The 57671-nt window shown below is 52.6% G+C and carries 39 protein-coding genes (1 of these 39 running past the window's edge); 26 read left to right on the forward strand and 13 right to left on the reverse strand.

All coding sequences use genetic code 11. The annotated features are described in order from the left end of the window. Positions 1-469 (reverse strand): cation-transporting P-type ATPase (locus tag M0R70_09570; protein MCK9419613.1); only part of this gene is annotated, 469 nt, incomplete at its 3' end. A gap of 135 nt (positions 470-604) precedes the next feature. Then, positions 605-904 (reverse strand): zf-TFIIB domain-containing protein, encoded by a 300-nt coding sequence (locus M0R70_09575; protein MCK9419614.1) that lies wholly within the window; start codon positions 902-904, stop codon positions 605-607. A gap of 647 nt (positions 905-1551) precedes the next feature. Between M0R70_09575 and M0R70_09580 the strand changes: the two genes are divergently transcribed. From M0R70_09580 to M0R70_09590, 3 genes are all read left to right on the forward strand, one after another. Beyond that, positions 1552-2010: a DNA-binding protein gene (locus M0R70_09580; protein ID MCK9419615.1), complete on the forward strand. Its 459-nt coding sequence runs from the start codon at positions 1552-1554 to the stop codon at positions 2008-2010. Between the two features lie 358 nt (positions 2011-2368). Next, positions 2369-2515 (forward strand): hypothetical protein, encoded by a 147-nt coding sequence (locus tag M0R70_09585; protein ID MCK9419616.1) that lies wholly within the window; start codon positions 2369-2371, stop codon positions 2513-2515. Positions 2516-2841: 326 nt separating this feature from the next. Then, entirely contained in the window at positions 2842-3024 is a 183-nt protein-coding gene (locus M0R70_09590) for a hypothetical protein (GenBank protein MCK9419617.1), read from the forward strand. A gap of 420 nt (positions 3025-3444) precedes the next feature. On the opposite strand, the gene M0R70_09595 is transcribed toward M0R70_09590, so the two are convergent. Together M0R70_09595 and M0R70_09600 are read right to left on the reverse strand one after the other, a co-directional pair. Beyond that, a complete protein-coding gene (locus M0R70_09595) occupies positions 3445-4146 on the reverse strand; it encodes an acetate--CoA ligase family protein (GenBank protein ID MCK9419618.1) in 702 nt (233 codons plus the stop codon). A gap of 200 nt (positions 4147-4346) precedes the next feature. Beyond that, positions 4347-5717, reverse strand: coding sequence for a CoA-binding protein (locus tag M0R70_09600; GenBank protein MCK9419619.1), 1371 nt, complete (start codon positions 5715-5717; stop codon positions 4347-4349). Between the two features lie 224 nt (positions 5718-5941). Here M0R70_09600 and M0R70_09605 point away from each other — a divergent pair, with 224 nt between their 5' ends. From M0R70_09605 to M0R70_09625, 5 genes are all read left to right on the forward strand, one after another. Further along, complete coding sequence (locus M0R70_09605; protein ID MCK9419620.1) at positions 5942-6952, forward strand: 4Fe-4S binding protein; 1011 nt, start codon at positions 5942-5944, stop codon at positions 6950-6952. Between the two features lie 140 nt (positions 6953-7092). Continuing rightward, a complete protein-coding gene (locus tag M0R70_09610) occupies positions 7093-9927 on the forward strand; it encodes an N-6 DNA methylase (protein ID MCK9419621.1) in 2835 nt (944 codons plus the stop codon). Between the two features lie 79 nt (positions 9928-10006). Beyond that, positions 10007-10975, forward strand: a complete 969-nt coding sequence (locus tag M0R70_09615) for a hypothetical protein (GenBank protein MCK9419622.1) — start codon at positions 10007-10009, stop codon at positions 10973-10975. A gap of 236 nt (positions 10976-11211) precedes the next feature. Then, complete coding sequence (locus M0R70_09620) at positions 11212-11502, forward strand: nucleotidyltransferase family protein (GenBank protein MCK9419623.1); 291 nt, start codon at positions 11212-11214, stop codon at positions 11500-11502. Beyond that, a complete protein-coding gene (locus M0R70_09625; GenBank protein ID MCK9419624.1) occupies positions 11499-11834 on the forward strand; it encodes a DUF86 domain-containing protein in 336 nt (111 codons plus the stop codon). Before M0R70_09620 ends, M0R70_09625 begins: the two co-directional genes overlap by 4 nt. Positions 11835-11951: 117 nt before the next feature. On the opposite strand, the gene M0R70_09630 is transcribed toward M0R70_09625, so the two are convergent. From M0R70_09630 to M0R70_09640, 3 genes are all read right to left on the reverse strand, one after another. Then, a complete protein-coding gene (locus tag M0R70_09630; protein MCK9419625.1) occupies positions 11952-12734 on the reverse strand; it encodes a dihydropteroate synthase in 783 nt (260 codons plus the stop codon). 87 nt (positions 12735-12821) lie between these two features. Beyond that, complete coding sequence (locus tag M0R70_09635; protein ID MCK9419626.1) at positions 12822-15587, reverse strand: cation-transporting P-type ATPase; 2766 nt, start codon at positions 15585-15587, stop codon at positions 12822-12824. A 155-nt stretch (positions 15588-15742) separates the two neighbouring features. Next, entirely contained in the window at positions 15743-16576 is an 834-nt protein-coding gene (locus M0R70_09640; protein MCK9419627.1) for a universal stress protein, read from the reverse strand. 428 nt (positions 16577-17004) lie between these two features. Here M0R70_09640 and M0R70_09645 point away from each other — a divergent pair, with 428 nt between their 5' ends. Beyond that, positions 17005-17766, forward strand: a complete 762-nt coding sequence (locus M0R70_09645) for a response regulator (GenBank protein ID MCK9419628.1) — start codon at positions 17005-17007, stop codon at positions 17764-17766. On the opposite strand, the gene M0R70_09650 is transcribed toward M0R70_09645, so the two are convergent. Together M0R70_09650 and M0R70_09655 are read right to left on the reverse strand one after the other, a co-directional pair. Further along, a complete protein-coding gene (locus M0R70_09650) occupies positions 17763-19151 on the reverse strand; it encodes a sigma-54 dependent transcriptional regulator (protein ID MCK9419629.1) in 1389 nt (462 codons plus the stop codon). The genes M0R70_09645 and M0R70_09650 overlap by 4 nt on opposite strands. After that, positions 19148-20992, reverse strand: coding sequence for a PAS domain S-box protein (locus tag M0R70_09655; protein MCK9419630.1), 1845 nt, complete (start codon positions 20990-20992; stop codon positions 19148-19150). The genes M0R70_09650 and M0R70_09655 overlap by 4 nt, the downstream gene beginning before the upstream one ends. Positions 20993-21957: 965 nt before the next feature. Between M0R70_09655 and M0R70_09660 the strand changes: the two genes are divergently transcribed. The 8 genes from M0R70_09660 to M0R70_09695 all read left to right on the forward strand — a co-directional run bounded on the left by M0R70_09660 (position 21958) and on the right by M0R70_09695 (position 30845). Continuing rightward, the gene (locus tag M0R70_09660) at positions 21958-23313 is read left to right on the forward strand and encodes a cytochrome C (GenBank protein MCK9419631.1); all 1356 of its coding nucleotides are present in this window, start codon (positions 21958-21960) and stop codon (positions 23311-23313) included. A gap of 108 nt (positions 23314-23421) precedes the next feature. Further along, entirely contained in the window at positions 23422-23949 is a 528-nt protein-coding gene (locus tag M0R70_09665; protein ID MCK9419632.1) for a tetratricopeptide repeat protein, read from the forward strand. Then, positions 23946-25085, forward strand: coding sequence for a redoxin domain-containing protein (locus M0R70_09670; GenBank protein ID MCK9419633.1), 1140 nt, complete (start codon positions 23946-23948; stop codon positions 25083-25085). Before M0R70_09665 ends, M0R70_09670 begins: the two co-directional genes overlap by 4 nt. A gap of 54 nt (positions 25086-25139) precedes the next feature. Further along, entirely contained in the window at positions 25140-26147 is a 1008-nt protein-coding gene (locus tag M0R70_09675) for a hypothetical protein (GenBank protein MCK9419634.1), read from the forward strand. 431 nt (positions 26148-26578) lie between these two features. Next, entirely contained in the window at positions 26579-27286 is a 708-nt protein-coding gene (locus tag M0R70_09680) for a methyltransferase domain-containing protein (GenBank protein ID MCK9419635.1), read from the forward strand. A 246-nt stretch (positions 27287-27532) separates the two neighbouring features. Next, entirely contained in the window at positions 27533-28222 is a 690-nt protein-coding gene (locus M0R70_09685) for a glycosyltransferase family 2 protein (protein ID MCK9419636.1), read from the forward strand. 49 nt (positions 28223-28271) lie between these two features. Continuing rightward, on the forward strand, positions 28272-29021 hold the full coding sequence (locus tag M0R70_09690; GenBank protein ID MCK9419637.1) for a glycosyltransferase family 2 protein: 750 nt from the start codon (positions 28272-28274) through the stop codon (positions 29019-29021). A gap of 30 nt (positions 29022-29051) precedes the next feature. Continuing rightward, a complete protein-coding gene (locus tag M0R70_09695) occupies positions 29052-30845 on the forward strand; it encodes a tetratricopeptide repeat protein (protein MCK9419638.1) in 1794 nt (597 codons plus the stop codon). A gap of 176 nt (positions 30846-31021) precedes the next feature. Here the strand turns inward: M0R70_09695 and M0R70_09700 are convergent, their stop codons facing one another. The 4 genes from M0R70_09700 to M0R70_09715 all read right to left on the reverse strand — a co-directional run bounded on the left by M0R70_09700 (position 31022) and on the right by M0R70_09715 (position 41156). Beyond that, positions 31022-32776: a tetratricopeptide repeat protein gene (locus tag M0R70_09700; GenBank protein MCK9419639.1), complete on the reverse strand. Its 1755-nt coding sequence runs from the start codon at positions 32774-32776 to the stop codon at positions 31022-31024. Between the two features lie 244 nt (positions 32777-33020). Further along, positions 33021-34964 carry a hypothetical protein gene (locus M0R70_09705; protein ID MCK9419640.1) on the reverse strand — a complete coding sequence of 648 codons (1944 nt, stop codon included), beginning with the start codon at positions 34962-34964 and terminating at the stop codon, positions 33021-33023. 84 nt (positions 34965-35048) lie between these two features. Then, positions 35049-38066 carry a fused MFS/spermidine synthase gene (locus M0R70_09710; GenBank protein MCK9419641.1) on the reverse strand — a complete coding sequence of 1006 codons (3018 nt, stop codon included), beginning with the start codon at positions 38064-38066 and terminating at the stop codon, positions 35049-35051. A gap of 75 nt (positions 38067-38141) precedes the next feature. After that, positions 38142-41156, reverse strand: coding sequence for a fused MFS/spermidine synthase (locus M0R70_09715; GenBank protein MCK9419642.1), 3015 nt, complete (start codon positions 41154-41156; stop codon positions 38142-38144). A 307-nt stretch (positions 41157-41463) separates the two neighbouring features. Between M0R70_09715 and M0R70_09720 the strand changes: the two genes are divergently transcribed. The 9 genes from M0R70_09720 to M0R70_09760 form a co-directional block, all read left to right on the forward strand. Continuing rightward, the gene (locus M0R70_09720; GenBank protein ID MCK9419643.1) at positions 41464-43221 is read left to right on the forward strand and encodes a tetratricopeptide repeat protein; all 1758 of its coding nucleotides are present in this window, start codon (positions 41464-41466) and stop codon (positions 43219-43221) included. Positions 43222-43336: 115 nt separating this feature from the next. Next, positions 43337-45373 (forward strand): tetratricopeptide repeat protein, encoded by a 2037-nt coding sequence (locus M0R70_09725; protein ID MCK9419644.1) that lies wholly within the window; start codon positions 43337-43339, stop codon positions 45371-45373. 74 nt (positions 45374-45447) lie between these two features. Further along, the gene (locus M0R70_09730; GenBank protein MCK9419645.1) at positions 45448-47067 is read left to right on the forward strand and encodes a tetratricopeptide repeat protein; all 1620 of its coding nucleotides are present in this window, start codon (positions 45448-45450) and stop codon (positions 47065-47067) included. A 68-nt stretch (positions 47068-47135) separates the two neighbouring features. Continuing rightward, entirely contained in the window at positions 47136-48761 is a 1626-nt protein-coding gene (locus M0R70_09735; protein MCK9419646.1) for a hypothetical protein, read from the forward strand. 84 nt (positions 48762-48845) lie between these two features. After that, a complete protein-coding gene (locus M0R70_09740; GenBank protein MCK9419647.1) occupies positions 48846-50483 on the forward strand; it encodes a tetratricopeptide repeat protein in 1638 nt (545 codons plus the stop codon). Positions 50484-50713: 230 nt separating this feature from the next. After that, entirely contained in the window at positions 50714-52759 is a 2046-nt protein-coding gene (locus M0R70_09745; protein ID MCK9419648.1) for a tetratricopeptide repeat protein, read from the forward strand. Positions 52760-52955: 196 nt separating this feature from the next. Then, complete coding sequence (locus tag M0R70_09750; protein ID MCK9419649.1) at positions 52956-54542, forward strand: tetratricopeptide repeat protein; 1587 nt, start codon at positions 52956-52958, stop codon at positions 54540-54542. A 102-nt stretch (positions 54543-54644) separates the two neighbouring features. Further along, complete coding sequence (locus M0R70_09755; protein MCK9419650.1) at positions 54645-56564, forward strand: tetratricopeptide repeat protein; 1920 nt, start codon at positions 54645-54647, stop codon at positions 56562-56564. 37 nt (positions 56565-56601) lie between these two features. Beyond that, positions 56602-57671, forward strand: the 5' end (the start) of a protein-coding gene (locus M0R70_09760; GenBank protein ID MCK9419651.1) for a YfhO family protein. The gene runs 1309 nt beyond the window's last position; the window shows 1070 of its 2379 coding nt (coding positions 1-1070); the start codon lies at positions 56602-56604; the stop codon falls past the right edge of the window.

Below are 57671 nucleotides of genomic sequence, written 5' to 3' on the forward strand. Positions count from 1 at the left end.
TAAAAAGAGCGGCTTCGATCATTCGCATGTCAGCGGGGACGATTTTCCCCGCCTCGAGCAGAACGACATCGCCCGGCACAAGCCGGGAAGCGGAGATGGTTTCCGGCATGCCGTTTCTCATGACTGCTGCGGACGGCGCGGCCATTTTTTTCAGGGCAGCCATGGCCTTTTCCGCGCGGTATTCCTGGATAAACCCGACAACCGCGTTCAGGACAACAATGACAATGATGGCAATCGTGTCCGAGACTTCGCCGATGAAGCCTGAAATAAGCGCGGCGGCAATGAGGATGAGTATCATGAAGTCCTTGAACTGGTCGAGGAACATCATGAATGGAGACTTCTTCTTCTCCACCAGTTCGTTCGGGCCGTACTGATCGAGGCGCGCCCGCGCCTCATCGCTGCCGAGCCCCTGCGGCGTCGTCTTCTGTTCTGCCAGTACCTCTTCAACACTGAGTCGATGCGAATGCACAATACCTCCAGAAACAATACTCCGGACGGTCCGGGATCAAAGTGACAACGACGGCGGGACGGGCGGACCGCAATTGCATCTCATCCGGCTTGTCCCCTCTCAGCCCTGGCATCACAAAAAACGCGGGCCGCCATGCTACTTCTTAAAAACGCTGAAGAGTTTGTCGAGGCCCATCTTGTCCATCTTTGCCACCTGCTCCATCTCTCCGGCGTCGAGCCAGACCCCGTCGCACTCGGAACATTTGTCGATCTTAATTTCCTTGTAGTCTATCTCGATCAGTTCCATCCCGCACTTGGGGCACATCATAAAGTGAAGTTCTTTCCGTTTTTTCTTTTCTTCCCCGGCAAGCCGCCTGTGTTTTTCCTCCTCGAGCTTCTTCTTTTCCTCAAATGCCATTCTCGCAAAATATTCCGCTTCTTTTTCACTTGGCCGCATTTCAATTCCCCCTTTCTTTTATTTTTGGTAACTGCTCAGGTCAAACCTTAACAGGTTGTTGAAAAACACTTAGTTTACCCTTCGACCCTTCGGCAAGCTCAGGGCTCAGGGCGAACGGAGCGTGTATTGAATTTATTCGTATTTATCCGTTCGTGGTGAGCCTGTCGAACCACAAAAAGACTTTTTCAACAGCCTGTTAAAAACAAACCGTTCATGCTGCCTTGCTTTATTCGGGCCAAAAAAAAGACCTTTACCGCCGCAGAATATATTGCGCGATAAAGGTCTTGCTTGTTAGTGTTATCTAACTCGTGGTACCGGGCTCTTATCGAGCCGTGCTGTCGATAGCCACGATTCAGCTACTCCCCTTTATTGACATTGTAATGCTACCAGAGGTCGAGTCCCGATGTCAAGTCATCTTTGCCCCGGGGTAGTGGAGAAATGATTGCCTGGATTAAAGTTAAAATGAATGGATCAGGAGAATAACAGGAGGACGGATCGCCGCTACCATCCGTCCTCAGGCGGGGCACCGGGAAAAAAGGTAAAAAAAGATAAGACTCCATCCCTGCAGGTACAGAATAAATAGTGGTATAATTTGATTTTCCGGCCGTCATGGCCGGACATTCTTTTCTCTCAAGGAGGGGATAACAATGAAGACGTTGAGAATGATCGTATTGGTGCTCTTAGTCGCAGGGATGGTTTTACCTCCTGCCGCATTTGCGCAGCGTGGCATGAGGTGGAAGGGCAGCGGAGGCTGGGGCTCCGGAGCCCCGTACGGACGGATGTACGATTCAAAGACCGTGGAAACAGTATCCGGTGAAGTTATCAACCTTGCGCTCCTGACCCCGACAAAGGGAATGGGTCAGGGTATTCACCTACTTCTAAAGACGGACAAGGAGACGATCCCGGTCCATTTAGGGCCTGCCTGGTTCATCGAAAACCAGGACCTCAAGATCGAGAAGGGAGATCGCATCGATGTGAGAGGATCGCGCATCATGTTCCAGCAGAAGCCCGCGATCATTGCCGCGGAGGTCAAAAAAGGGAGTGAAACCCTCATGCTCAGAGACGATAACGGGTTCCCGGTCTGGAGCGGCTGGAGACGTCGTTAGTTTTAGCAAATCTCCATCGCAAGCGAATGGACACAGGGTGACTTTCAAACACAGTCCGGCCGGATGAATTTTTTTCAAGGACATCCATGAAGATATTTCTGCTTGCGTTCGTGGTCCTGAATCACATTGTGGGCTGTGTCGCGCATCATCCCGGTCCATTAACGGTGTCCGTTTTACCCTGAGGGTAAAATAGGGGGAGTTTTTTTATTCTTGCTATCTTTGTCAAGGTCAAACAGGTTGTTGAAAAAGTCTTTTTGTGGTTCGACAGGCTCACCACGAACGGATAAATGCTAAAAATATCAATACACGCTCCGTTCTCACTGAGCCCTGAGCTTGCCGAAGGGTCGAAGGGCATACGGTGCGTTTTTCAATGTTCCTGAGCGCTGAATGGTCGCTGATGAAGAACCGGGCGGGAGAGTGCGATCTCCAGACCAGCAAGGAGAACGCGACGGGGACGAGCACGACGAACAATATCGTCTCGCTGGCGGTAAAGTATAACTATTAAAAGAGTTAAGGGAAGCAAAACCGCTTTGCTTGCCGACGATCTCCCCAAAACTCAATCTTTTTCAGTGATGCTACGTTTTCTAAACTTTCCCGGCAAGCAAAGTTCTCCTTTGTTTCTCCTCAATAGGGGGGGAGGCAAAAAGGGGCATTGTATCAATCATCCCATTCAGTTATTCATAACCCGCTTATTCAAAGTGTTGTCTTGACTACCCTTGCGATATTGCTTATACTTGGCTTCGTTAAAGTGCGGGCTGGCAAGCTATTTCGGTATTGTCTTGATCCTTGTTGGATCAGGTTTGTTTACTAAAATATGAGGGGAGAAAATGAATGTTAAAAAAGAATGACATGCCTCTTTGTGAAGCGGCAAATTATTTCAAGGAAGAGATTCTTGAGATCATGCCGGATATCGCGGCGGCCCAACTCGCTGACATGGTGTCATTATATATTTACTATCAATATGGCATTACCAAAGAAGAAGCAAAAAAAGTTATTGAGAAAACCTGTTTATGAGAACTTGGATTAATTACACTTTATAGTATCCCCGCATGGTCTTTTTGAGTTACCGTTTCAAGATAGAAGCCGGCAACCACGGCATGAAACAGTGGAATTTCAAGGAATGAAAACCGCGTGAGTTTCAAACTCGCTGTCGTAGATCTGCCCGGGGCGGCGAGGGTTTCACTTCACTACTATATAGAAGCGATCTGTCGAGTTTCGCGATGACAGCATACTCCCCGCCGATCTTCTGCTGTTTGCACTTGGCTCCCCAAACAGATTCCGACCCGAACTCCCTCTTGAATATCTCGGTGATGTACCACTCCAGCCGGGAAATCAGTTCTTAACAAAATATTGAAAACAGCATGTCACCGATAAAGTCCTTCGAGGATGACAGCGCAGAAATATTTTCGGTTTGCGCCGAAGTCGACGCTCCACTTATGCAAGGATCACCCGCACATCGAGCGCTGCCGCGCCCCTGGCGTAAACGCGGACGGGGTTGAGATCGATCTCTTTGATCTCGGGATAGTCGGCCATAAGCTTCGACAGGGCGGTCATGATCGAAAGCGCGGCCTCCTGGTCGAGCGCCGGACTTCCCCGGAACCCTTTCAGGAACATGCCTGCCCGGGTCCGGGCGATCATGTCGAGCAGCTCCTCGCGCGTCATGGGCAGGATGCCGAAGACCGCGTCTTTCAGCGCTTCGACCCAGACGCCGCCGAGCCCGAAGGCAATGGAGGGGCCGAACTGTTCGTCGCGCAGACCGCCGATCAAAAGCTCAAGCCCGGCAGGCATCATCTTCTCGATCAGAAAATACCGGATCATGCTTCCCGGCGCCCGTGACGCGGTCATATTCTTCATCGTCGTTATCGAGGCCGAAAGCGCCGCGCTGGTGGCGATGTTCAGCATCACAGCCCCCGCGTCGGTTTTGTGCAGGATATCGGGGGAAACGGCCTTGAGCACGACGGGAAAGCCGAGCTTCTCGCCGGCGGCCACGATGGCCTTGTGGTCGGAGGGCTCGACCAGCACATGCCGCGGGACGAGAATACCCGCCGAGCTCGCAAGCTCCTTGCCCTCGTGTTCGAAGAGCGCCTTGCGGCCTTCTTGTAATGCGGATTGAATGATCTCTTGTGGAGTTTTCATAACGCGATCTTCAGTTACAACCAATCCCCCTCACCTCGGTCCTCTCCCTCGTGGGGGAGAGGATGCAAACCTCCCTCGCCCCTTGCGGGAGAGGGCTGGGGTGAGGGGTCGATTCAAGTTCAAACATCGCGCGAACAGGTCAAGGCTTCGACGTGAGTTCAGCCGAACGTACCGAGGAGAATAACGCGATCGTTTTTTGTCTAAGTCTTTCTGCACGTCGCTTTTCTGAGTGCCGCAAGCGCCCGCACCGCGCGCTCGGGCGACGGGTAGACGGGGATGCCGAGTTTCACCAGTGAGAACATGGCCTCTTGCGTATAGCCCAGGCCCTGCAGGATACAGCAGGTTACCGGTTTCTTCGCCTCGTGGCAGGCGCGGGCTATCATGCCGGTCGCTTCTTCGGTCACGGTGGTGGCGCCCATCAGCACGATGACCACCGCGGCATCGTAGTGCGGCAGCGCTTCTTTGAGTGCCGTGTAATAGTCCTCATTTTTTCCGCTGCCGGTGATATCAATGGGGTTCCGTGTTACAAAGAAAGAGGGGAAGGTCCGGCCGAGCCGCTCCTGTACCTCCTGCGGCATGACCGGCATCGTGAATCCTTCCTGTTGGGCCTGATCGGAAGCCGCGACTGCCATACCGCCGCCGTTCGTCACGATCAGGAGACGGTCCCCTATGCAGGGATAGTTCATGAGCGTAACCGCCTTTGCCGCGTCGATCATGTGATCGAAGCCGTAGGCTTCGACAGATCCGGCCTGCCGGAAGGCGGCCTGATACAGTCCGTACTTTCCCGCCAGCGTTGCCGTGTGAGACGCAACGGCAGCGGCCCCCAGTTCATATTTGCCCGCTTTCCAGACCACGAGCGGTTTGTCCGCCGCGAACGCCTTTGCCGCGCGCAGGAACTTTTTCCCATCGGCCACAGACTCCATGTACATGGCGACCGCACTGGTCTGCGGGTCCTCTCTAAAATAGTCGAGGCAGTCCGCATCATCCACATCAAGCCGGTTGCCGTAGTTCACGGCCTTGGCAATGCCCATGCCGTCCCGGGCGAACGCTTCCATCAGGATGACGGTGATGGCGCCGCTCTGCGAGATGATCGAGAGACGTCCCGCCACGGGCCTCGATACGCGCTCCCGGGAGACAAAGAAACTGTCGAGCCCATTGTCCGTGTTGTACACGCCGAGACAGTTCGGTCCGATGACCCGGATGCCATGCTGCTTTGTTTTTTCAGCGATACGCTTCTGCATGGCGATACCCTCGTCGCCTGCCTCGGCAAATCCGGAACTGATGATGATGACCCGGCGAATGCCTTTTTCATGCAGGGCGTCGATCTCCTTTTCCACGAGCGGAGAGGGCAGGGCGATGATGGCCAGATCGATCGGGTCCGGTATTGACCCGATGGCCGGGTAACAGCGGTGTCCGAGCAGATTCTCATGCTTCGGGTTCACGGGATAGACCGCGCCGTTAAAGTGGGCGAGGTTCTCCAGAATGGCTGTTCCGGGCTTGGTGGGCTTGTCCGTGGCGCCGATGAGCGCGACGGTCCTGGGGTAGAAGAATTCGTGGAGTTCGTGGGCCATGATTTAAAATATCATATTTTCGTGGCAAATGTAAGGGATATTCCCGCATTTATTCAAGCGCAGGAAGTCCGGGGCCGGACTTCGGTGTTGAGCTTCCACCTGCTTTCGCCATATGCATTGCCGGGGAATTCTCATACATAACCAGTATGCCGCAGGGGATATTCATCGCTTTTTTATGATTTCCGTCATATCGAAAAAACTGAAAATGCAGTATGATTACAACCATGGAAGGTCAAATAAAGTATATTCGTTTTCTGCGATACGCGGTGCAGTTCGGTTTTCTCGCGCTCACGGTATTCATCGGCTACCGGTTTTATCAGTTCGTCCTGCATTTCGAGGTCGCGGGCCAGCCGTTCGTCCAGAGACCGCCGTCGGTGGACGGCTTCCTGGCGATCGGCGGGCTCATGGCCTTCAAGTTATTTCTCCTGACCGGCATTGTCGAACCAGTGCATCCGTCCGGCTTCATCATGTTCGCGGCGATCCTCGGCGTCTCCCTCGCCATGAAAAAGGGCTTCTGTGGCTGGATCTGCCCCGTCGGCACGCTGTCGCAGTATGTCTGGATGGCGGGGGAGAAGGTGTTCGGGAGGAACTTCCGCATCGGTCCCTTCACGGACATCTCCCTCCGGTCGATCAAGTACCTTCTCCTTGGTCTCTTCCTGTTCCTGATCGGCATTGCCATGCCGACGAGCATGATGGCACTGTTCTTTATCGCCGACTACTACAAGATCGTGGACGTGCGGATGTTGAAGTTCTTCACCGAGATGACCACGCTCACCATGTGGGTCCTCATCGCGCTCGGCGTGCTCTCCCTGTTGTACAAGAACTTCTGGTGCCGCTATCTTTGCCCCTACGGCGCGCTTCTTGGTTTGCTCAGCAGATTCAGCCCATTCAAGGTGCGGCGGAACGAAGAGAAGTGCATCCACTGTCATGCCTGCACCGAGCACTGTCCGTCATTGATCGATGTGGAGAAAAAAGAGGTAGTGAAATCAGAGGAATGCTTCGGATGCCTGACCTGCGTAAGCCGTTGCCCCGCCGAAGGCGCGCTCGATCTCACTGCCGGTATTGGTAAAAAAGTCCGGATCGTACAGCCCTGGCTCTTTCCCGTTTTCCTGATCGCGCTGTTCTATCTGGTGATCGGCATTGGTATTGTGACGGACAACTGGCATTCGAAGATTCCCTACGAGGAGTATCAGCGGCTCATTCCGGAAGTGCAGAAGGACTTTATGAAGCGGTAAGCGCAACTCAATGCGCTCTCTCTCCGTCTCGTCAAGGACCTAACCGACTGATTAACCCCATCAGTATCAATCTCCTTGCTATTTCTCGCCAACTGTAATATCTTTTCCCCTGAAAGAGTTTGTTCGAGGCCCTTGATAATATGCCCTTATCACTGAACGAAATCAAAGACCGCGCCCTCGCGTTCTCCCGTGAGTGGGAAAGCGAGAAGTCGGAGAGCGCAGAGGCGCAGACGTTCTGGAACGAGTTCTTCAACGTCTTCGGCGTGACGCGCAGGCGGCTGGCGAGCTTTGAGGAGCCGGTCAAGCGTGCGCGGAAACGCTTCGAGGAAAAAGGCGGCAAGGGCGGCTTCATCGACCTTCTGTGGAAGGGGATGCTCGTCGCCGAGCACAAGTCGGCCGGCAAGGACCTTGATTCAGCGTATAAGCAGGTTTTGGAATACTTTGAAGGCCTCGCGGAGCGTGATCTACCCCGGTACATTATTGTCTCCGATTTCGCCCGCATCCGTCTGCATGACCTCGACACCGACACCCGTACTGAATTTCCCCTCAAAGACCTCTACAAACACATCAAGCTTTTAGGTTTCATCGCAGGCTATACCACGCAGCGTATTGAGGCGCAGGACCCGGTCAACATCAAGGCGGCCGAGCGCATGGGTAAGCTCCATGACCGCTTACGATCCGCTGGTTACGAGGGACACGTCCTTGAAGTGATGTTGGTGCGGCTGCTCTTCTGCCTCTTTGCCGAGGACACCACGCTCTTTGAACCGCGCGGTTCGTTCCGTGATTTTATCGAGAACAACACTGTCGAAGACGGCTCCGATCTCGGGCCGAAATTGTCGCTTCTGTTTCAGGTCCTGAATACAGCCGAAAGTAAACGCCAAAAAGGCCTCGATGAAGTATTCACCGCTTTCCCGTATGTAAACGGTCGGCTGTTCGAGGAGACCCTGCCGATATCCGCCTGTGATAGCGCAATGCGCGCTTTGCTTCTCGACTGCTGCGCGCTTGACTGGGGGAGGATATCACCCGCCGTCTTCGGAGCGCTTTTTCAGTGCGTCATGGACGAGGAGGGTTCGGCCCGGCGGCGCAATCTCGGAGCGCACTACACCAGCGAAGAGAACATCCTTAAACTTATTAAGGCCTTGTTCCTCGACGATCTCTGGGCGGAGTTCGAATCCGCGAAGAGGAACACGAACAAGCTGTTTGAACTGCATAAGAAGCTTTCTGGTCTTAAATTCTTCGATCCAGCATGCGGATGCGGCAATTTTCTGGTCATCGCATATAGAGAACTGCGGTTGCTTGAACTCGAAATTCTCCGGGCCGCGCATAAAACGAGTCAAATGAAGCTTGATACACTGTGGCGAGAGATTCAGGTCGATGTGAACCAATTCTACGGCATCGAGATCGAGGAGTTCCCGGCCCAGATCGCCCAGGTCGCGCTTTGGCTTACAGACCACCAGATGAATATGAAGGTATCCGAAGAGTTCGGCCAGTACTTCCGCCGCTTGCCGCTGATTCACTCGGCATCGATCCTTTGCGGCAATGCACTTCAGATGGACTGGAATAAGGTCATCTCCGCCGAGCATGTTGACTATATTCTCGGCAATCCGCCGTTTGTGGGGAAGCACTACCAGAACGCGGCGCAGAAGGCCGACATGGCGCTTGTGTTCAGAGGCGTTAAAGGAGCAAGTGATCTGGATTACGTTGCAGCGTGGTATATAAAGGCTGCGCACTATGTACGGGGCGATGATAGGATTGCCGGTTTCCTCGACAATTTACCAGATATGCCAAAACCTCCGCGAGAGCGCGTGAAGATTGCTTTTGTTTCGACTAATTCCATCACTCAAGGCGAACAAGTCAGTTTACTATGGGCAGAACTATTACAGCTTGGTGTCAGAATTCATTTTGCCCACCGCACATTTAGGTGGAGCAATGAGGCACGTGGGCAAGCAGCGGTCCATTGTGTCATTATCGGATTCGCGCTCTTCGATATCCCCAGAAAACGCCTCTTTGAATACGCTGATCTCGTAAGCGAGCCCCACGAAATCGCGGTTGACAATATTACCCCCTATCTTGCGCCCGGACCGGACATTATAATCAAGAAGCGTCAAACACCAATCTGCAATGTTTCTGTTATACGTTATGGCAACAAACCGAGTGATAACGGTAATTTTATTATTGACGAAGAGGAAAGAAAGGCACTTATTAAAAGTGAGCCTGATGCAGCGCGTTTTATTCGGTCTTATATGGGTTCGGAGGATTTCATCAATAGTAAGAAGCGATACTGTCTATGGCTGAAAGATGCCTCACCGCGCGATCTACGAGTTTTGCCCGAAGTAATGGCCCGTGTCGAACGGGTGCGGGACTTCCGCGCAAAAAGCAGTGCTGCGCCGACACGTGAAGCAGCAAAAAATCCTACGTTGTTTTTTTATACATCTCAACCAGATACAGATTACCTTGTTATTCCGGAAACCTCATCTGAGCGTCGTCAATTTATACCGATTGGTTATGCATCAAAGAACATAATTGCAAGTAACGCTCTTTGGATGATTCCGCAAGCTTCCTTGTATACATTTAGCATGCTTTGCTCCACAATGCACATGGCATGGGTTCGACAAATTGCAGGGAGACTGAAAAGCGACTATCGCTATACTGGTAGTTTAGTCTACAACAATTTCCCCTGGCCGAGCGATCTGACTGACAAACAGAAAACAACTATCGAAGATGTCGCGCAGGGCGTTCTTGATGCTCGTGCTGCGCATCCCGATGCGTCGTTAGCAGACCTGTACGATCCCGTTGCCATGCCGCCGGACTTACGCAAAGCGCATCAGGCGCTGGATAAGTCCGTCGATGCCGCATATGGGAAGAAGACTTTCGCGTCCGATGCCGAGCGGGTAGCATTTCTGTTCGAGCTGTATCATAAGTACACGAGTCTGCTGCCCGCGCCGGAGAAATCAAAACGCAGAAGGATAAAGTAGGTTGTTGGATTATGCTTCGCATAATCCAATGGGTGGGACTCATGATGTGGCTGGGTTTCTATTTATTTGAAGAGATACGATGCTTGATAACACAATCATAGTTGTAAATGATGAGCCATATTGCGTTTGGGAAGCACAACTACACGAAAGGAATACCCAATTCCTTTCTGGAATAGATGCGGAATACTACGAATATCTTTTCAAACTTTACATGGGTTCGGAAGATGAAGAACGTGCATCAATCGCACTAAGATCAGCATTTCACCATGCGCAGGAGACATTCTTTTCCTTAGTTGGCGCCTTGCTCCAAGCTCCTAACGCCGCATATGCTTGGATCGCTAAGTGCACTAATCACGATCTTCGAGAGATCGTCAAGAAAATCAGTAATGAAGACGAATCTCTCTATACAAGGTTCACGTTTAAGGACAACTACGTTTCATGGCTTGCCATCTCCAAAATCGTTTGTAATTGGTACTTGCCGGGAACTGAAAAACAGAAATCAACAATCGAGTTGTTCTCTCAACTTTGGCTACGGCTATCGCACGAATTCCTAGATGAGCATAATATCAATGAATATAAAAGCATTAAGCACGGATTTCGAATACAGCCAGGTGGTTTCACCATGTCATTCGCCCTTGAGCATGAATATGGTGTGGCTCCGCCTCCTTCAGAGATGCAGTTTTTAGGGGGCTCAAAGTACGGTGCATCGTTTTTTATTGTAAATCCTGTTGGAAATACCAAAGGAAACAGAAGTATTACCTCTCGTCGGTATTGTATAAACTGGAAAATAGAAAAAATGGGGGCTCTGTTACAGTTACTCGCTCTCTCCATTCAAAATGTTACAAATGCGCTGAAAATTCTCAATGAAACTCCCGCAGGTGAATGTAAATTTACGCGACCGAGCGAAGATCAGGATTTTACTGCACCATGGGAGCATGAGCCTGAAATTCCGTGGAGTAATGTTGATTTTGTGATAGACCAGCAAAGCATACCGCATCTAACCAGAACAGAATTGATGAAAAAATTGAAGCAGCAGAAAAAGTCTTGAGGTTGGCGCGTTGGATGATGGCAAAGGAACCTCTTATTCCGAAGCACGATTGCCGCTGAGACGTTCTGGATATTGAAAGAGAATAAGCCCCTTGATCATGTCCGGTTTGTCGCCAATCTGAACCGGCTGCCAAAACTTCCGGAATAGTATTTGTGCGATTGATTTTGTAAGGGCATTCGGGTAGAATTACGGTAGATACTATTTCTGTGAGATCGACGCATGCCAAGAGGCGGGTCATGAAAAACAAAGAAGAAATAATTAAATCCATAAAAGCCCTTCACCGTGAGCTTAAAACGTATAAGGTTCGAGAGATCGGCGTTTTCGGATCCGTTGTCCGCGGCGAGCAGAAACAGGCGAGTGATATTGACGTTCTTGTTGATTTTGAAGACAACGCCGACCTTTTCGACCTCGTAGGTCTCGGTTTGTTCCTTGAGGAAAAGCTCGGCCAAAAAGTCGATGTTGTTCCGAGGAGGGCTTTGAGGAAAGAGATCAGAGATTCCGTTCTCAAAGAGGTCGTCCCGGCATGAGAGAATACAAGCTCTACCTCTCCGATATACTTGCCGCGATGGAAAGCATTGAGCGCTTTATCGAGGGGATGACTTTTGAGCAGTTTCAGCAAGACGATAAAACTACCAGCGCAGTGGTACGGAAATTAGAGATCATCGGCGAAGCCTCCCGGAATATTCCCGACGAAATCAAACGACAACATGCGGAAGTACCCTGGAAAGAGATGGCGGGGATGAGAGACCGGTTGATCCATGCCTATTTTGGGGTGGACTATAGTCTGGTGTGGACTACCATTAAAAACCGTGTGCCGGCGGCAAAGCAAATGATCCGGAAAGTTATCGCCGGGATTTAAATATTTTATATAAGGTATTCATATCGCAGGCTGAAGCCTGCGGCTACCATAGTCCAAAAAAAACAGCGGAGGCAGACTGCCCCTGCTGTTTTTTTACCAGCCATCGATTATCTGTTCTTACCCCAAATCCCCCGCCGCGAAGGTGATCTCGTCGCGGAACGCCTTGATCAGATATACCACCTTCATAAGCTCCGCATCGTTCACATTCACCATCGCAGCGCTCAGCCCCGCTCCCGCAAGATAGGCGAGATACGCCGAGGCCACAATGGACTTAACATTCTTCGGCAGTCCCGTTGTCACGTTCGAGATCCAGACCGCCGTGTTGAGCGGCGGGTCGACCATCTCGTTCAACACCACGATGCTTTCATGGGTGTTGAGCAGATGCTCCTGCCCGTTGCCCCTGGCGATGTGGACCACCGACGGGTCCGCAAAGATCCGCTCGTTCGGGATGTCCGCCTCATTCGCCTGTTCGATCAGGTCCTCGAGGACCATGAGCTTCGCCTCGAGCGTGGCGGGTACCGTGCCCTTGAGCGCCCTGATGACGATGTTCGATCTGCTCTCCCGAACGAGGCTCAGGAGCTCATCGGGGTCCTTCTCATCCGCGGAAAGATAATTGATGATCGGCGGTTCCGTACAGAGCGGGACGGCGATTTTGAGCGCCTTCACATTCCGCGAGTCCAGGCAGAGGGGCAGGTCCGAGCCCTGCTGCACGGCCTCGACCGCCATCGGGAGGAATATCTCGTCGCCGACACCGTCCAGCGAGACCTGTACATTGATCATGTCCGCGCCTTTGGCGGCAAGTTCCTTTGCCATGGCTTCGATGGCCTTCTTGTCTTTTTTCTTCACCGCGTCCATATAGGTCTTGTTCCTTACACTGAGATTGTCCGCGATCACGAGCATAGGGCCCTCCTTGGTAAATTGAAAGAATATCCGACGGGATGGTGTTCCAATAAAGAGTATAGCATAAATTCATGGCGCTCTTGTTCACTACGCAGGACGCATCTTCTTTGCGATGAGCTTCCGCATTTCCTCGGCCAGAAGCAGCAGAAACGCGAAGGGAATGAGCACGAGCCAGGTGCGGAGCGAGATCGGGGCAGTGGAGAAGACCTTGTTTCCCAGGGGATGGTAGACGATGAAGAGCTGGAGCGCGAGTTCGACCGCGACGGCGGCGAAGATGAGCTTGTTCGCAAAGAACCCGGTCGTGAACACCGACTCCCGCGGCGAACGGCAGGCGAAGACATTCGCGACCTGGGCGACAACGATCGCGGTCAGGCAGGCCGTGGTCGCCTGCATATACAGAAGGTCCGAGGCCGGGAGCACGGTACCCCAGGTCCACCCTCCGTTGTTCAGCACCCAGAAGAACCCGAACATGCAGGCCACGGCTTCGAGCGGGCCGAGAAACAGATATGCCCGGGCCACGAGAGGGAAGTTCAGCAACCGCTCGTTCACTTTTCGCGGCGGCCGTTGCATAACGCCGGGCGTGGGCTTTTCAGCGCCCAGCGCGAGAGCGGGAAGCATGTCGGTGCCCAGGTCGACCAGCAGGATCTGGAGGATCGTGAGCGGGAGCGGGATGTTGAACAGGATATAGCCGAGGTACGGCACCGCCTCGGGGATATTCGACGCGAAGATATAGGTGAGAAACTTTTTAATGTTCTCGTAGACCGTTCGCCCCTCCTCCACGGCATTCACGATCGTGGCGAAGTTATCGTCAAGCAGGACCATGTTCGAGGCTTCCTTGGCCACGTCAGTGCCTGTAATTCCCATGGCTATGCCGATGTCCGCCTTCTTCAGCGCGGGCGCGTCGTTGACGCCGTCTCCGGTCACGGCAACCACTTCTCCTTTGTCCTTCAGGAGCGACACGACGCGCATCTTGTGTTTGGGCGTCATGCGGCTGAAGATCAGCTCTTTGCTCGCCAGTTTTTCCGTCAGCTCCTGGTCGGTCATCTGACCGAATGCGGAGCCTTCGATGATCACCGGAGTTCCCTGGACCAGTCCGATCTGTTTGGCAATGGCAAGGGCGGTCCGGCTCCCGTCGCCGGTGATCATGATGATGCGGATCCCCGCGCCATGACATTTTTTGACGGCCTCGGGCACTTCGGGCCGCGGCGGGTCCTGGAGCCCGATCAGGCCAAGGAACGTCATGTCCTTTTCAATGTCTTCGGGATGCGCAACCACCCCACCCGCTTCCCCGGGGGGGGAGGACGCAGGGTCGTGAACATCCTTTGACGCAAAGGCCAGCACCCTGAGGCCCATGTCCATGAGCACATGATCCGCGTGAATAACGTCCTCCCGGTTCACCTCCTCGAGCGGTTTGCGCTCTCCCTTGATCATAAAGTGGCTGCACAAAGGCAGCAGTTGCTCCATGGCGCCCTTGGAAAAAGCCGTTGTGCCGCCTTCCTGCACGCAGCCGATCGTCATCATCTTCCGTTCGGAATCAAAAGGGATCTCGAATAACCGCTTTGCCGATACGTCGCCGAGGGCCTCGCGCGCGGCCTTGAGCAGCGCTGTTTCGGTTGGATCGCCGCGGTACTGGTTGTCAGCGAAGCTCGCGTTATTGCAGAGGGCGGCCGTGGTGAGAAGAGTTCGGAGCGTGGAGACTTCGACGAACTCAGTCGAGTCGTTCGGAGTGTTGAGTAAAGGCGCTTGATCCCGAACTCCGAACGCAGCCTGCCCTCGAATAATTCTATCGGGGGAACGCTGAACTATTTCCCCATCCACCCAAATTGTATCCACCGCCATATTGTTCTGGGTGAGCGTGCCGGTCTTGTCCGTGCAGATCACCGTCACCGAACCAAGGGTCTCGACAGAAGAGAGCGTTTTTATCAGCGCTTTCCGCTTCGCCATGCGCTGGCTCCCCATGGCGAGCGCGAGCGTGACGGTCGGGAGCATGCCCTCGGGAATAAGCGCAACGGTGATGCCGATGGTAAAAATAAAATTCGCCCAAAAGGTCCTCCCGATGGCAAAACCGAGGATAAAGAAGAAGGCGCCGACCACGGCGGCAATGACCGCGACGATCCGTGTGGCCTTCACGATCTCTTTCTGGAGCGGGGAGAGACCCGGCGTCACCGTTTCCGTCAGAAGAGCGATCCTCCCGAACTCCGTGCGCATACCGGTTGCAAAGACGACCCCGACGCCGTTCCCGCTCACCACGTTCGTGCCGGCGAAGGCGATGTTCGGGCTGTTGATGGGATCGCCCGGGACGGGCTCACTGCGCCGGAGCGCCGGTTCCGACTCGCCGGTGAGGGAGGCATTATTGACCTTCAGCGCATTTGACTCGATCAGCCGGAGGTCGGCAGGCACCTTGTCTCCCTCGGCAAGCCGTATGAGGTCGCCGGGAACGACCTCCTCGGCGGGCACCTCGCTCTCTGTTCCGCTCCGGATGGCTTTCACCTTGAAGGGAAGCAGTTTCTTCAGCGCTTCCAGCGCCTTTTCCGCGCGGTACTCCTGGGTGAACGTGAAGACCGCATTGATGACGATGACCGCTACGATGGCGAGACCGAGGGTGAGCATGCCCTCGCCGGGATTGAGGTACTCGGAAAGAAACGAAAAAAAAGCCGCCAGCCAGAGCACGATGGCGAGGAAGTGGGTGAACTGGCCGAGCAGCCTGAGGACAAGGCTTTTCCCCTTTATTGCGGTGATCTCATTGCGGCCGAACTCGGCAAGCCGGCGCTGCACCTCCTCCGTGCTTAAGCCCTGGGCCGAAGCGACCAGCGTTTTGAAAACGTCTTCTTTTGTCAGTTCATTGATCTTCATGAGTCAGAATAAGTTTACCGTGGAGAAACAGAGGCGCGCAGTTTGAAATCCGAGGGAGAATGGACGATTACGTCTTTTTGCTTTTACGTCTCTCTTCCCTCGTCCTTCGTCCGTCATGCCCACTCATTTCCTCTGTGCCTCCGTGGTAAACGGTTTCACTTCCTCGGTCTCAGGATGATCAAATCGCAGGTCGTTTCGCGCAGGACGCGTTCCACGGGATTGCCCCTGATGAGGGAGTCCAGGAGGCTTCGTTCGCTTGCGCCCATGATGATAAGATCGTGCCGTTTTGCCGCGGCCTCGATGGTGATGGTCCTTGCGGCAATGCCGGGCAAGAGTTTTTTCTCATGGCTGATGTCGTTGCGGTCCAACTGTTCGACGAATAGAGCAATATCCGCCGGAAGTCTGGCCTCCCATTCCGCGGGCGTCAGGTGGATCTCGCCGTGGAAGAACCGCGTCATGGGTTTGGTGGTATGGAACAAATGGATGCGGGATTCGAAGGCGCCTGCCATGAGCGCGGTGAAGAAGGCCCGCTCCGCGATGTGGCCCATCCGCGCTTTGAGGGGTACAAGGATGGTCTTCGGATGCACCCTGCCCAGGTGCACGACCCGCACGAGCGCGACCGAGCAGGGAAGGTGGAGGGAGAGCCGCCGCGCCGTGGTGCGCGCATAAAAGCGCTTCCGGACATCTTCGTGGCGCGTTGCCGCGAAGACAAGGTCGATCTTTTCCGCTGCGACGACCTTTCTGATCTGTTCATACGGGTCACCGGTCTCGAGCACGCAGTCCGAATGCACGCCAAGCTCCTGCGCCGCGCGGGCCAGCCGCTTGACCGCATCTTCGGCTGCCTGAAATGTCTTGCCCGAAAGCCCGTTCGAAGCAATGGAGCAGAAGGTGATCCGGGCCTTCGCCTGTTTCGCAAGATGGAGTGCGTAGCGAGCGGAGACCTCGGAGTTCAGATGTTCATTGACCGCGGCAAGGACCTTTTTGTACATGGTTAAAAGATAGCACCGGAAATGCTGAAAAGCAAATGAGCGGAATAATCAGGGTATAAATAAAAGATGCTGCTCATGGCAATCCATTATAATAACAAGCAGTCCTCTGAGTCTCCGCGTCTGCGGTGAGAAAAGCTTCTTCAACTAAAAATACGAAAGAAGCAAGATTATGGATTCCTGGATATGGGAATAGGGAAAATAACCAGCTCAATATGGCAAATTCACCATATAGAAGGCGCTCAACTCACACTTCTGAGGGAGAAGAGGCGATGGCAGCAAGACCTAACCAGTATGAAATTAGCAAGTTAGCGCGTATGCCACAGGCGGCATACTAGGGGTATATTTTTTGCAAATTAATGTATAAGTTTACTTTGCTCGGTACTCTGCACCCATCCGATCATTGGATAAACCGGGAGGAGCCCTGGTTCATGAAAAGAATATTGATCGTGGATGATGAAAATTTGATCCGGTATTCCCTTTCCGCTTCGCTCCGGCAGGACGACACCTATGTCAAGGACGTTGCATGCGGCAAAGACGCGCTTGACGAGATAGTCCATATCTTTTACAATCTGTGTTTTCTCGACGTTAACCTCCCTGACATAAACGGCCTGGACATCATGAAGATCATCAAAAGATTTTCGCCGGACACAAAGATCATTATTATGACCGCAGGGGCGGTTAATGAGCCTGCAATGCTGCAGTCCGTTCAGGCGAATGCGGACCTGCTCATTCCCAAACCCTTTGATCTGGACCGGATAAAACTGTTCGTGGATCGAACCCTCGGCCGGGGAATGTCCCTGCGACGGTCGGAAGAACAGTCTTGCAGCGGGAGCGAACACGAACCATTCGAAAACTGGATGGGGGAAGACAAGAGGTGGTTCAGAAGAAAGGCCGTCGAGAAAGGTCCCACTTGCTCCGTGGTCGCCGCAGAGACCGAACAGGGAGAAAAAAAATTAATCGCCAACATGCTCGATATCAGCGAGAACGGAATGTGCATCCGGACCGCGTACCGGCTCAAACCCGGACATCTCCTCAAATTCTATGACAATGCTGTTCCGCGTATGGGGGTCGTGCGGTGGAGCAAGGATGGGGAAGCCGCGGACTCGTATCGTGCAGGGATCCAGTTCATTATGCCGGAGGACCCGTCCCACCGCACCCTTCAGCAGGCGCAGGCCGGTGGCGTTGGTTAATCGAGTCCAAATTTCTTTACCTGGTACCGAAGGGTATCATAGCTGATCTGCAGAAGCTTGGCCGCCTGCGCCTTATTATTCTTTGTCCGTTCCAGCGCCTGGAGGATCAGGTCCTTTTCAACGTCGTCGAGCGAGATGCCGCTTTCGGGGAGCGTGAACTTCCCCCCGGGTGCATGGCCGATGACGCTTGACGGTCCCGTCAACCAGTGCGGCAGATGCTTCGGGAGGATCTCTTCCGCACTTTCCAGCACCACAAGCCTTTCCACCAGATTCCGAAGCTCCCGGATGTTGCCCGGCCAGAGGTACGCTCTCATGAGTTCGTCTGTTTCAGGAGAGAGTTTTTTCACGGTTTTCTTTTTAAATCGCGTGGCGAATTGCGAAAGATAGTAGTTGGCAAGGAGCGTAATGTCCTCTTTCCGCTCCCTGAGCGGGGGCACATGCAGATAGAACGTGTTCAACCGGTAGAATAGATCCATCCTGAAATCGCCCTTCTCTACCGCTTCCGCGAGGTTTCTGTTCGTTGTGGCGATGACCGTCACATCGATGGGGATCTCCTCGCTCCCGCCGATCGGCCGTACCATTCGATTCTCCAGCACCCGCAGGATCTTTCCCTGGAGGCTTTGCTTCATCTCGCCGACCTCATCGAGGAGGATCGATCCACCCTCCGCCATCTCAAACAGACCCTTCTTGTCCGACCGGGCATCGGTAAATGAGCCCTTTTCGTATCCGAAGAGCTCGCTCTCCATGAGGGTTTCAGGGAGGGCGGCGCAGTTCAGCTTGATGAAAGGAGAGAACCCGGGGCTGCCTTCATCGCGGATCAAGCGGTGCGCATACCGCGCGAACAGTTCCTTCCCGGTCCCGCTCTCCCCGGTGATGAGGAGGGTTGAGATCGATGCTTCAGCCATCATCTCGATCTTCGATTTTATTTCCTGAATTGCCGCCGACCCGCCGATGATCTCTTTTTCGATGACCTCTGACTGCACCTTTCTGAGATAATCGACCTCTTTTTTCAATTTCCCTTTTTCAATGATGTTATTGAGAACGATCGTTACTTCATCGACGTTAAACGGCTTCGTGAGATAATCGGCGGCGCCAAGCTTCATCGCCTTTACCGCGGTCTCCGCCGTGTCATCCGCTGTCAGCATGACAACCTGTGTCGTGATCGCCTGGTCGACAATGTCCTTCAGGACATCGATGCCGCTCTTGTCGGCAATCCGGATATCGAGGAGAACAATGGCGGGGTTCCAGGATTTGATCTTGCTCACAATGCCGTCCGCGCTGTTCGCGGTACGCACGTCGTATCCGCTGTTCTTCAACACCCGCGAGAGCATGGAGATGATAAGCTCATCATCATCAACGAGATAGATCTTCTGCTTGCTTTTCATGCCGTGTGCATCCTTTCTGACGGGGCAGCCGGGAGCGTTATTATGAACGTGGCCCCTCCGGCGGCGTTCTGCTCGATACCGATCTTCCCCCCGTGGTCTTCAACCAGCCGTTTTGAGATCGCGAGCCCCAGGCCCGTTCCCTTGGACTTGGTCGTGAAAAAAGGCTGGAAGAGCTTTCCCATCACCGCGGCGTCTATTCCCCTGCCGGTATCGGACAGTTCCACCCGAACGGACTGGGTCATTGCGTCAAACCGGGTCTTTATTCCCAGGTTGCCGCCGTTCTTCATCGCGTCAACGGCATTCAGGAGCAGGTTCATGAATACCTGCCGTAACTGCATCGGGTCAGCGCTGATCTCCGGCAGATTGCCGTCCAGGTCCCTCACCAGATCGATCGCAGTCGCGGCTCCCGGTGTACGGGGCTGATTTTGCAGCACCAGGCTTGCAACGGAGTCAAGAACGGCGTTCACATCCGTCTTGACGAATTGGGGCAGCGGCGGTCTGGCGAAATTGAGGAGGCCTTTTATCAACGATTCTATTCTTTTGATCTCATCGATCACCTTCGCGAGAAGGTCCTTGTCTTCTTCCGGCAGGTTCTTTTCCAGCGAGTGGGAAAGGACCTCGATCGACACCTTGATGCCGGCAAGGGGATTCTTGATCTCGTGTGCGAGCCCCGTTGCCAGCTCTCCCGCGCATTTGATCTGCTCGGTGCGCTGCAGAGCCTGCTCCATCTGCTTCCGTTCCGTGATGTCGCGGTCAAGCGCGAGAATATATCGGTGATTCCCGAATTCGAGCAGGCCGGCGCTTATTTCAACGGGGAAAACAGTGCCGTCCTTCTTGATATGGTTGATCTCGGTCTTGATCCACTCTCCGTTGAACATACGCAGTAACCGTTCCGGCACCCGTGCCGCGTCTTCAGGCGCGTCAAGGTCCCGTATGTTCAAGGCAAGCAGCTCATCATGCGAATATCCATGCATCGCCACAGCCGCCTGATTTGCGGCCACGATGGCGCCCGCCGCGTCTCCCTCGGCATCAAGGATGAAAATCGCGTCTCCGGCGCTTTCGAACAGCAGGCGGTAACGGATTTCGCTCTCTTCTATTTTTTTTACCTGTTCTTTCAGCGAGCCGGCCATCACATTGAATCCGATCGCCAGTTCACCAAACTCATCATGAAGCCCTTTGATGCGGTACTCCAGATCACCCGCCTTCAATTTTCTCGTCGCCGCGAGGAGGACGCCGATCGGACCGGTAACTCCCCTGATAACCGTGAAGGCCAGTATCGCGATCAGCAGAGGGCCGGCTGCAACGAGCGTGAGCAGGAAGGTCCTCGTGTGGTGCACTTCCTGCAGGGCTTCCTCCGTCCGCTCGTGCAGCTTCTTCGTGGTCAGGACGATCATGGTGTTGAGCTTGCCGACGAGAGAATCCCCGATGATGTGCGCGTATTCCTGTTCCGCGCGAAACCGGACGGTATTCACCTTGAGGTCCAATAACGTGCTTAAGGCCTCGCCATATTGATCGACCTGATTGCGAAGATCGAGGAGCCGCTCGGTCACGATCTCCGAATGGTGACACTCGAAACACGCGTGCATCGTATTTTTCATACCATGAACATGACTCATGACCGCATCGGCACTCTCCTCGTGCGTCGTGCCTTGTGAATATACATCCGCCTGCACCTCTCGCATATTCAGCAAGAGGTGCTCCCTCAGGATCTCGATCTGATGAAACATGATTATGTTATCGAACCGTGATGCGTTGGCATCGATCGCCCTGATGAGATAGATCCCGCCGAGAAAAAAGAACAGGCAGACGATGCTCAGGACTATGATGATCTTTTTTTTCATCGTAAAGGGGGAACGTTACCGCGTGCCATAGCGGGGAGCGTACACTGCCGACATCGTACCGCTACTCTGGTGTTTCGAGCCGTTCGATTTTTGTGCGAATGCCTCACCCGCTAAAATAAGGTTTTAGATCGACGAACTGAATCGGAGGATCCTTTGTTGAATTTCAACCGGGATATTCTTTGATGCTGGATTGTATAACCGATTGATTATATTAACCCAGATGATATCTTCTGTCAATATATCAAAAAATCGACCGGTTTTGAACGTGTTGTCCGGAGATGTTTTCCAAGGGAACATTAGTTAGGTTTTCTGGTTATTTCACCGGCAAGCGCCGGGAATTTGCCCATGTTATCAGCGTAAGAATGGTCATGAATGAGTTTGCAGACAAATCGTTCATGGGCAGTAACGTTGCTTCTCTTGAACAATATCTCCAAAGTACAGAGAGAGTTAAATCTCAATCGCTTTTGATCAAAGGTAAGCAAATACATTGCAGAACAAAGCCGATGTTTTCCAATTATTGTCAGGTTGTTGAAAAAGGCCGTGGTGACCGATCAATTCGTTATGCTCGTGCAAACGGGCATCCAGTAACATGCTGAGACGCCGGGTGTCCGCTGGAGGTTACCCCGTTCTTGATACGGGGCGGGAACGACGGGTATCGGCCAAAAAAGTTATTCAGCAGCCTATTCAGCAACCTGTTGTTATTTGGCACGCCTATTGCTATAATAGCTGCGGATTAACATTGATGTTTTTTTATGCTTGGTTCTGAACGTGGTTTTCTCATTCCCACGTGGAAGAAAAACAGAGACCTATCGTGCTGGTTATGATGCTTTGCGCCCTGTTCGGTTTGTTGTCTTGAGTGTCGATGAATTCACGGCTTGTTTCAGGAACTCGCGCTCAGCGCCACTCTCCACGGCGTACTGGAATGCAGATTCGTTCGAATGTTTTATTGAGGAGGATATTGCTCTGTGGAGAAAAAACTTTTATTTTTTGCAGCCTTCGTGATTTTTCTATTTTTGCTTCTGACGCAGCGTCATGATGGCCGCGCCTTTGGCGCGGGAAATGACACCAAGGAGTCCTGTGTAACCGCAAAATGTCACGCCACCATGGGGAAGGATAAGTTCGTCCATGGACCCGTAGCAGGGGGTGAATGTGATTCCTGTCATAAGAAGACAGGCAAGCATGCGTTTGCACCGATAACCAATGTCGGCAAGCTCTGTTACGAGTGCCACGAACAAATGACAGGACAAAAGGTCGTCCATTCTCCAGTAAAGGAAGGGAAGTGCACCAAGTGCCATGATCCGCATCAATCCCCGAACAAATTCCAACTTCGCGCCGCTGGAGGCGACCTCTGCTTTCGTTGCCATGACAAAGCCATGGCAGGCGGCAAATTTGTCCACGGCCCGGTTGCCGCGGGAAGCTGCGGCACCTGCCACGCCCCCCACCAGAGTGATAATCCAAAGCTTCTTATGGCGAAAGGGAACGATGTCTGCTTCACCTGCCACACGGACAAAGCCGATGCCGCCAAGAGCGCAAAGTTTACTCACGCCCCGGTGCAGGAGGCTTGTATAAACTGCCATAGTCCCCACAGCGGGAACTTCCAGTACAACTTGAAGGCGGATGGAAATCGCGATCTCTGTTACACCTGTCACGCGGACAAGCAGCAGGACATCAAGGAGGCGACCACGCCTCATAAAGCGCTCGATCAGGAACGAAAGTGCCTCACCTGCCATGACCCGCACTTTTCAAACTACGTTAAGCAGCTGATAAAACAACCGGTGGATCTCTGCTTAAGCTGCCATGATCGGGAGTATAGCGGTCAGAACGGCACGATCGCGAACATAAAGGCGACTCTGGCGAACAATTCCGACCACCACGGACCCATTAAACAGGGCGATTGCTCGGGCTGTCATAACCCCCATGGATCCAGGAACTTCAGGATACTGCGCGAGAATTTCCCGGAACTCTTCTACGCGGGCTATAACCCGGATAATTATAAGCTTTGTTTCATGTGTCATGAAAAGTCCATTGCCAAAGATGAAACAACCAAAACACTGACGAATTTCAGAAACGGCGACAGGAACCTGCATTTTGTCCATGTCAATAAATTTGTGAAAGGACGTACGTGCCGGGCGTGCCACGACGCGCATGCTACGAACAACCCCAAACATATTCGCGACAAGGTGCCCTTTGCAAAATGGCAGCTCCCGATAGGATTTACGAAAACGAAAACCGGCGGAACCTGTCTGCCGGGTTGCCATCAGCGGTTCAGCTATGACAGGGACAAGGCGGTCGTGAATAAGCCGGCGGCGGTTGCGCGCTGATACAAATGAAAGGTTACTACTCAGGTTCAAAGTTCATGGTTCACGGTTGGAAAGCGATGAAGATTGATGCGTTCGTATTCGTTGATTTTAATGTGAACAGGAGAGCGGATGTCACTCATTGACCGGAAATCGTCATTCTCTTTCAGTATACTCGCATTGCTGGCCTCGCTGCTGCTTGTGTACTCTTCTGCGCGGGGAGATGACAGCGTGAAAGCGATGAAGGAAGCAGTGGCGACACAACCTGCCACGACCATTGAACATGCCGGCAACCTCGATGGGGAGATCGCGGCAGCCAGGATGAGAGTCAAGGAGGACCCGTCCAATGCGTCAGTCCACGTCGGGCTGGCCGTTCTCCTGGTCAAGAAAGGTGCACTCGACGAAGCCATGTTTTCGTTTGACGAGGCACTGAAGCTCAATCCACACGCGCATGAAGCAAAAACCGGACGAGGGATCGTCCTGGCGCGGCGAGGAAACCTTCAGGAAGCCGAAGCAGTGCTGAAGGATGCTCTGATTCTGAATCCGAACCCGGTAAGGACCCACTATGAACTCGGCCTGGTCTATGAGAAGCTCGGCGACCTGGAAAAGGCGGTAGCGGAGTTCAAAGAGGGGATCAGGAAGCACGAGCAGGGACGATGAGCAATCAGGGGAGATCGGTTGCCGCCATGGTTTCGCGGATGAATCGCATAGTGTTGTTCACCGTCCTCATGTTCTACGGGGTACTCTCGTTTGCCCCTGCCGCGGCCACGCTGCAGACTCTGCAAACAGGAATGGAGGCGCCTGATTTTTCCCTCAAAACCATCGCCGATGAAACAAAAACATTTGAAGCGGTCAAAGGCGAGAAACTCACCGTGCTCGTTTTCTGGTCAACGTGGAGCACAAAATCTGAAAAAATCCTGAAGCGGATGCAACAGCTCCATGAGAGATACAAGGGGCAGGGGCTTTCGATCATTGCGGTGAACGTCGACGATCAACAGCTTTCCACCGAGACGCTGGCGGAGATCCGGACCGTTTCGGAAAAGCTGAAAATCAGTTTCCCCATGCTGGTAGACCACGGCCTCGTCGCGTTCCATGATTACGGAGTGATCGCCCTCCCCTCAACAGTGATCATGGACAAGGACCGGATGATCAAAGACGAGCTTTCGGGATATCCCCTTGTCGGGTCCGAAGCCATGGTGGATTTTATCATCTCGACCATCGAAGGGAAGAAAATAGCGGTCGTCGAGGGGAAGGTGCGTTACCAGCCGAACAAGAATGCCCTTCGTTTCTACAATATGGGAAAGACCACCCTGAGATCGAAGCGCATGGCCGAGACTGCCGAGATGTGGTTCAAAAAGGCCATCGAGGCGGACACCGCGTTTGTGCTCCCCCATCTGAGTCTCGGCAAGATGTACCTCCAGCGGGGAGACACGGCACTGGCTCGGGCCGAGTACAAAGAGGCGCTTGCCAGGGCGCCGGAACATCCCATCGCTCTTTGTGAATTGGGCTTGATCCTGATCAATGAGGGCAAGGCGAAGGAAGGCGCGGCACTGTTCGATGCTGCCCGGAAGGTGGAAGAGTCCTACACCCCCTGTTACTACTATGCCGGATACGCCCACGGAAAAGAGGGCAGGATGGAAGATGCCCTGAAGCTGTTCAATGAAGCGAAAAAATTAAATCCGTTCGATTATAATATCTTTGTTTATCAGGGAAAGGTTTTTCAGGCGCAGAAGGACCGGGAAAAGGCCTTTGACGCCTATAAAAAAGCGTTGGAAATTATTTTACACCTCGACTAAGCGCTTTGCTCGGCCCTCTCAAACCCATCACCCCTGCCCACTGAAGAGAATGGCATGAAATACTTTTTACTCATATCGGCTGTTTGCGCCGCACTGTTTTCCTCCTCCCCCGGGTGGGCGGCTTCTCCCGGGAAGGCTGCCGTCGATGGTCTCGTTATTACGCAGCCGCCTGAGAGGTCAATTGTGCAGAGCGGGCTGCTCATCGTTGCCCTGAAAGGCCCGCCGGGTCTTGTTGACGAAATACAAATCTCGGTCAACAGCACGAAACAGGTCCTTGCCCCAAAAAAGTTTAAGCAGGAAATTGTCTGTTACGACGGGATCCGTCTCTCGTACGGGCTGAACACGGTGAAGATTTCGGGCTTTAAAAACAATAAAATAATCGAAGAAATAACGAGGCAGGTTTTTTATCAGGACGATCTTTCAACGGGCTCCATCAGCATCCCCGCCGGATTCAAGCCATATCGATTCCATATCGATGAGAATGAAAAGCAATGTTCCTCCTGTCATGGATTGGATTTCCGCAAGGCCGAGGACCCGCAGAACCCCCTTCAGTCTCCCTGCTACCGGTGCCATAAAAAAATGTTGAGCGAATACAGCTTCACCCACGGCCCGTCGGCCGTGTGGTCATGCCTCATGTGCCACGACGGAAAAGCAAAAAAACCGAAATTGACTGTCGCTGCGCCCGTTGCACCGATCTGCGGGGGCTGTCATGAAATCAGCTGGGACAAAATGAAGTACCAGCATGCTCCCACAGCAGCCGGCGCTTGTACGACGTGCCATAACCCTCACGCGGAAAACAGACAGTATTTTCTGAGAGAGGAAACCGGGGACCTGTGCGCATCGTGCCATGAGGAAATACTGCATAAACCTCATGTCATCGAAGGTTTTTCAGGAAATGCCGGGCATCCCCTAAAGCGAAGTCCCAATCCGTTCGACCGCACCAAAGATTTTAACTGCGCGTCCTGCCATAACCCGCATGCCAGCAAGTCCCCGGTATTTGTCGAAGCCTTTGACGAAACGAAGTCCATAAAAAAATTCTGCACGACCTGTCATAAATTTTAGCGGTCGTCTATCAGGGCGATAGGATATTTGTAACTACCCAGGTTGATAGGCTGATTGAAGGACGAAGGGTTTTAGAGGAATTCAAATAGATACGCTTCAGCCCTCAGCCTAAATACCTGAGGGGAACGGTGTCGGTTCAGCAAATTGACAAACAGGTGATTTTGGCATCGCCGATGGATATACGGCATTATCGTGTTTCGCTCGTGCAAGGACCCTTGGGAAATCATTCGCTTTCTGCTATTCGCTTATCTGCTATTGCAAGGGGTGTGCTTATTTGTTATAATTCGGTTCCCTTGTTGGCAATGCAGTAACCCGTTATTTTCCATAGGATGCTGCTGGTTCACCCTCCCCTTTGCTCCCCTCCCCTCATCAGGGAAGGGGGCAGATACGAGAACATTATTGGAGCCATGACTTTGTTGACCTCTTCTCAGATGACACCGCCCGCTTCACCAAATAGATTTGACGACTTCTTTCGAGATAAGGCATATCTCTCGCTTAAAACCAGTCTGTTTAATTACCGGTTCCGAAAGTGGAAGATAGTGAAGCATGTGCCTGCGTCAGGGAGTATTCTTGATATCGGATCAGGGACCGCTCCAGTCAGTCCGGATCTGCACAGGACGGTAGTGGCGGACGTCTCGGAGGAAGCAATGAGGAATGTTGAGTGCGCGTCGAAAGTAGTAACGTCAATTACCGCGATGTCATTCGAAACGGCCTCTTTTGATTGCATCGTTTGTTCCGAGGTTTTGGAACACATCCCGGATGATGCGAAGGCAGCATCAGAGTTGCGGAGGGTGTTAAAACCCGGCGGCGTGCTGGTGGCAACGGTGCCGTTTCAGAAGCATTTCTGGGCCGAGGACGATGAGTATGTTGGCCATATACGACGATATGATCCGGGAGAGCTTGAGCAAAAGCTCAAAGCCAATGGATTTCACAACATCAAAACCTATAAGCTCTCCGGGACCATAGAACGATGGTTAACGAGATGGAGTCTTCGGTCCTATCAAAAAGGAGGAGCCTTAGCCAAACTTCCCCTCGGGCTTCTCCGCATGGCGAATACCGCCCTGTTTCTGCTCCTGATCCTGACCGAAGCGTTCATAAGCTGGAAACGAACGACGCGCATACTCGTTGTAGCAAGTTAGCATGCAGGGCGGAAAAACAGCAAGCGGCGCTGAGCGGGCGTATTCGGCAAAATGGTGTGGATGAGGTGGTGCGGATCGATGGTGCAAGCGGAGAAGACGCCTCAGGCGTGGGCCATTACCGCCTTCTCACATGACCAGCCCTGCCAGGTTATCATTGCTTTCAAGACCAGTATATTGTAAAACAGTCCTTTGCACCCCAATACGGCAAACAAGGATCTGCGTGTGAACATGCCCATCAACAACGCAATGAAGATCAGCATCGTCATCCCCTGTTATAATGAAAAAAACACGATCGCGGAAATTATCCGTGCTGTCCGTTCATCTCCCGTTGAACATCAGGAGATCATCATCGTTGATGACTGTTCGACAGACGGCACAAAAGACCTGCTCGCATCCACCATTGCGCCCCTCGTTGATAAAGTGATCTATCATGAATACAATCAGGGCAAAGGCGCCGCACTGCGCACCGGCATTGCGGCGGCAACCGGGGACATCCTCATCATTCAGGATGCCGATCTTGAATATGATCCGCAGGAATACCCCCTGCTGCTGGAGCCGATCCTTGCGGGCAAGGCCGATGTGGTCTTTGGCTCGCGATTCATGGGAAGCAGGCCGCATCGCGTTGTGTATTACTGGCACTCCCTGGGCAACTGGGTACTTACGACGCTGTCGAACATGTTTACGAATATCAACCTGACGGACATGGAGACCTGCTACAAGGCCTTCAGGCGGGAGGTCATTCAAAACATTTCAATCGAGGAGGACCGCTTCGGATTCGAGCCTGAAATAACGGCAAAGGTCGCGAAGATGGGCTGCCGGATCTATGAAGTGGGCATCTCCTATTATGGAAGAAACTACGCGGAAGGTAAAAAGATCGGATGGAAAGACGGGGTGCGCGCCATTTACTGCATTCTGAAGTATAACCTCTTTCGGTAGCCATCCTGAAGTCCATGTTCCCATAAACAAATGAGCGCAAGGAGGAGCAATGCTCCATCAGAAAAAAATCATCGTGGTCATGCCCGCATATAACGCCGCAAAAACCCTTGAAGCGACCTACCGCGAGATCCCGCATGATATCGTGGACGAGGTGATCCTGGTCGATGACGCAAGCAGGGACGATACCGCGATAAAGGCAACGGAACTCGGCATCCATACGATCATCCATTCCGAGAATCGCGGATACGGCGGCAACCAGAAGACCTGTTATCGGGAGGCATTGTCAAAAGGGGCGGATGTGGTGGTTATGGTCCACCCCGATTACCAGTATTCTCCCCGTCTGATCACGGCAATGGCATCCATGGTCATTTCGGAGCATTATGATGTCGTGCTGGGCTCGCGGGTCCTCGGCGGCAGCGCGTTGAAAGGCGGGATGCCCTTGTACAAGTATATTGCGAACCGGTTTCTTACGCTTGCGGAGAATATGGCGCTCGGCGTGAAGTTGTCGGAATATCATACCGGGTTCCGGGCGTTCAGCCGCAAGGTGCTCGAAACGCTTCCTCTTGAGGAGAATTCTGATGATTTTGTGTTTGACAACGAAATGCTCGCCCAGGCCGTGTATTTTGGTTTTCGCATTGGTGAGATAAGCTGCCCGACGAGATATTTCGAGGACGCATCCTCGATCAATTTCAGGAGGAGCGTCAAATACGGATTTGGCGTACTCGGGACGTCATTGAAGTATTTGCTGCAGAAGTGGGGCATGATAAAATCCCCCATCTTCTCTACAAAGGGGAAATAGCTGTTCAATCCACGGTGCTTTGAGGACGTTGTGTCGAGCAAAAAAGTCCAGTACTATCTTGCCGGTTTCGTCGCCCTGCTGACGTTTCTTGTCTATCTTCCTGCTCTTCGAAATGAGTTCATCGAACTGGATGACGCTGTGTACGTTCTGGATAATCCGCACATCCGGTCGTTCAGTCGAGATCTGTTCCAGTGGGCATTCTTTCAGTTTTATGCAGCCAACTGGCACCCACTCGCCTGGATATCCCATGCTGCGGATTACGCCCTGTGGGGCCTGAACCCTCTGGGGCATCATCTTACCAGCATCATTCTCCATGCAATCAACACCGCACTCGTCGTATTGCTTGCCGCGAAGCTGCTTGAAACTGCCGGCGAAAGGTCCTCGCTGCATTCGCCCGCCTCGTTTCTGAATGGCCGGACAATCCTCATTACCGCTGGTGTGACGGGCCTCTTGTTCGGTCTCCATCCTGTGCACGTGGAGTCCGTGGCCTGGGTGGCGGAGCGGAAGGACCTGCTGTGCGCCCTGTTTTTTCTGCTGAGCATGATCATGTATGTGAAAGCAGTGCGGCGCATGGAGGCCGGGGCAGAGAGGAAAAGAGTCCCGACAGGAGCTCTGCTCTCTGCGCTTTGCTTTTTTATCCTTGCCCTCATGAGCAAACCCATGGCAGTGACCCTGCCTGTGGTCCTGCTGATCCTGGACTGGTATCCTTTGAATCGGATCCAATCGTTCAAAACCTTGTGGGAGGCAAGCGTAGAGAAGGCCCCGTTCCTTGTCTTGAGTCTCTTGTCATCGATCGTGACGATGCTGGCTCAGCAAACAGGAGGGGCGATGAAGATGATGGCGATCGCCCCGCTGTCAACACGAATCCTCGTTGCAGTGCAATCCCTCGTCGCGTACCTCGGGAAGCTGTTTTTGCCGCTGAACTTGATCCCCTTTTATCCTTATCCCAGGGACCCATCCCTGTACTCCTTCGAGTATGCATCAACGATCATCATGGCAATTGGGATCACGGTGGCGTGCATCGTCATGGTGAGGAAGCGGAAGATTTGGCTGTCAGCCTGGGGATACTATGTCATAACGCTCGTTCCTGTCCTGGGTCTTGTTCAGGTCGGAGAGCAATCCATGGCGGACCGTTATACCTATCTGCCCAGCCTGGGGCCATTTCTTATTGCCGGGATGGGAGCAGCATATCTTGCGCAAAAATTTCGGCACTCCAAACGAGGAGATACTCTCTCCTCGTTTCTGACTTTGGTCTTGACGCTTTCGATGGCGATTGTCCTCTCCTATGCAACTGTCCGTCAAGCGGGTCTCTGGAGGAATGGCATTACCCTCTGGAGTTCCGTCATTGAGCGGGAACCGACACAGGTGCCCTTTGCCTATCGTCTCCGCGGCCAGGCTTTTGGAAAAGCAGGTCAGTTCGACAGGGCGGCTGCGGATTACAGCAAGGCAATTGCCTTGAACCCCGGGTTCATTGAAACCTATAATGATCTGGGCATGCTCTATGGGAAGGCCGGTCTCTATGAGCAGGCGATAGCGGTCTTCAGCAGGTCGATCTCCCTTGGTCCCGGTCATGCCAAATCGTACAATAATCGGGGTCGTACTTATTTTCACCTTGGTCAATATGGCGAGGCCCTGGATGATCTGAACAGGGCGATCGCGTTAGATGATACATTCGATGTCGCTTATATTAATCGTGGAGAACTGTATTATCGAACCGGTAAAACAGCACAGGCAGATGCGGATTTTCAGAAAGCATGCGATCTCGGAAACGAAATCGGGTGCACGGCATTGCATCAACTCAGACAAGAATCAAATCCCGAATAGCGTGACGCCCTCCGCATAAGATCCATGCGGAAGATCCCTGCTCAGTTAAATCGGAACGTTGGCCGACTTGAGATGCGCTGGCTTGTGGGGGAAGTCCAAGCGAAGGACGTAAAAGAATACGGCTGCGTTCAGCATCTCGCCGATCAGGATACTCCGCCGATCAAACAGACCCTTCCTCACCTGGGAAATTCTGCGAGCGCCTTCTCCAGACTGATCCTGATCTCCGGATCAGAGGGATTCAGCCGCAATGCCTCGGAATAGTATTTGATGGCTTCTTGTGTTTTCCCTGCCGTTGTTAAAGCGAGCCCCAGATTGTAATGGGCGTCCCCGAGACCAGGGTCGAGCTGCACGGCTTGTGAGAAATGCTGTATGGCTTCTCCGGCAGATCCCCGTCTGATCAGCGTAATTCCGAGATTATTGTGAACGCGTGCATTCCCCGGGTCAAGCTGCAGTGATTTCCCATAATATGCGACAGCATCATCCAGCCTTCCAACAATATCAAAATCCGTCGCCATTTTATCGTATACAAAGGCCTCATCAGGTTTGATCCGTAAGGCCTCGCCATATTGGCGCATTGCTTCACCGTACCTGCCTTGTTTATCAAACGCATCGCCCAGGTTCGTATGAGCAACATAGTTGTTCTCAGTCACCGCGACGGTATGGGTGAACAGGGCAATGCTGTTTTCCCAGTACTTCAGCTGAATTCGTGCTGAGATCGCGAGCAACAGGACAAGCACACAACTGGCGGCCGTCATAAGCATGGTTCGATGGCGCACGCTCGAGGTCGTCTCCGCCGCGCCCCATACCAGCAGGATCGCGAGTCCGATCGATGGAATATAGGTATACCGGTCAGCCATTGCCTGCAGCCCGACCTGGATCAATCCGATCACCGGGACAAGAGATCCCACAAACCAAAACCAACCCGTCAGTAAAAATGGATAACGGCGGGCGAACCATATACATGCCACTGATATGCCCGCCAGAAAAACAAAAGCAAGAATGGCGTGAGTTACGAGAATATGGCCTGGCAGCGGGTAGAGCACCGCAAGATCCAGAGGCCGGAAGGTCTTCCCCAGGTAGTTCATATAGGCCAGGAACGCGTTGGAGATCCGCTGCATCACCGGATACGCCGGCAGAGACAGAAGCGCTTTTGCATCCTTCTGAGCATAGACCGCGATGCCGGAAAAGACTGCTGAAAGGAGAAGGAGCGGCACCTTTTCAGAAAAAAGCCTCACAATGGATGCCCTGGTTGCAAGGGCATATGCCGGCTTGCCGGAACCGTGTGGCAATGGTTTGTGCTGCCCTGCATCAAATCGGCAAAAAGGCCAGTAGTCAAGCAGGAGCAGAAGAAACGGAAGGGTCACGAGCATGGGCTTTGCCATCAAGCCAAGCGCAAAGGATACCATGATCACAAGATATCGCATGATGCTTTGTCGTTCAACATAGAATGCGTACGCGAGAAGTGTTGTCATGAAGAAAAAAGCGCTCAAAACATCCTTGCGTTCTGAAACCCAGGCGACCGATTCCACCCGAAGCGGATGAAGAGAAAAGATGAGCGCAACCAGGACACTGCGCCAAACGGCGCCTGTTGTCCTGTTCAGGAAAATAAAGAGGAGAAGAGTGGTCAGACCGTGAAGAATGACACTGGTGAGATGGTGCCCTCTCGGATTCAGTCCGTAGAGATGCATATCCGCCATGTGAGACAACCACGTCACCGGATTCCAGTTTCCCATGAGTGTTGTCGTGAAGGCCCATCGAAGGTTCTCGTATGTAAATCCGGTCCGGACGTGAGCATTGCCGGTGACATAGGCAGGATCGTCGTAGTTGATGAATTCATGATTGACGGCAGGCCAATACACGGCAACCGTCGTGGCGAACAGAAGCAGTGCGATAATTATAAATTTTGTTTTATCAGTCCGCATAGCGTTCATGGCAAAGCATGTCCAAAATAAGAGTAACTACTCAGGTTGGTTGCGGAGCGCAGTCGCAACAAGAGCGCGACTGCCCACCCTCTCGGTTACCCGATAAATCCCGGTGGCGCGTGCGAAGCGAAAGCGCCGGGAATGCCGTTAATGCCAGGGAAATCGACATCCCCTGCGCTCCTTGCGACGAAGCGAAGCAATCGACCTGAGTAGTTACAAATAAGAACTGAATCCCGGTTTGAGTTCGAAGTCTTCATAGAACAAAGTATGAACAATAGGCCGAAACAGCCCAGCACACGAGGCAGCCGTTGATTGCCGCCCGCAGCAGCTTGTTTCTTGAAAGAATCTCGAGGCCCGTTACGCATAATATCGCATAGCAAGGGATGAGACCGAGCGTGTACGTCGCTTTTGCGGTACTCCAAATCGGCACGGTAACGTACATATACAGCAGCGCGGCAACATAAATCCCCATGCACAATACTGAAAAAAGCTGCGCTCGATAAGCCCTGTCCGAAGGTTTGGCCAGGGTGGTCAGAATGCCTGCGAGTATACCCGCTGTCGGTACCAGAGAGATCAGAGACCCCGAGATCATAAAATTATAATTCCATGGGGGACGGTATATATATACACCGATACCGCTCAGACCTCCATCCAGCCAGAGGGTGGAATACAATGAGTCCCAGAATCCATGCACTGCTGAATAAATCGGAGCGGATAGCGATCGCCCAAAGACGAAGAAATCACCAACTGTCCGATAACCCGGGTCCTGCCACCAGGCCGAAGACTCCCATCCCCCCACAAAAGGTCTGCCGAGCTCTATCCAGTTCCGGATGTAATACCAGCCTGATAGAGCAAAAATAATTCCCGTGACCAGCAATACCCTCACTGTTATGTATCTTATGGACTGTTGTCTTTTGTGCAGTACGTAAATTACGAGCATGACGGCCGGAGGGACGAGCAGAACGGCGGTCACTTTCGTTAAGAGGGAGAGACCCAACGCCGTCCCCAGAAAGAGAAAGTACCTTTCAGGAATGATCTCCTGTTCGGAGGTAATCAGGAAAATTCCGACAACGACCGCGCATGCTGAAAGAAGCCCCGACAAGGGTTCATTTCCCACGACCTGCGAAATATACAGATTCATCGGGAGAAGCCCCCCGACAATAGTCCCCCATATCTGAAGGTCCCGTCGGTTCGGGAATACGTACCGTGTTGCCCGATAAGCCAGCTCGACCTGCAGTAAGCCGCAGAGCAAGGGAATGATCCTGAGCAACAGCATAGCGGTAGGGATTTCAAACCAATGTGATAGAGGGAACTGCCAGGCCAATGCCGAGAGAATGTAATAAAGAGGAGACTGAAACATTTGCCAGCCTTGCGTGGCAAGGGGAACCCTCCCGGTATTAGCGACGTATTCGATGTATTCATAATGCTCTTGCACGTCCATTCCGGTTTCTATGGGAAGTTTGAGAATATTATTGACTGCAAGGATTGCCCAAAGTGCCAGAAGAAGCCAACGTATGTGGGAAGAGGTTGGGCTGAACTTTTCTATCGTTTTTCTCGCTTCCCTCGGCGAAGAGGCAATGAGGGTCAGGAAAAAGACCCCAAGAAAGATGGGTACGTAAAGTAGTAAGAGAGAAATAAAAGCCCTCCCGGAACCATGAAAATGTTCAGCCAGCTCCGGGTTCTTGTTCATGTCAGCGGGCACAGCCCCGGTCCACAACAGCTCATCATAGCTTGCTTCCCACTCGGGCCCGGTAGCCAGCTTGAGCGTTGGGATGTACGCAAGCAAGACCGCCGGTCCGTTCTTGTTAAAAACTCTTATGAAAATTTCATGCATCCCCGGACCGAGGATGCCGGTAAGATCGAATATCCGGGCATTCTTCCATCGGCCAAGGTCGGACTCCACCGGCTGGATACGTTTGCCGTCCAGATATGCTTCCGGATCCCCTAAAGCGCGGATGGTGAGCCTTGTTGCTGAAGGCGCTTGATCGACGCTAAAACGCTTCCGGTATGATACGTGTTCTCCCTCCCGCTGTGCCTCCATGGCGAACGGCCTGTCGATATATATCCAGGCCGCGCCTTGCTCCGAAAAAAGAAGCGGGGAATCGCCGCCTTTCGTCATGAGAAAGAAACCCGCGATGATGACGAGGAGTGCCATAACCAGGCCGGGCAGCAGGATTTTTTTGTTCGGAAATTTCATGTTCGATTTCGTTTCAGGCAAAGGTACCATCACTGTGTTAGAATTATCGTTCAGCGGTGTTGTTCACGAATGTTCAGACTGCCTTCACCTCGCCTCCTGGTCAACTTTCATCTCGACCAGTCCCTTTATTTTGGGCAGCAGCGAGGTTGTCGACGGGTATTTTTTCCCGGAGGCAACAGCCTTGTTCTGCTCTTCGTAATAGAGCGCCTGAACGCTTTTCAAAACATCGTCAACAAAGTCAGTAATATATGCTTCTTTATTCGCGCCATGGACTTTTAATTTCCCGAAAACAGTCCGGGTGTTCTGGTCGACGAAAAAGACTCTCGCGCTTTCAGGACTGTTCTGTAATAAAACCGCTGAAAATCGTATTTTAACAATCTCCTTTTCATTGATAAGCGTCAATTCGATTTGTTTAAGGAGCTTCGGTGTTCCCCCGCTTTCTTCAGATGTTTCGTTTTTCAGGAACCGCCAGGGCGCATAAGCGGGGTATTGAGCATCCAGCTCGGCCGTCAGTTTTGCATACTCCGGAGCGTCAGTACGTCCGGCAAGCATCAGCACATGGGCACGATCATCCAGAATAGCGGCGCGTGAATTCTTTTCCCATCGTTCTATCTGCCTGGCCCGTCCAATCTCATCAACAGGGCTGAGCAGATAGGGGAGGATGCTTTCCCGGTATTTTATCAAGTCGTAGGTATTCGTCCACATAAGATAGCCCTTCCCGATGCTCTGGGGAGCGGAAAATTCGAGGTATAAATTGTCGTCCGTATTGATTACTCCTCCGGAACTGTATGCCCTGGCGCCTTCGGTCCCCATCAGGAAATAGCTCAGGAAAGCTTCGGCCGACCCCATCTTGACCCGTGCCAGATCCTGCAGGACCTGCGGTTCCCTGATCCGGCGCTCCAGATCCTTTTCGTCAATGATGATGGGGGCGTTGCTGCCGATAAGCTCCACGTCATCATGGGTCAGCCATACCATGATGTATGGAAAATTTTGTCTCAGGGTTGCGACAATTGACTTGAGGTTTTCATCGGAAAGCTCATAGAGGGGGAGCCATTGGCAGACAATGCCGCCCGGATTGAGATGTTCCGCTGCAAGTTTGAAATACTCGGTCGAGTAGAGATACCCGGTCCCGCTGAACCAGGGATGGATCGGATCCGCGGTAATGACATCAAATTTCTCTTTCGTGGTCATCAGGAAATTCCGGCCATCGTTAAAGACGATCCTCAGCTTGGGATTGTCCAGGACATAGTGGTTGTAAATACCGAACGTCCTTGCCACACCAAGCACCTTTGGTTCGATCTCGGCGAGCGTGATCTGTTCCACGCTCGGGTGCACCGACGTGGCGCCCAGGGTCATGCCGCTGCCCGTGCCGAGCACGAAGACCTTCTTCGGGTTCTTATTGAGCAGCATCGGCAGATGCCCCAGCGTGTACTGGCATTGCATTCCTTCGTTGCTGTTTGATGCCTCCACCCTGCCGTTGGTGATGAAAGACAGGAACTCCCCCGATTGAATGGAACTTACGATCGCCTGGGCGCCCTCACCATAGTAAATGATGTTGGCGGTGTTCATGATTTCCCGGGCCTTCTCCGGCGTGCTGTACATCTCGCGGTGGTTGGACTGATAAAGGGCGTAATATTTGATATCCCAGAGCCGCCACATGCCGGGATTCAGAAGCAGGAAAAGAATGACGGCAGCCACAGCGCCGGCTGTCGCCCAATTCAAGGACTTTTTCCCCTTGATGCTCACCATCACGAGCAGGCCATACCCAATGTTGATCAGGATGATCAACTGCAGGGACAGTTGCAGCCCGAGCAGATAGATGAGGACAAAACCGCTCACAGCAGACCCGAGAATGGCCCCGATCGTATTGTAGGACAGGATTTCGCCGACCACCGAACCGACCTGTTTTTTATGCCTGCTGTGGATGGCGCCGGCCAGCGGGAACGCGATACCCATGAAAAATGCAGGAACAAACAGGAAGGAAAACGCGAGGACAAAATTTACCAGCTGACTCGTTTTGAACGGATCAAGATTGGATTTAAGGTTATGAACAGCATCGTAAAGAAACGCTGAATAAGTCGGCAGGTCCCTGATATGGAGCGTTACGAGCAGCGCCGCAATGCCGATCATCACCTGGGTAAGTCCAAAACCGATGACCGAATTCAAGCCGTATCCCGTTGTTCCGTCCGGGCGCATTCCCGATCTTTTGATCATCAGACCGTAGGCCGCGCTCCCGAGACCGATTCCCGTAAGGAAGGCCATCAACAGAAGGGTAAAGCCATAGGTGCTTGCGCCGATTATGATGCTGAGGATCCTGGTCCACAGGACCTCGTATCCCAGAGCGCAGAACCCGCTGACGCCAATACCCCAGAGCACCAGCTTGAGCGAGAAAGCGGACACACACGGTTCCTTCGTGTCCCCCGACAGTGCAGCATCAGTCAGATTCTCATCCCCCCTGTCAGCTTCATCCAGGACCACCTGGGCCTTATTCTGCAGCGCAATACTGAGTATGCCGATCAGCACATTGAGCAGCAATGCTGCCGTGATGGTCGTGCTCACCGAATAATAGCGAAGCAGGAAAAAACCGGCTGACGCGGCGCCGACAACAGCTCCCAGCGTATTGAATCCATACAGGAAGGAAAGCCGCCGGCCCGGTCCCTTCATGTGGCCGGTCGTGAAGCTCGACAGGACCGGAAGCGTGCCTCCCATGAGCGTGGTGGGCACGATCATGGCGATTGCAGCCAGTGTAAAACGTATGAACGAGAGGTAAACAGGGGACGTGTCCGCTATCCGGGCAAGAGGGACATACAGCGATGGATAAAAACGGATCAGGGCAAGAAACACCAGGGCAGATGCGGCAATGCCTAACTCAAGAAATCCGTACAGCCGCAACAATCGGGTGTACCTGCCGGCATACTTGCCGATCGTGTAGCTCCCGAAGGCGAGACCGCCCATGAAAACAGACAAAACCGTTGTTACCGCCAGGTGGGAGCCGCCAAAGATCAGGCTCAGGTAGCGGACCCATACCACCTCGTACATGAGGGCGGCCGCGCCTGACAGGAAAAAAAGCAGGTAAATAAGACTTAAAATGATTATTTGCATAACATGCCTCTTCTCTCCGAGGAGCGATCAGTCAAACAGTCAAGGATATGCGATTGAGTGCTGTCCTGACTGCTGTTACTGGCCTGCATTCCGTTCGACAAGATTTCTAATTTTAGGAAAGAGAGCGGTTGCTGACGGTTTTGTCTTGCCGGAGGCGGCCGCGAACTTCAGCTCATCGTTATAGAGCGACTGAACACCGAGCACTATGCTGTCCACAACCCCTGCAATATAACGTTCCCTATTCGCTCCCCTGACCCTCAGCTTCCCGAAAATAACTCGTGAGTTGCCGTCAACAAAGAGCACCCGCGCTGCTTCGTCGGTATTCCTCATTATGACTGCCGCAAATTTGAGAGTAACTGCTTCCCCCCTGTCGTTGATCATTGCCAGCTCGATTTGCTTGAGGAGTGTCGGTGTCCCGCCCGCTTCATCAGGCATCTCGGTTCTCAGGTAACGCCAGCGGGCGTAGGAGGGATAGCGTGCGTCAAGTTCAGCCGACAATTTCTTAAACTCAGGGTCCTCAAATCGTCCGGCAAGCGCCAGGACGTGTGCCTGATCATTCAGGAGCGCTGCTTTGAAATTTCGCTCCCACCTGCTTTTCTGCGCGGCCCTCCCGGCCTGATCCTCGGGGCGGTGGAGATAGGGAAGAATGCTTTCCCGGTAGGTAAGCAGGGTGGATACATTCTCCTGCTGCAGCCGACTGATGCCGATGCTTTGGGGCGCTGAAAATTCAAGGTACAGGTTGTCGTCCGTATTGACTATTCCCCCGCTGCTGTACGTTCTGGCGCCCTCGGTCCCCATCAGGAAATAGCTCAGGAAATCCTCGGCCGACCCCATCTTGACCCGTGCCAGATCCTGCAGAATCTCCGGTTCCCTGATGCGCCGCTCCAGTTCCTTTTCGTCAATGACAATGGGGGAATTGCTGCCGATAAGCTCCGCGTCTGTTTGTGTCAGCCAAACCATCGTATAGGAAAAATTATTTCTCAAGGTTTGCACAATTGACTTGAGGTTTGCTTCAGAAAGCTCATAGAGGGGGAGCCACTGGCAGAGAATGCCGCCCGGGTTGAGATGTTCCGCCGCAAGTTTAAAATACTCGGTCGAATAGAGGTACCCGGCCCCGCTGAACCAGGGATGGATCGGATCAGCGGTAATGACATCAAATTTTTCTTTCGTGGTCATCAGGAAGTTCCGGCCATCGTTAAAGACGATCCTCAGTTTGGGATTGTCCAGGACATAGTGGTTGTAAATACCGAACGTCCTTGCCACACCAAGCACCTTCGGCTCGATCTCGGCGAGCGTGATCTGCTCCACGCTCGGGTGCACCGACGTGGCGCCCAGGGTCATGCCGCTGCCCGTGCCGAGCACGAAGACTTTCTTCGGGTTCTTATTGAGCAGCATCGGCAGGTGTCCCAGCGTGTACTGGCACTGCATATCATTGCCGGCATTCGATGCTTCAACCCTGCCGTTGGTTATGAACGTCTGGAACTCCCCCGACTGTATAGAGCTCACGATCGCCTGGGCGCCCTCTCCATAATACAGGATGTCCGCGTTCTCCATGGCGGTTCTGGCTTTTTCCGGCGTGCTGTACATCTCCGGGTGGTTGGATTGATAAATGGCGTAATATTTTATGTTCCAGAGCCGCCACATGCCGGGATTCAGAAGCAGGAAAAGAATGATGGCAGCCATGGAAGCGGCTGTCGCCCAATTCAAAAACTTTTTCTCTTTGACGCTCACCATGACAAGCAGGCCATACCCGATGTTGATCAGGATGATCAATTGCAGGGATTGCTGAATCCCGAGCAGATAGATGAGGACAAAACCGCTCACAGCCGACCCGAGAATGGCCCCGATCGTGTTGTAGGACAGGATCTCGCCCACCGCCGGGCCCACCAGCTTTTTGTAGTGGCCATGGATCGTGCCGGCAAGCGGGAATGCGATGCCCATGAAAAACGCCGGTGCGAACATGAAGGAAAATGCAAGGGCAAAATCGGCCATCTGCCGCGCTTTGAACGGATCAACATTGAACTTCAGATCATGAACAAAATCGTATACAAAAACCGTATACGTCGGCAAGTTCCTGATATGCAGCGTTACGAACAGCGCCGACAGGCCGATAATCACCTGTATGAGACCAAAACCGATGACCGCTTTCCCGGAATATTGCTCTGTTCCTCTACGCGGTTTTCCCAGTATCCTGAGAAACAGACCGTACGCGCCGCTCCCGAGGCCGATTCCCGCAAGGAAGGCCATCAACAGCAGGGTAAAGCCGTACGTACTCGCGCCGATGACGATGCTGAGGATCCTGGTCCAGAGCACCTCATATCCCAAGGCGCAGAATCCGCTCACCCCCCCGCCCCAGAGCACCAGCTTGAGGGGAAAGAGTGTCCCCGGGGGGGGGGCCGCGACCGTTCGCGGGATATCGCCCTTCTCCACAGCGTTCTCTCCCGTGACCGCTTTGCCGAGGGCCGCCTGCGCCCTGCCCTGCAGCGCAATTGCCAGGACGCCGATCAGAACATTGATAACCACTGCAATGGTCATCGCGGTACTAACGGAATAACGAGGCAGAAAAAAGAAACCGGTTGCGGCGACGCCGACCACAGCACCGATGGTATTAAATCCGTAAAGAAAAGAGAAACGACTGCCCGGTCCCTGCGCGCTTCTTGTGACGAGACTCGACAATACCGGGAGTGTTCCTCCCATCAGCGTGGTTGGTACGATCAGGGCGATTATTGAAAACAGAATACGGATGCTTGAGAGATAAACAGGCGAGGAGTCGGATATCCGGGCAAGCGGTACATAAATTGACGGGTAGAAGCGCATCAATGCCAGAAATGCAAGGGCTGATGCGGCAATTCCCAACTCAAGCAACCCGTACAGCCGCAACAATTGTTTGTACTTGCCGACACGCTTGCCGATTGTATAGCTCCCGAGAGCAAGGCCACCCATAAAAACAGCCAGGACCGTGGTTACCGCGAGGTGAGAGCCTCCAAAGATCAGGCTCAGGTAGCGGACCCAAACCAACTCGTAGATAAGCGCGGCCGCCCCGGAAAGGAAAAAGAGCAGGTAGACAAGGCTGAGAATGAGTATTTGCATAGAGAGAGCCGTATCGCACCGGACTTTCTTGAGATTATATGAACAGAGGACAGCAGCTTCCGGAGGAACTATGAACGGTGCAATAATTTAGTTTGCCGTCAGCCTTGCCATTCAGTTCATGCGAATGCCGGTTCATGGTGTCGGCATCATACACATATTGTTGAGAGAATTCAAGTCGGATTGCCAAACAAATTGCCTATTGCCATCACCGTGGCACATCTGATATCATACTTTACGCAGAGCGCAGAGAGTTGTTCGAAAAGGCAAACGAAAAAGGCTATCTGGTTTCTCGTGTCAGAGATGGATCGTGAATATAACCCAAAAAGGTAAATATATTATTGCAGTCACTATCGCCCTCGCGACAGTGCTGGTATATCTGCCTTCTCTGCGCAATGGTTTTGTTGGTGTGTGGGACGACAATATCAATATCGTCGAGAATCTGCATATCCGATCGCTTGATGCAACTTTTTTTCGATGGGCATTCCTTGATTTTCATGGGAGCAACTGGCTCCCGCTCACCTGGATCTCGCTTGCCGTGGACTATGCGTTCTGGGGTCTGAATCCCCTGGGATACCACTTGACGAACATCATTCTTCATGTACTCAACACTCTGGTAGTGGTTTTCCTCGTCGTAAAACTGCTTCAGGCAGCACGAGAGCGAACGACGAAACCCGAGTTCTTAGCCTTCCTGAGCGATCGGGTGATCCTGTTTATCGGAGGAGTGACCGGATTATTATTCGGGATCCATCCTGTTCACGTGGAGTCCGTGGCCTGGGCGGCCGAGCGGAAGGATGTTCTCTGCGCGCTGTTCTTCCTGCTGAGCATCATCTGGTATGCGAACTATGTGTCCTATAAGACGTATAAGACCTATATGCTCACTCTTGGACTGTTCGTCCTTGCGCTGATGAGCAAGCCCATGGCGGTGAGTCTTCCCGTGGTGCTTCTCATCCTGGACTGGTATCCCTTGAACAGGATACCGTCCTGGAAAACCATCTGGTCCCTGGTGGTTGAGAAACTACCCTTCTTCCTCATGAGCCTCGTTTCATCCATGATCACCATCCTGGCCCAGCGGTCGGGAGACTCCATTGCATCGCTGGATGTTGTGCCTGTATCGTCCCGCTTGCTGGTAGCGGCCCGGTCCCTCATCGCATATCTTGGGAAGATGCTGCTGCCGTTGAACCTGGTCCCTTTTTATCCCTATCCCAGGCAGGTGGTCTTGTTCTCATTCGAGTACCTGGCGGTTCTTGTCCTGATGCTCGGTATTACTGCATGCGCGCTCGTTGCTGCGAAAAGACATCCGGTGTTGCTTGCAGCCTGGGGATACTATGTGGTAACGCTCATACCTGTCCTTGGCATTGTCCAGGTTGGGAATCAATCCATGGCGGACCGGTACCTCTATTTGCCGAGCATCGGGCCTTTCCTTGTCGGAGGGATCGGCATAGCATGGATGGCGAAAAAGGTGACTACCGCGTACAGGAGAGAGACAATGCGACTGCTGGTGTACTCCCTCCTTGCCCTTTGTCTGTTTTTTCCGTTGTCACTTATTACCATCAAACAGATGGGCAAGTGGAAAAATAGTTTTGCGCTGTGGGATTATACAATCGCAACGGGCATCGAGAGTGCTGTGGCTTATAATAACCGGGGGCTCTCGTTAAAGGAAATGGATCAGCGGGGCAACGCAATCGCGGATTTCGAACGCGCAATCGCCTTGGATCCACAGAATTATTTTGCCTATAATAATCTGGGTGTGGTTTATGGCAAAGACGGGCAGTATCCGCGCTCGATCGAATATTTTCTGAAGGCAATTGCGATAAATCCACAACATGCTGACTCATACTGCAATCTTGGATTATCTTATTTTAATATGAAGCAAGAGGACAAGGCGCTGGAAAATTATAACAAGGCAATTGAACTGAAGCAGGATTTTGATGCGGCCATTCTGAATCGCGGCAATTTATATTTTATTATCGGCAATCGAGCACGTGCCCTGCAGGATTACCGGAAGGCCTGTATGCTCGGGAATAGCAGGGCATGCGAGGTATTGACTATTGCCAATGGGGAGTAACGTGTGGATACAACACTCAGAGGAGAGCCTCTCCGAAAGTGTGTCGGACTGAGCAAATGGGCACGCAAAAGAAAAAAGAACAATCGGGCATTGAACGTATCTGGAGGTGCTGGTAGTGCGATCCAGGAAATCTAAATACTATCTTGCGCTATTCGTTGCCTTGGCAACATTCATTATCTACCTTCCTGCCCTTCGGAACGAGTTCGTGTACTGGGATGATAACCTCTATGTTTTTGAGAACGCAAATATCCGATCGCTTGATGCCGCTTTTTTCCGATGGGCATTCCTTGGTTTCCACATAAGCAACTGGCATCCTCTCACCTGGATATCCCATGCCGCGGACTACGCCATCTGGGGGCTGAATCCCCTGGGGCATCATTTGACGAGCATCATCCTGCACACAATCAACACCGCGCTCGTTGTTTTGCTGGCCCTGAAACTGCTTGAGTTCGTGAGGAAGAGGCCTGCACACAATGGGTCTGCCTCGTTCTTGAATGACCGGACAATCCTGATCGCGGCGGGAACAACGGGTCTGCTGTTCGGCATCCATCCCGTGCATGTGGAATCCGTGGCCTGGGTCGCGGAGCGGAAGGACCTGCTGTGCGCCCTGTTCTTTCTGCTGAGCGTCATCGGGTATGTGGAATATGCAGGAAGTCGGCAGTCGGTAGTCGGCAGTCAGCCGTCGGAAGGCGGGGCAAAAGATGAAACCGGCGGGAAGAATTTCTTGACCAACAGGCAGTATCTTCTGAGCCTCGGGTTTTTTATCCTTGCGCTGATGAGCAAGCCCATGGCGGTCAGCCTTCCGCTGGTTCTGTTGATTTTTGATTGGTATCCGCTGGGCAGGATAGGCTCCGGGAAGACGTTCCGGGTCGCCTTTGTCGAGAAACTCCCCTTTATCGTCCTGAGTCTTGTTTCATCGCTTCTGACCATTCTGGCACAGAGGACAGGAGAAGCGATTATATCGGTAGTACAGATACCAATTTCAGTACGATCGGTTGTCGCGGCAAAGTCGCTTGTCGCGTATCTTGGGAAGATGCTGCTGCCGATAAATCTAATTCCCTACTATCCCTATTCCTATACCAATGACGTATCGCTGTTCTTAGTCGAGAACCTGCTGGCGATTGGACTCGTGGCCGGGATCACGTTGGCCTGTGCGGTCCTGGCGAAAAAACAAAAGGTTTTGATGTCCGCCTGGGGATATTATATAGTAACGCTCATTCCCGTCCTGGGCATTGTCCAGGTCGGAGAACAGTCCATGGCCGACCGGTATACCTATCTGCCCGGCTTGGGGCCTTTCCTTATCGCGGGACTCTGTGCCGCCTGGATCGCGGAACGATTTTTTGTGAAACGACAGAATGCGCGCTTTAAAATTGTCCTCGGCCTTGCGTCCTCGTTTGCCCTTGTTTTTCTATTGTATTCAACCTTCGCACAGATACATATATGGCAAGACAGCATTACTTTGTGGAGCTATGTGATTGAAAAAACGCCGGGCAAAGTTTCCCTGGCGTATTCACAACGAGGAAGTGTTTTTGGAAAAATAGGACTGACCGATAGGGCTATTGCGGACCTGGAAATGGCCATTGCCTTGAATCCGAATAATTATGACGCTTATATGAACCTGGGTGTTGCTTACGAAAAACGGGGTCAGTTCGACAAGGCAACTGAAAACGTTGAAAAGGCTATTACCGTGAAACCCTCTTCTCACGAAGCCTATCTTTATCGAGGCGTCCTGTATGAGGAAGCGGGTCAGCTTGAAAAGGCCATGGAGGCCTATACGAAAGCTATCTCGTTGGATCCAACTGATTTCGAAACTTACAATAATCGCGGCGTGGTTTTTGGCAAGATGGGGCGATTTGAGAGGGCGATCGCGGACTATGGTGAAGCGATCGGACTCAATCCCCTTCACATTAGCGCTCATTCGAACCGCGGCGTAGCTTATACCCTTACCGGCCAATATGACAGGGCGCTGGAAGATTTCAACAGGGCGGTCTTCCTAAGTCCGAGTGATCCCCTAATGTACTTTAACCGTGGAACGTTCTATCGAAAAACCGGCAAGAACGAGCTTGCTTCTGCGGATTTCCAGAATGCCTGTAATCTCGGGGATGAGAGAGCATGCGGCGCTCTGCATAAGTTGACGCAGGGATTGCATTAGGAGTGCCGCGGAACCACCCGCGAGAACGCTATAAAACAACGTCTTATTGTTTTCTCGAATCGTGGAGGTTGAAGGTGCAAAAAACGAATAATGTTAAATACGCATGCTATCTCGCGGCTTCTGTCGCCTTTTTAACGTTTCTCGTCTATCTTCCGGCCCTTCGGAATGAGTTCGTTAACTGGGATGACGGACCTTATGTTTTTGCTAATCTTCAGATTCGTTCATTTGACGGAAATTTTTTCAAGTGGGCTTTTCTTGAATTCCATATAATGAACTGGCATCCCCTGACATGGATATCCCATGCCCTCGATTACGCTCTCTGGGGCCTGAATCCGATGGGACACCACCTGACGAATATCATTCTGCACACAGTCAACACCGCCCTGGTTGTTGTGCTTGCCACTAAGTTAGTGGAAGCTCGCACAAACGGTTTGAACGGCTTAAACGGTTTAAACAAAGGAGCGTTGATTGCAGCGGGGGTCGCGGGCTTGTTGTTCGGTCTCCATCCCGTGCATGTGGAGTCGGTGGCCTGGGTCGCTGAACGGAAAGACCTTCTCTGCGCCCTGTTCTTTCTGTTGAGCGTCATCTGGTATGCGAACTATGTGTCCTATAAGACGTATAGGACCTATATGCTCACTCTCGGGTTTTTTGCCCTTGCTCTGATGAGCAAACCCATGGCAATCACCCTTCCCGCGGTCCTGCTCATCCTCGACTGGTATCCCTATAACCGGATCCGATCTCTCAAGACCTTCCGGGCCGCGAGTGTCGAGAAACTCCCTTTTTTGGCATTGAGTCTGATTTCCTCGGTACTGACGGTCTTTGCGCAGAGATCAGGAGGGGCGTTGGAGCTCATGGAGATAGTACCGCTCTCAACACGCCTGCTCGTGTCAATGCATTCGCTCATCGCGTATCTCGGAAAGATGCTGTGGCCTTTGGAATTAATACCTTTTTATCCCTATCCACGGACAGTCTCGTTTCTGTCGCCTGAGTACTTCGGGGTCGTTGCTCTCGTGATCGGCATAACGATAATCTGTGTGGTAAAAGCGAAAAAAAAGCAACACCTGTGGTTGTCTGTCTGGTCCTATTATTGCGTTACGCTGGCGCCTGTGCTCGGCATTATCCAGGTGGGAGGTCAGGCAATGGCGGACAGATACACCTATCTGCCCAGCGTGGGGCCATTCCTTCTCGTGGGTCTGGGTGCGGCATGGGTATGGGAAAAGAGTGAGATATCGTGGAAGCGGGGACTGATCGCAACTACTGCTTTTATGGTGTTTCTGTCCCTGTCCTTTATGACGTTCCAGCAAATAGGCCGGTGGAAAAACGATGTTGATCTCTGGAACTATGTTATTGAACGGGAAGGCCACGACGTTCTTTTTGCTTATTTCAAGCGCGGCCAGGCGTTTGCACTGAGAGGGCAGTATGAAAAAGCGATCGAGGACTATAATACGGTGATAGCATTGAACGTTGAGGAATACAGCAAAGCGTACATCGAGCGCGGACTTACCTATCTTAAGGCGGGACAAGTAGACCTCGCCGTTGCTGACTTAAAGAAAGCGTGTTCATTGGGAGACAATTTCGGTTGTAAAGCATTGCGCTTTATCGGGAAGCAGGGGCGTAATTTGTCGTGTCGTGAGCATCTCCATGGTATTTTGAACAGGCAAATAGTGCGTGCAGTAAAATGGATGTCGACTTGAATAGAACCGAGAAAGCTAGTAAACTCATTCGCAAGTTACAATTTGCAAAAAACAGGAGCCCTTCAAACATGAAAAACTCCGTTCTTCGATCCGCACTACCCGCACTCCTCTTGTCAGCCCTTGTACTCATTCCGTTTTTCAACAAAGCCTTCACCATTGATGACCCGGTCTTTCTCTTTGAAGCACGCCACGCATTGGTGGACCCCCTTCATCCGACCGCCTTTGAAATGACTTGGGATGAGAAGCCGGAAAGAGTGTCACAACTTGTCCCAACAGGACCGGTCATGGCATGGCTGCTCATACCAACCGTTCTTGCAGATGGCGCCGAGTGGCTCGCACACGCCACCCAGTTGGCAATGCTCTGGTTTGCAATTATTGCCACCGTGTCCCTTGCGCAGCGGTTCGGACTTCCAAAACCGTGGCCAACTGCGTCAGGCCTCATCTTGGTTGCCATGCCTGCCGTACTCGGTATGGCGGGAACAGCAATGCCAGACGTTCCTGCAATGGCTTTCGGTATTGCCGGGATAGAACGACTCATCGCATGGAGTCAGAATCGAAGATATTCACAAGCGTTGTTGACGGCGCTTTTTCTCGGAATAGCGCCTCTCACCCGGACCCATCAGATCCTCCTGCTTGGGGTCGGCGGCATTCTTCTCCTCGGACCAACGTTCTCGCTTGCTGCACTGCGTAACCGATGGTCAGCATTTCTGCCCCTTGTTGCAGCACTGCTCATTACACTCGCTGTTAACTTCATAACAAGCGACCCTCATCCCGGTGCTGGAAATCTAGCCGGCGCGGCCATCCGCTACAGTTCCGTATCAATATCACAGTTCGCCAGGAACGCCGTTGCATTGCCAATTCACTGGGTACTTGCTATGGCTTTTGCATTACCCTGGACGGCCTTGCGTTGGAGAACCATGCTGCGAAATCGTTTGGTCCTCGGTGCAGCAGCGGCCGGTGTTCTTCTTTCAGCCATGGCTCTTGCGTATACAACCTATCTGTCGCTGCCCCTTTCGATCATCGCCGGGCTCGGGATTGCCGTGTTATGGGATCTGTTTGCAGACGGATGGAGTAGGCGGGATTCAATACAGTTAGCACTTGGACTGTGGCTTTTGATTGCCCTGCCTGCCGTCTTTTATGCCAATTTACCGCCCAAATATATGGTTGTGTCGGCACCTGCTGCGGCCTTGCTCATTGCACGTGAGCTATCTTCACGCAAAGGCAAAGAATCTTGGCTCATCCTTGGAGTTACGGTCGTGCTGGGCATTTGTCTCGGCGTTGCAATCCTGCGTGCTGATGCAACATTTGCAAACCTGGGGCGTCAAGCCGCTGCAGAGCTTATCGCACCTAATGTTGCCGCAGGAAAGCGTGTGTGGTTTGTGGGTCACTGGGGATACCAATGGTATGCGGAGAATGCCGGCGCGCGTCCTGCAACATTGACCCCGCCATACCCGTCACCGGGCGACTTAATAGTCGTGAGTATCGCGAGCGCACTAAGCATCAGGGTGCTGGAAGAAATAAATGATCAATTCCCGAATATGACCCAGATTGCCCGAATTGAAGATTCTCGTCTCGGAGGACGACTCATGAATAAGAGGATCGGGGCGGGTTTTTACTCAAACATTTCCGGATACTGGCCTTGGGTTTGGAGCGATTCTTTGGTTGACCAGTATACGGTATGGCGGATTGAGTAGCAGTAGTGCTATTATATTTTACTTCATATACTCAGTACAGGGTTTATAAATGGAACTATAGTGTCCCTGAGAAAGGGCTTCACAATGGATAGCAAGGAGCGAGTACGGCTCGCAGTCGCTGGTAAAGGCAGACTGCAGTCCTGTTGGATTGCAGTTGGCTTGATAGCCTTAACAGTTGTGACCTATATACACGCGGGACGGCTGGATTTTGTCAATTTTGATGACGGGCGATACGTCTACCTGAACGACCATGTAAAAGCCGGCCTTACCTGGAACAGTATCGTTTGGGCATTCAAGGCTTTCGTATTAGGGTTATGGCACCCTCTCACCTTGCTCTCCTACATGCTCGACGTACAACTCTTTGGTGTAAACCCGCATGCGCTTCACCTGGTAAACGTCGCCATCCATACCTTCAACACGTTATTGCTTTTCCTGTTGCTGAAATCCGCAACAGGTCGACCGCTTCGCAGTGCAATGGTAGCCGCACTCTTCGCTGTGCATCCTCTCCATGTCGAGTCAGTGGCATGGATTGCAGAGCGTAAAGATGTACTCAGTACGTTTTTTTGGCTTCTTGCTTTGAACGCCTGGGTGCGCTATGCGCGGTTTCCAAGCACAAGGCAATATATTGTTGTTGCCATGATCTTTGTTCTTGGACTGATGTCTAAGCCAATGGTTATGACACTGCCGGTGACCTTGCTCCTGATGGACTTCTGGCCGCTCTGTCGTGTTAATCCAGCAGGATTATCCATGACATCGCTTCGAACGATCTTATTGGAAAAAGTACCGTTGTTGTTTTTATCGATTGCATCGGTTTTGATCACGTTGTTGTCTCAGGACAGAAGCGGGGCTGTCGGAAATTTACAGGTTATATCCATAAGTGAGCGCATTGGCAACGCTGTGTTAGCCGCAGGGCTCTATTTAATGAAGATGATATGGCCCGTGGATCTCTCTGTACTGTATCCTCATCCTGCCCTAACGCCACAGGGAATGCCTTGGGCTGCCGTATCTGCATCCGCAATACTCCTCATGTTCATAACCGCTCTCGTTATATGGCAATGGCGGCCGCGGCCATACCTGGCAATTGGCTGGGCCTGGTATCTGGTAACGGTTTTGCCGGTTATAGGTTTGGTTCAGGTAGGGTTACAAGGAATGGCTGACCGGTACACGTATGTGCCCCTCATAGGTCCATTTTTCGCATTGGTCTGGTTGGTTGCTGACCTTCTATCTCAACAAATCCCGAGAATCTGGATTGCAGGAGTATCAGTGATTCTGCTGTTGGGAATGTCGTTCGTCAGTTTCCGGCAGGTAGGCGTCTGGCAAAACAGCTTTACGCTCTTCGAGCATGCGCTTGCCATAACGCCTGACAATGCCCCCGCTTTACGCAACCTGGGTACGGCCTGGCAGGATGCACAACGACCTGACAAGGCCATACCCTTGCTGGAAGAGTCTGTTCGACTGCTCCCGTTAGAAGCACATACCTGGATGAATTTGGGCATCAGCTATATGACCGTCGGACGTGTGGAAGAAGCGCAGGCGTCTTTCGAAAAAGCCGCGCGTATGAGGCCTAATGACGGCTATATTTTGTATAATTTGGCACTAGCGTTCGCTATGCAGCAACGGTGGGAGGAAGCACAAAAGACTAAAGAACGACTTGCATCAGTCAGTCCCGAGCTCGCAATCAAGCTTGAGGCACTGCTTAACCGTGTTCAGAATGACAGGTGACCCTTCTCGTTTTGACTTAAACAACTCACCTTCGAGAGGACGCAGGTGCAAGGGGCAGAAAAAAGTTTAACCAGTTGTACTCCAGGAAGCTCTCTGCGTCCTCCGCGTGATATCCTAAGTTGCCGCTGAATCATGTAGGCTGCCGCGGCGCAGGGTATTGACATCCCGCTCTCTTTGGGGGAGAGCGCGATGAATACAGTCTTGTGGTTTTTAAATCATCGAGGTTGAACGTGAAAAAATCGGTTACCGTTAAATACAAATACTTGCTATCGGTTTCTGTCGCCCTTTTAACATTCATTGTCTATCTCCCCGCCCTTAGCAATGAGTTCGTGTACTGGGACGACAACCGCTATATTTTCGAGAACCCGAATATCCGGTCACTTGATGCTGTGTTCTTTCGATGGGCCTTCCTTGACTTCCACATAAGCAACTGGCATCCCCTCACCTGGATATCCCACGCCATTGACTACGCCCTCTGGGGGCTGAATCCCCTGGGGCATCATTTGACGAATATCGTTCTTCACGCAATCAACACCGCCCTGGTTGTTGTGCTGGCTCTGAAGCTGCTCGATGTTATAAGAGAGCGATCAGCACAGAATGGTGCCGCCTCGTTCCTGAACGATTGGACGATCCTGATCGCCGCGGGAACAACGGGTCTGTTGTTCGGCATCCATCCCGTACATGTGGAGTCCGTGGCCTGGGTATCGGAGCGGAAAGACCTGCTATGCGCCCTGTTCTTTCTGCTGAGCGTCATAGCATATGTGAAATATGCCAGAGATCAGGGGTTAGGGGTCAGGGGTCAGGGGGCAGAAGGCGGAAACTCTAAGGCGAGTCTAAAGAAGGTATTCACCAACAGGCATTTTCTGCTTAGCCTTGGGTTTTTTATCCTTGCGCTTATGAGCAAGCCCATGGCGGTGACCCTTCCCGTGGTGCTGCTGATTCTGGACTGGCATCCTTTCGGCAGGATATGGTCCCTGAGAACAGCATGGCCATCGATTGTCGAGAAGCTCCCCTTTATCATCTTGAGTATTGTTTCATCGATAATCACCATTGCAGCGCAGAGCGCCGGCAAGGCTTTCCAAACGCTGGACTTTGTACCATTGTCCGAACGAGCGTTGGTCGCGGCAAAAGCACTTGTTGCGTACCTTGGGAAGATGCTGCTGCCGCTGAACCTGGTTCCCTTTTATCCCTATCCCCGGGAGGTGTCGCTGTTCTCCTTCGAATATCTTTCAGCGATCGGACTTGTGATCGGGGTGACTGCAGCATGCGTGGTCCTGGCGAGGAAACGGAAGTTGTGGCTCACGGCCTGGGGATACTACGTTGTTACGCTCATTCCCGTGCTCGGCATTGTCCAGGTCGGGGGACAATCCATGGCTGACCGCTATGCCTATCTGCCCAGCCTGGGATTGTTCCTGATCGCGGGTCTCGGTGCGGGGTGGATTGCGGCAATAGTTTCCACAGGGGAAAAACAGAGATGGATCATCAAGGGATTGAGCGTCTCCGTTGCCCTGCTCCTCGCTGCTTCCCTGTCCTATCTGACCGTCAGGCAAATAATTGTATGGCGGGACAGTTCCAGCCTATGGACGTTCGTGATCGAGAAGGGAAGCGAAAAGATCCCCATGGCGTATGTGAATCGAGGCGCCGCTTTTCAAAAGTCAGGGCTGCTTGACAAAGCCGTTGCGGATTATGAAACAGCCATTGACCTGGACCCAACGGACGATAAAGCGTACATTTCTCTTGGGGCGGTCTTTGAACAAATGGGCCGATTCGACAGGGCACAGGAGGCCGTTGAGAAAGCCATTGCCTTGAACCCGTCTTCTCACGAAGCGTTTCGAAATCGAGGCGTTCTCCTTGAGAAGATGGGCCGGCTCGATGAGGCCATTGCGGATTATACCAGGGCAATCGCCTTGCAGCCGTCTTATTTTGAAGCGTATAATAATCGCGGATTGACCTACGCAAAGACAGGACGGCTTGAGGAGGCCATTGCGGATTACAGCGATTCGATCGCGATCAATCCGCGTCATTTTAACGCCTACCTGAACCGCGGCGTTGCCTTTACCCTTATTGGGCAGTATGACAGGGCATTGGAAGACTTTAACCGGGCGATTCTCCTGGGGCAGGACGATGCCGTCGCCTATTACAATCGCGGGATGCTCTATCGGAGAATCGGTAATAACGAACTTGCTTTATCGGACGTTCGGAAAGCATGCGATTTCGGGAACGAAAGAGCGTGCGGCGCACTGCATCAGTTGATGCAAGGCATGAATCCCCAATAGCGCATCATACCCCGGAAGGGGGCGATGAAGAACGCTACCCAATGCTTTTTAGTAACCGAGGAATCAAATTCTTCTCAGGATGAAAAGAATATTTTGCCGTAAAAGGCACAGAGAACTAAAATAAACTGGAGCTTTTTCTTACCGGTGAATCGGCTTCTCTTTGTGCTCCAGGTGAATTCTATGGCGGAGGTTGACGGTGCAAAGACCCCGGCTCGGTAAATACTATCTTGCAGCATCGATAGCACTAATAACATTCATTGTCTATCTCCCGGCCCTTCACAATGAGTTCGTGTACTGGGACGACAACCTCTACATCTTCGAGAACCCGAATATCCGGTCGCTCGATGCGGGTTTCTTTCGATGGGCCTTCCTTGAGTTCCACGTAAGCAACTGGCACCCCCTCACCTGGATATCCCATGCCCTTGACTACGCCCTCTGGGGGCTGAATCCCCTGGGGCATCATTTGACGAACATCATCCTTCATGCCGTCAACACCGCCCTTGTCGTACTCCTGGCCCTGAAGCTGCTTGAGTTCGTGAGGGAGCGGTCAGCACGGAATGGTGCCGCCTCGTTCCTGAACAACCGGACGATCCTGATCGCCGCGGGAGCGACGGGTCTGCTGTTCGGCATCCATCCCGTACATGTGGAATCCGTGGCCTGGGTGTCGGAGCGGAAGGACCTGTTGTGCGCCCTGTTCTTCCTGATGAGCGTCATCAGTTATGCGAACTATGTGTCCTATAAGACGTATAAGACCTATATGCTCACTCTTGGGTTCTTTGTCCTTGCGCTGATGAGCAAGCCCATGGCGGTGAGCCTTCCCGTGGTGCTGCTGATCCTGGACTGGCATCCGTTCAGCAGGATCCGGTCTCTAAGAACGGCATGGGCATCCATTGTCGAGAAACTTCCCTTTATTTTTTTGAGTCTGCTTGCCTCCCTGCTCACGATTCTGGCGCAAAGAGAGGGAAATTCCATGGCATCCCTGGAATTTGTGCCATTATCAACCCGCCTGTTGGTAGCAGGCCAGTCCCTCGTTGTGTATATACAGAAGATGCTGCTGCCCCTGAATCTCATGCCTTTGTATATCTATCCAAAGGACGTGTCCCTGTTCTCGTTCAAGTATGTATCAACGCTTCTTCTGGTGATGGGTACTACAGCGATCTGCGCGGTCCTTGCGCGGAAACGGAAAAGCTGGCTGTCCGTCTGGGGCTTCTATGTGATAACGCTCATACCCGTCCTCGGCATCATCCAGGTAGGGAACCAGCCCATGGCGGACCGGTATGCGTATTTGCCCAGCCTTGGCCCCTTCCTGCTTGCGGGCGCAGGCGCGGCATGGATCTCTGAAAAGGCGCTCAGGGAAGAACGACGGGGACTGTTTATCAGGGGAGTCGGCATCATCATTGCCCTTCTTTTGGTTTTTTCCCTGTCCTATCTGACCGCCAGGCAAACTGCCGTATGGAAGGACAGTCTCAGCCTCTGGACATATGTCATCGAGAAGGAGCCCGGAAAGATCCCCCTGGCCTATAATAATCGCGGTATGGTATTCTACAAAGCCGGTGTGTTTGACAAGGCGATTGCGGACTTCGATCGCGCCATTGGCATGGATCCGGAATATGCAAAGGCCTACTATAACCGCGGATCAACGTATGATAAAATGGGCGAGCTTGACAAGGCGATCGCTGACTACAGAAAAACAATTTCACTGGACCCGTATTATTATGAAGCCCATTATTTTCTCGATCAAGCCTTGGAAAAGACCGGTCAGGCTGACAAGCGAACGCGATGAACCCTTTCGCATGAACGTTGAGAGATCAAAGCATGACGCCTTGCAGTCCGGTTTATTCAGTTATACTGTCCCATCGTTTGCTCAAGATTCTGGAGGTTAAGGGTGCAACGAACCCGGCTCGTTAAATATTCTCTTGCTGCTGCGACAGCCCTGCTGACGTTTATCGTCTATCTTCCGGCCCTTCGCAATGAATTCGTGAACTGGGATGATATGCGGTATATTGTCGAAAACCCCGATATTCGTTCATTCGATGCGGCGTTTTTTCGATGGGCGTTCCTTGGTTTCCATATAGGCAACTGGCACCCTCTCACCTGGATATCCCATGCCCTTGACTACGCAATCTGGGGACTGAATCCCCTGGGGCATCACCTGACGAACATCATCCTGCATGCAGTCAACACCGCTTTCGTTGTTGTGCTGGCCCTGAAGCTGCTCGATTTTATGAGGGAGCGGTCAGCACAGAATGGTGCCGCCTCATTCCTGAACAACCGGACGATCCTGATAGCGGCGGGAGCGACGGGACTGTTGTTCGGCATCCATCCCGTGCATGTGGAATCCGTGGCCTGGGTCGCGGAGCGGAAGGACCTGTTGTGCGCATTATTTTTTCTGCTGAGTATCATCTGGTATGCGCACTATGTGTCCTCTAAGACGTATAAGACCTATATGCTCACTCTCGGGTTTTTCGTCCTTGCACTGATGAGCAAGCCCATGGCGGTGAGCCTTCCCGTGGTGCTGCTGATCCTGGACTGGCATCCGTTCAGCAGGATCCGGTCTCTCAGAACAGCAGGGGTCTCTTTTGTCGAGAAACTTCCCTTTATCTTGCTCAGTATTGCGTCATCGGTCCTGACTATTCTTGCACAGAGGACGGAAGGGGCCATGGCATCAACTGAGGTCGTCCCCTTGTCCATCCGAATGCTCGTTGCGGCAAAATCCCTTATCCTGTATTTGGGGAAGATGATCGTGCCAATGGATCTGATCCCCTTCTACCCCTATCCGAAGGATGTATCGCCCGCCTCGTTCGCGTATCTTTCAACGCTTGCCCTGATGATCGCGATCACGGCGGCCTGCGTGATCATTGCAAAAAGAAATCGCTCCTGGCTCTCGGCATGGGGATATTATGTCGTGACCCTGCTCCCCGCGCTCGGCATTGTCCAGGTGGGGGCGCAGGCCATGGCGGACCGGTATACGTATCTGCCCAGCCTCGGACCGTTCCTGATCATTGGTTCAATCGCGGCCTGGACCTCGGCCAAAATCCAGGAACGATGGGGAGTGAGCAGACAACGCTTGTTGAACGCCGGAGTCCTGCTTATATTCGGTCTTCTGTCTTATGCTACAATACAGCAGACCCGGATATGGCATGACAGCGTAACCTTCTGGAGCTATGAACTGGAAAAAGAGCCTGATGCGAATATCGCCTATGTGAACCGGGGGGAGGCCTTCGCGAAGCGTGGTCAGTTGGACAAGGCGATCAGGGATTTCACAGAGGCGATTTCCCGAAAACCGTCCGATTATAAGGCATTCTACAACCGGGGCATCCTGTTCTCGAAATTGAACCTCGTTTCTCAGGCGCTGGCCGACTACAGCGAGGCGATTGCGCTGAAACCGTCGTATTATGATGCCTATAATAGCCGGGGCGCGTTGTATGCAAAACGGGAACAGTTTGACAAGGCACTTGCGGATTACACTGCGGCGATCTCGATCGATCCATCGCGCAGCCAGGCGTACATGAACAGAGGTCTGACGTATGACAGGGCGGGGCAGGTGGACAAAGCGCGTGCGGATTTCGATAAGGCGATAGCCCTCGATCCAAACAATGCCGATGCCTATTACAACCGGGGATTGTTCTTCAACAAGGCAGGAAGGCTCGATGCCGCGCTCGCGGACCTGGACCGGGCCATCACTCTGAATCCGGGAGATCCTGATGCCTATTACAATCGGGGGGTGGTGTTTCAGAAAACGGGACAGGTCGATAAGGCAGATCAAGACTTTCTGCTCTGGAAGGAACATTCTGCAAGTCAATAACAGCAATTAATTCACCGGGGAATACGAACAGTACAAAATGGATAAATTATATAAACAGAAAAGTCTTCTCTTGTTTCACAAGTTGTTGCCGGCAATTCAGAAGCACAAGCTTTCCTTCATATGGGTTTCAGCCATAGCTGTCGGGACACTCCTGCCCGCGGCACTGTCTCTCGCATCGGGCCACACGCTGGTTTGGCGTGATACTTCGAAACTGTTTCAGCCTATCCGGCCTCTCATTGTGGAAGCGTTGAGAAATTTTCAACTGCCGCTGTGGAACCCCCATGAAGCTCTCGGCATCCCGCTTTTCGCGCAAATGATGCATGGCGTCCTTCATCCAATATCAGTGATGGGGGCCTTCCTGTTTCCTCAAGCCGGCATGGATGTTTTTATTCTTATCTACATCATGCTTGCTGCCCTGGGGAGCGCGCTGCTGGCACGCATTCTCGGCGCTTCATGGGGAGCGGCCGCCATTACAGGCTTCGGCTACGGACTCTCGGGATACGTGCTGGGCATGGGCTCGATCATCCAGTATCTGTGCGCGGCCGCCAGCGCCCCGTGGGCTCTCATCGGATTGCGCATGGCAGGAGAAAATCGGCGCTTCGGGATTGTTGCTGCGGCGTCCGCCATTGCTGTCCTCCATTTTGCCGGAGACCCCGAGTGGTCGATTATAGCCATTATACTCGGCATTGCTTTGGCGATTGAGGCGGGCGGGCGGCGGGGTCTCATCTACGCATTACTCGGTATTGCGATCGGAACCGCGCTCGCCGGGATCCAGTTGATACCAACAATGGCATATTTCCGCGAAGCGTCTCGTGCCATTGAACTTGACCCCCTTGACCGCATGCAATGGGCGCTTGCGCCCTGGAGAATCGTCGAATTTATCGTTCCGGGTTTTTTTGGCAGTCCCGGTATAGGATTGGAAAAATGGTCTGTATTCATGTGGCTCGGCGGACTTGTCCGGTCCGGGTTCGAAATGCCCTTTGTTCCAAGTGTCTTTGTAGGGGCGGGCATTCTGGTATTGGCCGCAGCGGGCCTCTCACATTCACGCGTAACCCGAATATTCGGCATTGCCTCGCTCATACTTTTGTGGCTTGCGCTCGGGACCAA

This window comes from Nitrospirota bacterium, assembly GCA_023229435.1.
Lineage (GTDB): Bacteria > Nitrospirota > UBA9217 > UBA9217 > UBA9217 > JALNZF01.

What these genes read in the sequence shown, in the direction of transcription:
- M0R70_09575 (MCK9419614.1), bottom strand. Translation starts at nt 904, where the DNA reads ATGCGGCCAAGTGAAAAAGAAGCGGAATATTTTGCGAGAATGGCATTT.
- M0R70_09580 (MCK9419615.1), top strand. Translation starts at nt 1,552, where the DNA reads ATGAAGACGTTGAGAATGATCGTATTGGTGCTCTTAGTCGCAGGGATG.
- M0R70_09590 (MCK9419617.1), top strand. Translation starts at nt 2,842, where the DNA reads ATGTTAAAAAAGAATGACATGCCTCTTTGTGAAGCGGCAAATTATTTC.
- M0R70_09595 (MCK9419618.1), bottom strand. Translation starts at nt 4,146, where the DNA reads ATGAAAACTCCACAAGAGATCATTCAATCCGCATTACAAGAAGGCCGC.
- M0R70_09600 (MCK9419619.1), bottom strand. Translation starts at nt 5,717, where the DNA reads ATGGCCCACGAACTCCACGAATTCTTCTACCCCAGGACCGTCGCGCTC.
- M0R70_09605 (MCK9419620.1), top strand. Translation starts at nt 5,942, where the DNA reads ATGGAAGGTCAAATAAAGTATATTCGTTTTCTGCGATACGCGGTGCAG.
- M0R70_09610 (MCK9419621.1), top strand. Translation starts at nt 7,093, where the DNA reads ATGCCCTTATCACTGAACGAAATCAAAGACCGCGCCCTCGCGTTCTCC.
- M0R70_09615 (MCK9419622.1), top strand. Translation starts at nt 10,007, where the DNA reads ATGCTTGATAACACAATCATAGTTGTAAATGATGAGCCATATTGCGTT.
- M0R70_09620 (MCK9419623.1), top strand. Translation starts at nt 11,212, where the DNA reads ATGAAAAACAAAGAAGAAATAATTAAATCCATAAAAGCCCTTCACCGT.
- M0R70_09625 (MCK9419624.1), top strand. Translation starts at nt 11,499, where the DNA reads ATGAGAGAATACAAGCTCTACCTCTCCGATATACTTGCCGCGATGGAA.
- M0R70_09630 (MCK9419625.1), bottom strand. Translation starts at nt 12,734, where the DNA reads ATGCTCGTGATCGCGGACAATCTCAGTGTAAGGAACAAGACCTATATG.
- M0R70_09635 (MCK9419626.1), bottom strand. Translation starts at nt 15,587, where the DNA reads ATGAAGATCAATGAACTGACAAAAGAAGACGTTTTCAAAACGCTGGTC.
- M0R70_09640 (MCK9419627.1), bottom strand. Translation starts at nt 16,576, where the DNA reads ATGTACAAAAAGGTCCTTGCCGCGGTCAATGAACATCTGAACTCCGAG.
- M0R70_09645 (MCK9419628.1), top strand. Translation starts at nt 17,005, where the DNA reads ATGAAAAGAATATTGATCGTGGATGATGAAAATTTGATCCGGTATTCC.
- M0R70_09650 (MCK9419629.1), bottom strand. Translation starts at nt 19,151, where the DNA reads ATGAAAAGCAAGCAGAAGATCTATCTCGTTGATGATGATGAGCTTATC.
- M0R70_09655 (MCK9419630.1), bottom strand. Translation starts at nt 20,992, where the DNA reads ATGAAAAAAAAGATCATCATAGTCCTGAGCATCGTCTGCCTGTTCTTT.
- M0R70_09665 (MCK9419632.1), top strand. Translation starts at nt 23,422, where the DNA reads ATGTCACTCATTGACCGGAAATCGTCATTCTCTTTCAGTATACTCGCA.
- M0R70_09670 (MCK9419633.1), top strand. Translation starts at nt 23,946, where the DNA reads ATGAGCAATCAGGGGAGATCGGTTGCCGCCATGGTTTCGCGGATGAAT.
- M0R70_09675 (MCK9419634.1), top strand. Translation starts at nt 25,140, where the DNA reads ATGAAATACTTTTTACTCATATCGGCTGTTTGCGCCGCACTGTTTTCC.
- M0R70_09680 (MCK9419635.1), top strand. Translation starts at nt 26,579, where the DNA reads ATGACACCGCCCGCTTCACCAAATAGATTTGACGACTTCTTTCGAGAT.
- M0R70_09685 (MCK9419636.1), top strand. Translation starts at nt 27,533, where the DNA reads ATGAAGATCAGCATCGTCATCCCCTGTTATAATGAAAAAAACACGATC.
- M0R70_09690 (MCK9419637.1), top strand. Translation starts at nt 28,272, where the DNA reads ATGCTCCATCAGAAAAAAATCATCGTGGTCATGCCCGCATATAACGCC.
- M0R70_09700 (MCK9419639.1), bottom strand. Translation starts at nt 32,776, where the DNA reads ATGAACGCTATGCGGACTGATAAAACAAAATTTATAATTATCGCACTG.
- M0R70_09705 (MCK9419640.1), bottom strand. Translation starts at nt 34,964, where the DNA reads ATGAAATTTCCGAACAAAAAAATCCTGCTGCCCGGCCTGGTTATGGCA.
- M0R70_09710 (MCK9419641.1), bottom strand. Translation starts at nt 38,066, where the DNA reads ATGCAAATAATCATTTTAAGTCTTATTTACCTGCTTTTTTTCCTGTCA.
- M0R70_09715 (MCK9419642.1), bottom strand. Translation starts at nt 41,156, where the DNA reads ATGCAAATACTCATTCTCAGCCTTGTCTACCTGCTCTTTTTCCTTTCC.
- M0R70_09735 (MCK9419646.1), top strand. Translation starts at nt 47,136, where the DNA reads ATGAAAAACTCCGTTCTTCGATCCGCACTACCCGCACTCCTCTTGTCA.
- M0R70_09740 (MCK9419647.1), top strand. Translation starts at nt 48,846, where the DNA reads ATGGATAGCAAGGAGCGAGTACGGCTCGCAGTCGCTGGTAAAGGCAGA.